Source organism: Helicobacter mehlei (assembly GCF_007280785.1).
Lineage (GTDB): Bacteria > Campylobacterota > Campylobacteria > Campylobacterales > Helicobacteraceae > Helicobacter > Helicobacter mehlei.
Window position 1 is genome coordinate 1 of record NZ_VKGC01000010.1, and the last position, 50438, is coordinate 50438.

Below are 50438 nucleotides of genomic sequence, written 5' to 3' on the forward strand. Positions count from 1 at the left end.
CCCCCCCCCCCCCCCCCCCCCCCCCCCCCCCCCCCCGCCCCTCTCGCCCCCCCCCCCCCCCCCCCGCCCTCGCGCCCCCCCCCCCCCCCCCCGGCGCGCCCCCCCCCCCCCCCCCCCCCCCCCCCCCCCGCCCCCGGGGGGGGGGGGGGGGGGGGGGCGGCTCCACCTTTGGCTTTTTGTTATCTCTTTGTTTTCTTGGGGTTAATAACGGATAAAAAGAGTTTTGAACAAAAGTTTTTGTTGCCCGGTTAATATCGATCAAGATTCGCCTATACTGTGCTGTGGGGATTTTAGCCCTGCATGTGCAAGTGAGTGGCAACCTTAGCCCCTACATCGATCGGTTTCAAGATGCGCTAGTCGAACAGATTCAAGTGATTTTCCAGAAAAGAGGTTATCAGGTCGTGTATTTCACAAATGGGCAAGTGCTCACGCCCGCACAAAAACACCAAATGTAGTCTATTTTAGATATAGGGGGTTGGGTCGGGTTTAGAGGATGTCAAAATGGATACGGACAATCCTATTATCCATAACTTTGGCATTGAGGTGGGGACAGAACAAGCCATCACCCACACCTACACCTACCAAGCTACAGACTCAGGAGGTTTTGCGGGCGCAAATACCATTGGCCACACCGAGCTAGAGAAGAACAATGGCAATGCAATCCGCAAGATTCTCAACAGAATGTATGTGATCGTGATGAAAAGAATGCTGAAAGAACTCACCAGCGAGAACATCGATCGCTACCGCGAGGTGATCGAAAAGATCAAGACCAAAGGTAAATAAGCCATCAAGGAGGGTTTAAAAGCGGTAATGGAACGCCATGCCATAGCGGGCGTTCCCTTTTTCATTAATGCTAATCTCGGGGTAAAGCTCCCAATTACGGCGGTATTTGGAAGTGAAGAGATAGGCAAAGCCCCAGCCAATCAAACTCCCCACAACCACTTGTAAAATCGTGTGTTTGCGCGCCACCACACGGCTTGCATCGGTGAGCATGGCTAAAGCGATCACGGGCAGAGCCGGTTTCCATCCATAGCGGTAAAAAACAAACCCGGCTGCACTCCATGCCCCCCCAGCATGCCCGCTGGGCATCCCCCGCCAGCTATCACAGCAAGGGCGTTTCGCAAAGGGCACCTTAGCCCCTCTGTCATGCGCGCTTTGGAATGCCCCCTTGATGCCATAAATCACGCCTTGGGTTACAAAACTCCCAACTGCCAATTCCCCTAGTCCTCTATAATCACGCATACCCAAGCTGACCACGCCCACAAAAATAGGCATCAAGCGCAAAACATCACCAATGTCCTCTAAAATCTTGGCTTCTTGGCTCTCGGCCTGCCCCAAGCGCACACAGAGCAACAGCGCACAGCCTGTATGAACAACTTTTTTCAACATGCCTAGATTATAACATTTTGTAAGGTATAATGTTTGAAAAAGTTTAGACTGTGCTGTATTTCGCGCTAAGTTTTTTAAGTAGCTTGGGGGTGGTGATTTTCTCTAAGCGATCGCTCTTGTTTGTGGATAATGCCAACAAACCCCAAGGCTTCCACACCAAAAGAACTCCACGGGCCGGAGGATTGGGGATTTTTTTGGTTTTTTTGGTGGGTGGGGGTGCGCACTGGGGGCTACTTTTAGGAGGCGTGGTGGTCTTTTTAAGCGGATTTTTAGAAGATCTCAACCGCCCCCTAAGCCCACAAAAACGCTTATTCTTGCAAAGTTTAGGGGCATTGTTCGCCATTAGCCTAACCCCGCTCATTTTAAAAGATTTTGCCCCCTTTTTTAGCCTGCCTGTGATCTTGGCTTTGCCTTTTAGTGTGTTCATGCTCGTGGGTGTAGCCAATGCGATCAATATCATTGATGGGTTTAACGGGCTTGCTGGGGGCTTGAGTTTGGCAATCTTGGGCATTCTTTATTGGATCGAGCCCAATACCTGGGTGCTAGCTTTGCTCTTAGGTGTTTTGGGCTTTTTAGTCTTAAACTTCCCCAAAGGCTATATTTTCCTAGGCGATGGGGGGGCGTATCTCTTGGGACTAGTGTGCGGGGCGCATTTGATGGATTTAGCCTTAAGGGGCGTGGTGAGCGTGTGGTTTGGGCTGGCTTTAATGGTGTATCCGGTAACTGAAGTGTTATTTTCCATCGCGCGGCGCAAGTTGCAAAAACAAAAAGCGACCCTGCCTGATGCCCTGCACCTACACACTTTGTTGTTTAAGGCACTGACTAGCAAATACCCCAATCCCAATGCCTTCACCGGATTTTCGATTGTGGTTTTAAATCTGCCCTTTATGCTGGCTAGCTATTTTTGGCGTAACCATCCCCATTGGCTTTTAGTGGTGATCGCGCTTTTTGTAGGGGTGTATCTTAGCTTTTATCAATATCTCAATCGCAAGGAGTGCCCATGCGCTTAGGTCTGAATATCGATCATATTGCCACGCTCAGGGAGGCGCGTAAAATCCACGAGCCCAACCCTCTAGAGGCGATCTTTATTGCCAAAAATGCGGGGGTGGATTTGATCACTTTGCATTTAAGAGAAGATCGCCGCCATATCCACGAAGACGATGTAGCCAGCATTATCCAGCATGCCCCCATGCCTATCAATGTAGAATGCGCGATCGACCCTGAAATCACTAAAATTTTATGCCACCTGCGCCCCTTCAAAGTAACTCTAGTGCCTGAAAAACGCGCCGAGATCACCACAGAGGGCGGGCTTAACTTAGAGCACCCCCAATTAAGCCAGACCATCAAGACTTACCAAGATTGCGGGATCGAGGTGGCACTCTTCATCGATCCGCAAGGAGAGAATTTGGCGCGGGCTTTGGATTTGGGCACTAGAGTCGTGGAGTTGCACACGGGCAAATTCAGCAATCTTTACAATAGCCTTTATTCCCACTTCAAGCACCATAAGAACTGCTTAAAAGATTTACCATCAGATAATCCCACCTTGAAAAGCATGCTGGATACCAGTTTGCAAGAGCTCAGAGAAGCCACCTCACAAGGAGTGCAGATGGGCTTAGAAATGTGCGCTGGGCATGGCTTGAATTATTTTAGCGTGGGGTTAGTGGCGTGCATTGAGGGCTTAGAAGAACTCAATATTGGGCATGCTATCATCGCACGGGCGGTGATTGTGGGGCTAGAGCGCGCCATTTATGACATGCAAGAGGCGATGCAACACAGATGAAGCCCAAAATCGCCATTAGTATTGGGGATATTCAGGGCATTGGCTTAGAAATCGCGCTCAAAGCCCATGTGCGCATCAGCCAAATTTGCACCCCGCTTTATTGCGTGCATTTGGAGGTTTTAAAGCAGGCTAACGCCCTGCTCAAACGCCGCTATACCCAAGCCCTAGAGCGCATGGAGTGCGTACCCATTAATGCTCCCAAACCCACAATCAAGCCCGCCCAAGTGTACCAAGAGAGTGGGTTTTATAGCTACCAAAGTTTCTTGCACGCCCTAGATTTGGTTGATAGTCAAGAGGCCATGGGAGTCTGCACCTTGCCCATCCACAAGCAAGCATGGCAATTAGCGGGTATTAACACCCCCGGACACACCGCCCTTTTAAAAAAGCGCTACCAAGAAGAGGCGATCATGATGCTGGGTTGCCCTAAGCTGTGGGTGGCACTCTTTAGCGATCACATCCCTTTAAGTGCGGTGAGTGGGTGTGTGCAATTAGAGCCTTTAAAAAAATTTTTAGGCACTTTGGGACGGGTGTTGGCAAAGGTGGAAAAAATCGTGGTGTTGGGGCTAGACCCGCATTGTGGCGATGGGGGTGCCATTGGTTGGCAAGATTCAATCGTGCAAGAGGCGATCAAGGACGTAAACGATCGGCTAGGGCGCGCGCTGTTTTTAGGACCCATGCCCGCTGATAGTGCCTTTGCCCCGCATATGCGTGCGCGCTACACGCATTTTGTTGCCCTTTATCACGATGTGGGGCTAGCCCCACTCAAAGCTCTTTATTTTGAAGAGAGCATCAATGTTTCGCTCAACCTCCCCATCAAGCGCGTCAGTGTCGATCATGGCTGTGGGTTTGATATTGCCTACCAAAACAAAGCCAGCCCACAGAGCTACTTGAATGCGATTAAGTGGTTGGTGTCCTTGTCAAGGGATTTTTTGGAGAGCTAGACATAGGATGTCTTTGGACTTAATTTTTTGCCATTTGCCCTGAGTGTTGTATAGACAAGGTGCATTATTGATGCTGACAAGGGGGAGATTTTGCAAGGAGTGTTGGAGGGCTTGGGCATCGTAGGTGTGTTTTTCAAAGATGTCCAAACACGCTTGTTGGAATTTTTGGCGTAAGTATTTGGGCTTCAAACAAAGGTGGGGGTGTTTTTGCAAAATCCCTATGTCTAGTTCTGGGCTAGAAAGAGGGTCATCAAAGGTGTAGTAATAACTCTCATCTAAAAACTCCAAGAGTCGCGTGGCATAGTGGGCGTAATAGAGTTTATAGAGATCAGTATAATCCTCTTGACTAACAACATTATCTTCCCCAAACTCTTTACCGGCATTAAATTTTACAAGGATATAGGCATCTGCATAGTCCCATCCAATACTAGGACCCAAGAGCGTGTTATAAAAATGGTGTTGTGTCAAGTCATAGGCCAATTCCGCCACTCTAAAATCCTTGAAAAAGGCTTGCACGGGCAACACGGGTTTAGGACTCACTTGTTCGTTTTTAAGAAAATATTGGATTAAATCCTTGAAATCGCTGGGCTTGAGGGGATTTTTGCTCAAAGTGGTGGCATAGATACTTAAGTCCAAGCCTGCTTGGTGTGCTTGAATAAGAGGGGTATAGATAAAATCTAGTACCTTGAGATAATCTTGTACCACTTGGCTAAGAGTAAGGACTCCTTGATGGTCTTCATTTTTTTCGTCTAAGATCAAACCATAGATCAACGCAAGGACATGCAAAATCTCAAATTTTTTAAGCCCTGTCACAAAACGCTCTTCTGCCTCATTTTTGGGTTTGAGTTTCTTAAAAAGGGAAATTTTGTGCATAAACTCTAAGCCTAGTTCTTCTAAGGTAGGGATACTATCTTGCACAACCTCGCTGCGGATCAGATCGTATCCGGGCATGGCATCTTGATTACCTTTTTGCATCAGATTTTTTATTTTTGTGGCAACTAGCATGAGGGGAGTCTCCCCCATCGCCCCTACACCACAAACCGCCAAAACTAGGCAGAACAACAAACGAAACATCAAAATTCCTTTGTGAGGTGTTTTTGCAAGGCTTTGCAAATTGCATTTTTAGAGTGTAACTTGACGATTTCATCATGGCGATCTAAATAGATACAAGGCGTGTCTTCCATGGCAAATAGGCGTAAGATTTTTAGTTGGTCTTGGAGGGCTTTAGTGTCTTTGTGTTGGTGCAGGACTTGTTGGCATGCGTGTATCAGAGAGGGGGTTAGATACTGGGGGTTTAGGCAGATCGTGGGGCGTTCTCGCAAAAGATCGGGGCTCACATCTTGCAAATCCACATAAACATCGATGTCTTTGACCAAATTCAAAATACGGGCAAGGTAGAGGGCTGAGAAGATTTTAAATTTGGCAAGGGGAGGCTGTGCTAGCAAACTTGCAAAGGACTCATAATGGTGCAAATGCGACACATCTTGTTGGAGAATAGAGGCGATTGCCACTTGTGCCCAAGCACTCTTTAATGTTAGCAACTGCTGGTAAGCGTTGTCAGCATCACGCACATCGCGCACCAAATTTGCAACCATGCCATTTGGGTTGAAACGCACATAGTAATCTAGGCTACTGCCATAGTTTCTTAAAACATGTCCGGGGCAATTTTGGCAAGTTCTCTCATAGGTAGCCATATTTATCCGTAATGCCTCGAGATAGGCTAAAGGGTCTAGCCCTTGTTTGTGGGCGTTAAAAAGGGGGGCATAGAAAAAATTTAGGCTGTCTAAAAAATTTTGGGCAATTTGGGTGGGTTGGGCATCAGAATTGTCCAACAAGGCCAAGAGGTGGAGGGCTTCAAATTCTTTAAGATTTTCTAATAAATGCGCTTGTGGCTCATTTTGGGGACTAAAATCTTGAAACAAAGGCACTTGTTCTAGGAGTGTGCGCGCTCCACTTAGATGTGTTTGGACATCCCCATCAAATTGGAGGGCAACTAGGTAGGTCGTGTAGGAGTATTCTGTGCGTTTGAAAATAGGGTCTTTTAAAATCTGTTGGCTTTTTGTATCCATTTGGGCTTTGAGTGTAGTCAGCCTTTGGACAAAATCAGAATCAACAGACACACTTTGCTGGGCATCCAAAAAACCACCCAACCAAATAAAACCTACCAAAACCCATTTTTTAAACATTCCATTAAGACCCATCAAATCGATCCTGTTGATGGCTTACGATCAACCCCACCTAAGCAAAACACCAACGCACTAAAAATACTCCTCTAGATTTTTAACAAGTTCGGCAAGCCTAGAGAACGATTCTGGTCTAATTTTCCACCAACACGCTTTGGGCATGGGCGATCAGGGGTTCGATAACCGGGTCTAAATTGCCTGAGAGCATGATCTCCTCCAAGCTATAAAGGGTTAGATTAATGCGGTGATCGCTCAGGCGGTTTTGGGGGTAGTTGTAGGTGCGAATCCGCTCACTGCGATCCCCACTACCCACCTGCATTTTGCGCTCAGCTGCACTCTCTTGTTGTTGTTGTTCGATCTGTTGTTCATACAGACGGGCTTTTAAAATCTTTAATGCCTTATCCTTGTTTTTGTGCTGGGATTTTTCATCCTGCATGGACACGCTGATCCCGGTGGGGACATGCGTGATGCGCACAGCAGAGTCGGTGGTATTCACACACTGCCCCCCATGCCCGCCCGCTCTAAAAACCTCAATGCGCAAATCATTAGGGTTAATGTTGATTTCCACATCATCGGCTTCAGGCATGATCGCCACAGTGATGGCCGAGGTGTGGATACGCCCTTGCGACTCGGTCTCTGGCACGCGTTGCACGCGGTGTGTGCCCGCTTCAAATTTGAGGCGCGAATACACCCCCTGCCCCTTGATCAGAGCGATCATTTCTTTATATCCCCCTACGCTATTCTCACTCGAGCTAACAATCTCTACTTTCCAGCGTTTTAAATCCGCATAACGGCAGTAAGCTCTAAAGAGATCGCCCACAAAGATACCCGCCTCATCGCCCCCTGTGCCCGCGCGCAATTCTAAGTAAATATTCTTGTTGTCATTAGGGTCTTTGGGGATGAGCAAAACTTTAATGCGCGCCTCAAGACCGGCTTTTTGCTCCTCTAAGTCTTTAAGTTCCTCTTTAGCCAGCTCGCCTAGCTCCCTATCCTCAAGCAAGGTTTTATTTTCTTGGATATTCTCCAATATGCCTAGATATTCCTTAGCACAACTAGCTAGCTCCTCTAAACTGGCTTGTTCTTTACTCAGCTCGGTGAGCTGGCGCACATCATTTAAAACTTCCGGTTGGGTTAAGCTAGTCGCAAGCGCATCGTAGCGCGCCACGACTTCCTTTAATTTTTGGGGGAGCACGGATTAACTGGCTAAAGCGATCTTTTTCACGCTCGCATTGAGTCTAGAAACCTTTCTAGATGCGGTGTTTTTCTTCAAAATGCCTTTGCTCACGAATTTATGCAATTCCTTATTGGCCACTTTCAGGGACTCTTGGGCTTTGGGGACATCATTTTGTGCCACCGCCTCACGCACCGCTTTGATGATATTTTTAATGCGGGTTCTGTAAAAGCGGTTGCGCTCGGTGCGCTTGATGGTTTGGCGAATCCTTTTCTCAGCGGATTTATGGTTGGCCACTACTTAATCCTTTTATCAAAAATAATGTGGCAAAATTCTAGCCAAAAGCGCATTAAAGACAAATTAAATAGGGTGCTGGCATGATTTTTGGGACTGACGGGGTGCGGGGGAAGGCGGGAGTGGAGATCACGCCCATGTTTGTGATGCAATTAGGCATTGCGGCTGGGTTGTATTTTAGCAAGAATGCCCTTAGTCATAAAATCCTAGTGGGCAAAGACACGCGCAAGAGCGGGTACATGATTGAAAATGCCCTAGTGAGTGCGCTCACTAGCGTAGGTTATGATGTGATCCAAATTGGACCCATGCCCACGCCTGCCATCGCATTTTTGAGCGAGAATATGCGCTGTGATGCGGGTGTGATGATCAGTGCGAGTCATAACCCCTTTGAGGATAACGGCATTAAGTTTTTCGATCGCTTTGGCTACAAGCTCCAAAGAGAGAGTGAGCTAGAGATTGAAAAGATTTTTGCTAATGAAAACTTGGTTCGCAATAGTTGCCAAGTGGGGGTGGGCATTGGGAGTTCTAAGCGCATTGATGATGTGATCGGGCGTTACATCGTGCATTTGAAAAACTCCTTCCCCAAGCATTTGAGCTTGCAGGGTATGCGCGTGGTGATTGACACCGCCAATGGAGCCGGCTACAAGGTCGCCCCCATTGTCTTTAGCGAGCTGGGAGCCGATGTGATTGTGATTAATAACAAACCCAATGGGAGTAATATCAACGCCCAATGTGGCGCGCTCTTCCCCTTAGAACTGAGTCAAGAGGTCAAACGCTACCGCGCAGATTTGGGCGTCGCTTTAGATGGGGATGCCGATCGGCTGGTGGTGGTGGATAATTTGGGGCAGGTGGTGCATGGCGATAAGCTCATCGGCGTGTTAGCCAGCTACCAGCACCAAAACCAGCAACTAGCCCAAGCCAAGGTCGTGGTAACCAGCATGAGCAATTTAGCCCTGCAAGAATATTTGGACACGCAAGGGATTAGCATGGTGATCTGTGATGTGGGGGATAAATTTGTCAGCGCAGCAATGATCGAGCACAAAGCCAATTTTGGAGCTGAGCAGAGTGGGCATATCATCTTGGGGGATTATTCTAAAAGCGGGGATGGAATCATGAGTGCTTTGCAGGTGAGTGCGCTCTTGGTGCAGGCCAATAAACCCAGTTGCGAGGTGCTCAACCCCTTCAAGCTCTGCCCCCAAGTGCTTGAAAACCTACCCATCAAGCACAAAAAGCCCCTAGAGAAAATCCCGGGCTTTAAAGAAATGATCAAAAACCTAGAACAACACCATATCCGCCATCTGATCCGCTACTCAGGCACCGAAAATCTCTTGCGTATTTTGCTAGAGGGTAAAGATAGCACATTGTTAAAAAGCAAGACTCAAGAACTCAAAACCTTTTTTCATGAAAAACTAGGTTAAGCCTTGAGACGCGCACTGGTTTATTTTGTCTTAGCTGGGGTAGTGGCTCTCATTGGCGATCAAGCCCTAAAACAAGTGATTTTAGAAGGGTTTAGATACCATGGTCCTGTGATCTCCATTGTCTTGGCCTACAATAAGGGCGTGGCTTTTTCGATGTTGGATTTTTTAGGCCCTTGGCTCAAATATTTACAGGTGCTTTTGATTGTGGGGATGCTCTTCTTATTGGTGCGGCAAAAAGATTTTTTTATCCCCAATGCCCTCCCATTTGGGCTGGTGCTAGGAGCGGGTAGCTCTAACATTTTAGATCGCTTCGTGCATGGGGGGGTGGTGGATTATGTCTATTGGCATTATCAATTTGATTTTGCGATCTTTAATTTAGCCGATGTGTTGATCGATGTGGGTGTGGGTCTTTTGGTGATCCAGATGTTAAGACAAGGGGCTTTTAAGGCAAAAAACAAACAAGATCGGGTAAAATAGTGGCTTATGGTCGCGTAGCTCAGTGGTAGAGCACTACCTTGACATGGTAGGGGTCGCTGGTTCAAGTCCAGTCGGGACCACCATTTCACTACGGACACATGTTTAACCCCTAGATTGCAACAAAATGCCTCAAGAATTGCCCCATATGATTAAAGAATGCGCTTGTAAATGAGATCATAGAGCAAGAAAAATCCGTGATTGGGGTATTTTATCTTTAAGACAATCTCACATATAAAAAAGGTAGAATGGGGGGTTTAAGCCCTTTTGTGATTGGAGGTTGTGTGGTGATCTGGAGAGTAGTGGTGTTGGTGGGGTTGTTCTTAAGTGGGGGTATGCTTGCTAAGGAGCAGGATTTTTTGGTTGCCCAGCAAGCTTATGTGTGCCACCAGTATGACAAAGCTTTGCAACACTACCAAAAAGCCCTCAAAGCAGGCGATAAACGCGTTTATATGGCTTTGGGGAATTTTTATTCTGATACAGACAATTATGACTATAATGATGATGAAAAAGCCATTGGGTATTATAACACGGCGGGCGGTTTGGGGAGTGTGGATGCCTATTTGAGCATCGCAAACATTTATGTTATGGGGAATGATGCTTTTAATAACAATATTGTCACCAATGTCCGTAAAGACAACCTTGAGGCTCTCGTATATTACCAAAAGGCAGCACAGATGGGATCAGCTGAGGGGTATGTGGGTTTGGGTGATGTTTATTTAGATGGGGGTTATGGGGTGCTTGAGGACGATCAAAAATCCTTAGAATATTACCAAAAGGCAGCACAGATGGGATCAGCTGAGGGGTATTATAAATTGGGAAGAACCTATGAATATGGGAGCTATGCGGTCAAACAAAACATCCCAAAAGCCCTAGAGTATTATAACAAAGCGGGGGAATTAGGGTATGCTCAAGCCTATGATAGGTTGGGCTTTATCTACAAAATGGGGGATGCTGGGAGTGCTGGTGATCCTAGAGATGTGGGGGTTGATGAGGACAAATCGGCAGAATACTACCGCAAGGCAGAAGCACTCAACAAACAACAAGAGGATAAATCCCCTGCTAAGTGCCCTTAAACACAAATCTACACGATTTTATGCTAGACTTTTTGGATTTTGCTTTTTATCGTGGGTTTGTTGGTTTTGACTCCATTCAAAGGCTTTTGCCATGTTAGCTAGTGAGGGCTCTTTAAATAAAGCTTCCTCTGTCAATAAAACTTTTGGCACCATTGTGATTAGTTATGTGCTCTTGGCTCTCTTAGGGGCGTTGTTACTGAGCCTATCGCCTATGCGGCTCAAACCCATTCCCTTTATTGACTTGTTTTTTACCTCTGTTTCAGCAGTCTGTTTGACCGGGCTTATCACATTCAATCCGGCAACCGATCTGAGTATCTATGGGCAGGCGGTGATAATGGGCTTGATCCAAGCTGGGGGGTTTGGTTACATGGGGTTAGCGGGCTTTTTGTTCTTGATTTTGGGTAAGCGCATGGATTTTAAAGGGCGTATGTTGCTCAAAGAGTCCCTAGATTACCCCAACATGCAAGGCATTATCAGATACCTTAAAAAAATCCTCCTTTTCACGCTCTGCATTGAGGGGCTAGGTGCACTCATCTTAACTTTGTATTTTCTCTCCAATATGCCTTTCAAACAAGCCCTGTGGGCGGGGATCTTCCATGCCATCTCGGCTTTCAACAATGCCGGTTTTAGTGTCTTTGAGTCCAATTTGGTAAATTACCGCAATGATGTCGTGGTTAATCTGACAATTTGTTTGCTTATTATCCTAGGTGGGCTGGGGTTTTTGGTCTTGAGTGAATGTTATGATTACCGCAACAAATCGCGTTGGAGCGTGCATACGCGCATTGTTCTCATCGCTACGGCTATTTGCATTGTGTTAGGTATGGCGGTGCTCTTGCTCTTTGAGTGGGATAACCCCAAGAGTTTTGGCGAATCGAACTGGTTTGAGAAGATTTTAGGCGTGTTTTTTATCTCGGTCAATCTACGCACCGCCGGCTTTAACACCATTGACATGTCTGGCTTGCACGATCAAAGCTTGTTTTTCTCTTCCTTGCTCATGGTGGTAGGCGCAGCTCCGGGGGGCACGGCTGGGGGCATTAAGATCACTACCATGACTCTCTTGCTAGTATATGCTTATTGCACGCTTAAAGATAGAGAAATGGTGCTATTCCAAAGGACCATCCCCCAAGCCCTTGTCAAAAAATCCTTTCTAGTTTTTATCATCACCATGTTTTATATCATCATCTCGGTGATGATTTTGAGTGCCACTGATGACACCCAAAACAAGCATTTTTTACACTTGCTCTTTGAGATTTGCTCTGCCTTTGGAACGGTGGGAGCCAGCACAGGTGATGGAGGTAGTCTCTCATTTGCAGCCACTTTTACCAATTTTGGTAAGCTCTATTTGATTGTTTTGATGTTTATGGGGCGTGCGGGGGTTTTGATGTTTAGCATGGCACTTATTGGCAAGAGTAAAACACGTCATATCAAATATCCCGAAGAAGGAGTGCTTTTATGAAAACTTATGCGGTTTTAGGTCTGGGTAAATTTGGTTCGCATGTGGTGCATGGCTTGGTAGAAAATGGCGAACAAGTGATTGCGATGGATATTAATGAAGAGAGTATCAAGGTTTTTAAGGGCGTGTGCGACAATTTATTTATCATTGATAGCACCGACATTAACGCTTTAAAGGATGCGGGGATTGGGGAGGTGGATACCGCCATTGTGAGTATTGGGCAGAATGTGGAAGCCTCGATTTTAAGCGTGATGGCTCTCAAAGAAATTGGAGTCCCTGAGGTCATTGCCAAAGCCTCGACACTCATCCATGGCAGGATTTTATCCAAGATCGGCACGGATCGCGTGATCTATCCTGAACGCGATGCGGCTAAAAGACTGGTAAAAAGTTTATCTTTTAACCCCAATTTAGAAGTGCTAGATGTTACCAATAGCATGAAGATTATCCGTTTGAATGTTGGCAATGCGCATGCCGATCGGCAAGTGCAAGATTTTTTGCATTCTTTCCAAGCGGATTTAAAAATTGTGGCGCTCAAGCGTGAAAACAAGTGGATTTATAACATTGAGCCATCGCTCATCTTAAAACTTGAGGATACTTTGTTGCTGTTTGGGCATGCTAGGGAAGTGGAAATATTCTTGGCTAGCAAGGACGCTTTGAAGTTTAAAAAGTGATGGGGTGCTTGACTTATTGCCCTTTAAACTTGCCTGTGCTAGACTTGATCCTAAAAATCAGTGGTTAAAATGATAGAGAGTGTAGAGATTAAAAAGGGGTTGGTTTTTGCCCATGCCTGCTTGGAATTTAGCCCCCATTTGAATGTGATCAGCGGGGCGAGCGGGAGCGGTAAGAGCGTGTTAATTGATTGTGTGCTGGCTAGCTTAGGCTTGCAAGAAGTGCGCGCCCAAAGCATCACCACCCTTTACAAAGACAATAACCACACCCGCCACCTCCAAGCCTTTAAAGACAAAAAAACCAAGCGCACCTTGGATCACAAACCCACCACTAAAAAAGCCCTCCAAGATCGTTTTGCCCCCCTTGTGTTACACATCTCTAGCCACAAACACGCTCAAGAGCTCACCCCTAGCTTTTTGCTAGAACTCTTAGATGGCTATATAGACCCCCAACTCACCCACACTTTCCAAGAGACCCACCAAGCCTACACCCAAGCCCGCCAAGAGCTTGCCAAACAGCAACAAGAGGCAACGCATTTAGACATGCTCAAAGAAATGGCGCGTTTTGAGTTAGCCCAATTACAGAGCGTGGATTTACAAGAGGGGAGCTATACCCATCTTTTGGAACTCAAAAAAGCCTACAGCTCCAAAGAAAAAATGGCAAGCCAAATCAAGGCGGGCTTAGAAGCCCTAGAACATAGTTTTGAGATCACCAAAGCCCTCCAGTACACCCCAACCCCCAAAGAACCCCTAGAAGCCCTGCTAGAGGAAGCCAAACAAGCCCTAAGCGATCGCCTCTGCCAGCTAGAGGAACTTGAAGAGATGGATATTCAGGATTTGCTAGATAAAACCAACAAATTAGGCGCAATTTTGAAAAAATACGGGAGTGAGGCACAAGCTAGGGCGAGAAAAGAAACCTTGAGTGCAGATTATGAGCGTTATTGTGCCCATGCCCATAATTTGGAAAAGCTCCAGCAACAAGCCCAAGACCTAGAACAAGAGTGCTTGAAACTAGCTCTAGAGATCAAACAAGAACGCCTAAAATATCTGCCCTCTATGCAAGAAAATTTGGAAAGCTACACCCAACAACTCCTGCTTAAAAAACCCGCCTTGAGCTTGCAAGCCACCCCACTGGGCACAAAAGGTTTAGAGAGCTTGGAAATTACACTGGGCAACGCGCCTTTAGCCCATGTGAGTGCGGGCGAGTTTAACCGCTTGCGTTTGGCACTCTTGGCTTTAAAGGCAAGCTTGAAAAAACAAGTCTTGGATTGCCCAGCACAAACCATTATCGTTGATGAGCTGGATACCAATCTGAGCGGGCGGGAGAGTGCAAGCGTAGCGTTGATCTTAAAGGAACTCAGCGCGATTTATCAGATCATCGCCATCTCCCATGCCCCCCACTTGCCCGCTATTGCCGATCGGCATTTTTTAGTCCATCAAGAAGGCTCCTTAACTTCTGTCAAACCCCTCAATAAAGATGAGCAGACCCTAGAAATCGCACGCATGGTGGATGCCAATTTGGGCAAAGAAGCCCTAGCCTATGCAAAACGCATGTTAGAACCCAAATGATGCCCTATGCCCTGCTCTACCAGCTAGCCCACCTCTTAAAGCAACAAAGCAAGATTACAATCCGCCACCACCAAAACCTTTTGAGTCTGGACACTCCCCATTATTTGTTTAAAGCCTTGATGCAACAAGCCCAAAGTTATGTCTATGTGGATCAAACCCGGCTGAGCGTGTCCAAAACCCCTTTTAATTTGGCTTTGGAAAAATACGCCTCCAATGCCCAAATTTTAGATGCCTTTTTAGAAAATGAGGATCGCATTTTAAAAATCGCCCTAGAATGCCCCCATGCGTATAAAAAAATCCGTGCTTGTTTGCAATTAGAATTTACCGGCAAACACAGCAACGCCATTTTATTAGACGCGCAAAACAAGGTCATCGAAGCCTTGCGCTTTATCAAAGAAACACAGAGTTACCGCCCCGTGCTCAAAAACCAAGTGTTGCTCCCCTTGCAAAAACCCCATTTCAAACGCCCGCCCCTAGAGCCCCTAAGCACGCCTGATTTTTTGCAAGCCTTGCAAGATTTGCATGGTGCCTATAGTGCTAAACTCCTTAGTGCCAAAAAAAGCAACCTTGAAAGCCTGTGGCTTAAAAAAAAGCAAAACTTGCAAACGGTGTTGCAAGACTTGCCCAGTGCCCCGTATTTGGCTAGCCTAGCCCAACAAAAACACGCACACGCCTCTTTGATCCTCTCCAATTTGCACCGCCTAGATCCTAAGGTAATTTATAGCCCTGTGCTTAAATTAGAGAATGAGGATATTGAACTCCCCAAAAATGCCCGCTCGCTCAGTGATGCCACCAATAAGCTTTTCAAAGAATCCAAAAAATGCAAACAAAAATCCGCCCATGTTGCTCTGCAAAGAGATAATCTAACCTCCAAAATTGCCTTTTTAGATGCCAAATTGGTGCTTTTAGAACATGCCAGCTTAGAAGAACTGGCAATTTTAGCCCCCCCAAAAAATACAGCCAAGAAAAAAGCCCCCCCAGCGCGCTTTGAAAGTTTTGAGATTGAGGGGGTTAAGGTGCTCATCGGGCGCAATGAAAAGGAAAACCGTGAATTGTTGAAAATGGCGCGCTCTCAAGACATTTGGGCGCATATCCAAGACAAGCCCAGCGCACACATGCTAATCTTCACCCACCCTAATAAACCCTCTAGCTCCTTGCTTTTAAAGGCTTGCACACTCTTAGCCAAACTCTCTTACCCGCACACCAGTAGCCAGCAAAGTTTAAAAGTGCGGATTGATTACACGCCAAAAAAGCATGTCAAGTTTACCAGCAAGCCCAACAATAAGGCTTATGTTACCTACACGCATTTTTCTAGCTTGAGCGTGGGGATTTGAATTTTAGACACAAGAACTACGCAACCTTTAAATCTCCTTTTAATCGTGGAGTGGGTGCTAAGGGGAGATAAGCGGGATTGACTTAAGAACTTGTGTTACAATAACAAAAACAAATGAAGGGATAACAATGGCGGTATGGCTATTTGGTGGGCAGGGCTCACAACATGTAGGCATGGGACAGGATTTGTGCGCGCATTCTAGCTTGGCTAAACAAATGTGTGAGGAGGCTAGCGATGTGTTAAAGCGGGATATGCCCAAGTTACTATGGAGCGAAAATGCAGACCTCAACAAGAGTGCCTATACCCAAAGTGCAATTTTTTTAGTTTCCATGATGGCTTTTAGGCTCTTTGCCAGCCAAGCGGGCTCGCTTGTGCCTAAAATGGGTTTGGGGCATTCTTTGGGGGAAATTAGCGCTAATGGGGCGAGTGGGGCATTGAGCCTAGAACAGGGCTTAAGGCTGGTCTTTGAGCGGGGGAGATTGATGGAAGAGGTTTGCACTAGGCATGCCAAAGAGTTAGGCATGTTGGCGGTGTTAGGGGCACAAACAGAGGGTATTTTAGCCTATTGTGATCAAGCAAGGGCACAGGGACAATTACTCCATGTGGCTAACTTCAATGGTTCTCAAGTCGTGTTAGCTGGGGAAAAGGAGTTCTTGCAACGCCTAGAGCCCAAAAGCTTAGGGGCTAAAAAATTGGTGCTCTTGCCTATGAGCGTGGTGAGCCATTGCGAGGTTTTAGCCCCGATGCTAGCAGATTTTCAAGTCCTATTAAAATCAAGCTTGCAAGACTCTTATGCCTTTGGCATTATCTCAAACGCCACAACCCAAATTTACCAGAACAAAGCTGATGCCCTAGAATGCTTGGGGGTGCAACTGGTTAAACCCGTACTTTACGATCGCTGTTTGCAAGTGTGCGAGGCACAAGCGGATTACTATATCGAATTTGGCACCAGCGTGCTTAAAAATCTTAACAAACGCTTGAGCAACAAACCCACCTTGAGCATCACAGATACCGCCAGTTTGGAGGAAGCCTTAAAATTTGTCCAAGATCACTAGCACCCCACAAGGAAGATCGCATGAGGAAATTGTCTTTGCAATTTGCTTTGGGGGTTTTAGCCCCGCTGTCTCTCTCTTTAGAAGCCTTTGATTATAAGTTAAGTGGGTTTGCCAATCAGGCAGCCACAATCGGGTTTAACCAAGATCAAGTGAATAGGAGTAAAGGGATTTATCCCATGCAACAATATGCCACCATTGCGGGCTACCTCGCCCTTGATTTTAATCTCTTGCCCAAAACCTTAACCGGACATAGCCTCAAGGGGAGTATTGGGGGCATGGTTGCGGGTGTTTTGTATGATGGCACAAAGCACTTTCAGGGGGGCTCTGTGGTCTATCAAAATTTTGGTTACTACGATGGTTTTCTAGGGGGTGGGGCAGATGTGTTGCAAAGCGATAGCGTCACCACTAAAAATAGAAAAATGACTAATTATGTCCATGATTATATCTTTAGTGATGCTTATTTGGAATACGATTATAAAAATTTCTTTGGGATCAAGGCGGGGCGTTACCGCTCCTTTGCGCCCTATAAATCTGGACAGACGGAGGGTTTTGAGGTCTATGGGCAGTTTAAACATGTCCGTTTGTGGTGGTTTAGCTCTTGGGGGCGTGCTTTTTCAACCGGTGCGCGCATAAGGGATTGGTATGCAGCTCGAGTATCTTATAGTGGGGGTTACTACAAAAATAGCAATGGGGGTTGGAGTCCTAGAGGGCATAAGGTTGCCTACGGAACACATGCCATCCAGCTCACTTACAAAAAACACCATCTATTAGCCGAAGGGTTCTTTTATTTTTCTCCCAAGATGTTTAATGTACCGGGTTTGCGCATAGGGTGGGATAGCAACCCCAATTTTCAGGGCTTGGGCTTTCGTTCCAACACCGAGATCACCGCCTTTTTCCCCATGTACTACCCATGGATGGTGATTGGGGCAAATGGAGCCAATATCTACCGTTATGATAACCCAACTACACCTAATGGGCAAAGCCTCATCATCCGGCAACGCTTTGATTTTAACCAATTTTTCATTTTGGGGACTTTCTATAAAAACTTCCGCAATGTGAATGCCTATGTCGGCAACACGGGCAACCCCGCTGGGGTGGAACTTTATAGCAATAGCCTGTGGGCAGGTTACGCGGGCACGGCTTTAAAGGCAGATGCGGTAACTGGGTCGTTAGTTTATGGGGGCACGCATTTTAAAAAGAAATTTACATGGCGGATGACTTGGCAGTGGAGCAGTGCCCCAGTTTCTTATGAGGGACGGGTTGTATTTTCGGTGATCTACCAAGTTACGCCGTGGCTTAAAATGCTTGTTGATTTGGCCTATTATGGCTTGCACACTAACAAGGGTTACCAAGCGGGCTTGAATGGACCTTGCAACCCACAGAAGACCTATTGTGGGGGCAATTATCAAGATCGCAGCGCGCTCTACACGCAACTGATCGCCTCTTTCTAGGGATCGCCACTATCTTTTTGGTTACACTTAGTAGCATATCGGTCTATTATTTTTTATAAAGATAGAAAAAAGGGATGGTGCGCTCTCGTGTCAAGGGTGTTTTTTGTTAAAATGTGTGACATTATCAAAAAGGAGTGTTACCATGAGTAAGGCGAGCGAGCAGGACCTGAGAGGCAGGTATTGTTTTTTCTCAAAAGTTCTTTTAATAGGTCCCTTGGTCTTTTCTGCAGCTTTTGCTTTTGATTACAAGTTGAGTGGCAAGGCCGAACAAACCTCGTGGATTGGATTTAACCAACACCAAATCGATCGCTCTAGGGGCATTTACCCCACCCAACAATACGCCACCATCTCGGGTTATTTGGATTTGAGTTTTAATTTGCTACCCAAAAAGGTGAGCGATCATAGTCTAAAAGGGGCTATTGCAGGCATGGTTGGGGGGGTTTTGTATGATAGCACACGCCATTCCAAAGAGGGGAGCGTGCTTTATAAGATTTATGGCTATTATGATGGCTACTTGGGCGGGGCTTCCAATATACTATCCACCGATACCATTGCGGTTCAGAATGCCAAAAAACATGCAATGAGACACACCTATATTTTCAGCGATGCGTATTTGGACTACCAGTATAAAAATGTCTTCGGAGTCAAAGCTGGGCGTTACAATTCTACCATGCCCTATCGAAGCGGGAAAACACAGGGTTTTGAGGTCTTTGGGCAGTATAAACATGCCCGCTTAGTGTGGTTTAGCTCTTGGGGGCGCGCGATTGTGGGGGGGGGCTTTTTGATCGATTGGTATGCGCCCAGAACAAGCTATAATGGGGATTACACCAAAAATAGCCAAGGGGGCTGGGATCCACATGGCAAGAAACTTTCCTATGGCACCCATGCGGTGCGCCTCATCTACAACCGCCACAAGCTCTTAACCGAGTTTTTTTACTACTTTTCGCCCAAAGCGTTCAATGCCCCGGGTTTTCAGGTGGGCTGGGACACTAACCCCAATTTTAGCGGTAAGGGTTTCCGTTCCCACACACACTTGATCGCCTTTTTCCCCATGTATTATCCATGGATGCTGGTTGGTAAAGATGGCAAGCCCATTTACAGATATGACAGCCCCGCCACGCCTAATGGGCAAAGCCTCATCATCCGACAACGCTTTGATTACAACAATTTTTATCTCATCGGGGCGTTTTATAAGAATTTTAAAAACACCAATGCCTATGTGGGCAATATGGGTAACCCCTCGGGTGTGTTGATGGGCAATGATAGTATTTATGCTGGTGTAGCAGGCACGGCTTTAAAAGCAAATGCGGTTACAGGAATGATTTCTTATGGGGCTACGCATTTCAAAGAAAAATTTTCATGGAAGATGGTTTGGCAATGGACAAGTGCCCCGGTTGCTTGGGAAGGGCGTTATATGCTCACGTTGGGCTACACATTTAACAAGGTGTTAAAAGGGAGCGTGGATTTACTCTACTATGGCATACATACCAATAAAGGTTACCAAGCGGGCTTAAATGCGCTTTGTACCAAGGGTTGTCAGGGCGGTTACCAAGATCGTAGCGCGCTCTATACGAGCTTGATCGCGTCATTTTAGTGCCAAGATAGTTACAATAGAAAATAGAGTGGTGTTGTTCTTTTGGAAAAACGAAAGAAAATATGGAAAAACAAGGCAGATCATACTATTATTGTGCCTTGTAAGGGTAAATGCTCGTTAAAGCTAACCAAAATCTTGAGGAGATTGGGATGAAGAGTTTAAGTAAGCAGGTTTTAGCGTTGGCGGCTCTGACGGGCGGATTAGAATCTTTTGAATATAAATTAGCCGGTTGGGCAGAGTCTTTTTCTAAGATTGGATTTAATAACAGCAAGATTGATGAATCTAAAAACATCTACCCTACGGAGACTTTTGTAACGGTCGTGGGGCAGGGGCGGATTGATTTTAGCCTATTGCCTAAAAAACTAGAAGGGCATAGCCTTAAGGGGAGCATTGGAGGAACCGTGGGTGGTGTAGCTTATGATGGGACCAAGCACCTCCCCGGTGGGACGCAAATCTTTAACTACATTGGTTATTACAATGGTTTTATGGGGAATCGTTTCTTAGATCCGGATATCTCTAAAAACACCAGAACCTACGTTTTTAATGAAGGGTGGTTAGGATACACCTATAAACACATTTTTGGGATCAAGGCGGGGCGTTACGAGTCGGAGGCAGACTATATGAGTGGCTATACGCAGGGGTTTGATACTTTCGTGCGCTTTAAAGACAAGCACCATGCCACTTATAAGCTTTCTTGGTTTAGCTCTTGGGGGCGTGCCTTTGCCTATGGCGAATGGTTGTATGACTATTATTCGCCCCGTTCGGCCTACACCACGCCTAATGGCGTGCAATGCACGGAGTGCCCTAGCGGGAAGAGAGGTAAGTTAGTCAATTATGGAATCCATGCACTCTCTTTTGCCTACACAAAAGATTTTCAGAAATTGGGCAGTGCCTTTAGCATCAGCCATTTTTATTACTTTGCGCCCAAAACTTATAACACGATCGGGGTTGATTTGAAATACGATACGAATCCTAAGTTTGATGGGGTGGGTTTTCGATCCCAAACGCGTGCAGTTGCGCTCTTCCCCATTTACTACGATCGCCTCGTTTATACCACAAACTCCCAAACAGGCACGATCAATTACGGGGATTTTGCCTACCGCTATGGGACCAAAATGAGTAAAACCGGACAATCTTTATTGATCCGCCAACGCTTTGACATGAATGAGTTCAATTTTGGTGGGGCTTTTTATAAGGTGTGGCAAAATGCTAATTCCTTCATTGGGACTACGGGCAACCCTCTAGGGATTGACTTTTGGACCAATAGTGTCTATGATGTGGGGCAGTCTTTGAGCAATGTTGTGGGCACGGATGCGGTGAGTGGCTGGATTTTTGGTGGGGGTGTGCATAAAAAATGGCTTTGGGGCATTTTGATGCGTTGGACAAGCGCACTCAAAGCCAATGAGGGGAGTAGTGCTGTCAATGTGGGATACAAATTTACCCAAGCTTTAAAAGCAGAGGTTAAATTAGAGTATTATGGGTTGATCATGCACAAAGGTTATTTAGAAGGCGTGTGGGGTAATCCTGTTGCCTATGCTAAAGCAAATGGTATTAGTAACAGCGTGCTTTATTCGAGGCGTTATAGCGATAGAAGCCACCTGATGGTAACCATCACGGCTCAGTTTTAAATTGTTGTCTTAAGAGAGGGGGTATGGAAAAATTAACGAGGATGTGATGAAAAAGATCGTTTTGTTGTCCAAAAGTTTAGTGGCTCTTTTAGCTATGTCGCCTGCCCAAGCCCTTGATTGGAGAAATCTCGAATCCTTTGCAAAATTCAAAGCAGGGGCGGAGTCGTTCTCTAAGATCGGGTTTAATAACAAGCCCATTAACACCAATAAGGGTCTTTACCCCACAGAAACTTTTGTCACTGTGGTGGCTTACTTGCAATTAGATTTTCCCGAGCTCTTGCCCAAGAGTGCCACCGCCAATGGGCATCACATGTCTGGAAGTTTGGGGGGTTTTGGCGGGGGACTCATTTATGATGGGACCAAGCACCTGATCAACGAGGCCACGGGCAAACCTTATGGGGCGATGGATTGGAACTACTTTGGCTACTATGGGGGTTTGGTGGGGCAAAAACCTTGGGCGCAGTGCTGGTATGGACTAGGTGGGGGCAAAGAGTCAGATTATGCGGGTTTGAGTGCAGCCCAGCTACAAGCTATGTCAGATGCCACGACCGTTCCTAACCCTAATGGTGGAACAATGAGTGCAGCCGATTGTGTGCAAGGCTATGCCAACAACACACGCAATTATGTCATTTACAACGCCTACATCGACTACTCTTATAAAGACATTTTCCGCTTTAGAGGGGGGCGTTACGAATCGCCAGCAGATTACATGAGTGGCTACACCCAAGGCTTGGACATGACCTTGAAATTGGGCAATTTTAAGTTTTGGTGGTTTAGCTCCTTTGGACGGGGCTTTGCCTATAACGAATGGTTGTATAACTTCTATTCGCCCAAGACCTATACGTTAGCCAATGGGAGCAAGATTAACCCCGGGGTGCATGCCTTTTACATCACATGGGAGTATAAGGGCTTAAGCATTGTCCCCTTTGTTTATTTCTCTCCCAACAACGAATACGACCCCAACTTCACAATCACCTACGACTCTAAGCCGGGCTTTAAAGGGATAGGCTGGCGATCCCAGACCGATATTACGGTGCTCAACCCCTTTTATGCTAAACGCTTTTGGAACACCTACCAGTTTGGCATGATTTCGCGCAAGAACGCCCATAGCTTGATGATCAAACAGCGTTTTGACTACAACAACTACAACTTTGGGGGGGGCATTTATAAGAGCTTTGGGAATGCCAACTGGATGATTGGCTACCATGGTAACCGCTTGGGCTTTGACTTTTGGACCAATAGCGTCTATGCCAATACCCTCAACTCTCTATCCTACATGATGGATGCGGATGCCTTTACCGCCTTTTTATTTGGCGGGGGTGTGTATAAAAAATGGCTTTGGGGTGTGATTGGGCGTTTGACCTATGGGCCACGCGCGGATGAACAAAGTCTGGCCTTCAACTTGGGCTATCAGTTTTCTAAGCATTTTTATGCAGATATCAAGGTGGAGTATTATAACCAGATCGTGCACAAGGGTTATAAGGTGGGTTGGAATGGTCCCTATTTGCCCGATCAGCCAGCAACTTATCAAGACAGAAGCCATATTTTTACGGAGATCAAGGTCAAACTTTAGAGGTCCTATGAAAGACTCTGCAACACTCCTTGTGGGTGCCTTATTCTGCATGTGTTGTGTGGATTTGCTGGGGGCTTTTAAGTATAAGTTGAGTGGGAGTGCGGAGTCAGTCTCCAAGATTGGTTTTAACCACTCGCCTATTAATTCGGCTAAGGGTATCTTCCCCACCGAGAGTTTTGTAACCATGACCTTGAAGCTCCAAGCCGATGCCACCTTGTTAAATAAAAATGGGCACAAGATCACAACGGGCATTGGGGGGAGTGTGGGGCAATTGGCCTATGATAGCACCAAGAACCTCATCGATCAGAGCACCGGGCAGGTCTATGGCTCTAAACTTTACTACTACATTGGGAGATGGTGGGATTTTTTGGGCAATGCCCCTTGGAAAAAATCTAATATTTTATCCACCAAAAACGCCAAACCCTATGTGCTCTATAACCTTTTTTTACAATATGACTACAAGGGCATTTTCACCTTTATAGGTGGGCGTTATTTAGCCAAGACAACCTTTGTAAGTGGTTATACAGAGGGTTTTGAGGTCTCCTATAAATTCCTCTCCTATTTTCGATTCCGCTGGTTTAGCTCCTTTGGCAGGGCTCTAGCTACGGGAGAATTTATCCGCCCTTGGTATGCCCCCATCACCACGACCAACAAAAAGGGCGAAGATGTGGATTTGGGCATCCATGCGGTGGGCATTAATTACGATACCCGCTATTTTTCCCTAGTGCCCTTTGTCTATTTTTCACCTAACACCTACACCACGCCCGGCTTTAAGCTCCACTACAATTCTAATGCCACCTTTGATGGGATAGGTTTTAAATCCCTAACTGAAATGACGGTGATTTTTCCCATTTATAGCGCACATTTAGCCGATACTTGGTATCGTGGGATGCAACTAGGGAAGGGCGGGGTGAGCATTTATATCTGCCAGCGTTTTGATTGGAATCAATTCAACTTTGGGGGCGGGTATTACCAAAACATCAGGAACGCCAACGCCAAAATGGGTTGGTATGGGAATCCCATTGGGATTGATTATCGCGATGCGAGTATCTATGGGGGGCTCATGGATAACATGCTCTCTCCCGATGCCATTACCGGCTTTATCTTTGGGGGTGGAGTGTATCGCAAGTTTTTTTGGGGCATGCTAGGCAAACTCACCTTTTCACCCCGTGCTAATGAACAAAGTGTCGCGCTCAACTTAGGATTTAAGTGGAGTCGCTATGTTTCTAGCGATGTTAAGATCGAATACCACGAGGTCTATACCCACAAGGGCTATAACATCGCCCAGTGGTATGTCCGTGATTACAGCGTGGGCGCAACCGCGCAAGATAGAAGTTATCTAATGACCTCTATCAAGGCACAATTTTAAATGGGGTTGTAACATGGATACACAATACCCAAGCCCTTATTTTCTAGGGTTTTTTGATATTCTAAAGTCAGGAGGTAAATCATGTTAAAATGGAATCACAACACACAGGGAGGTTTGAATTGAATACCCGCGCGCCTTCTAAACCTAAATGGTTAAAATCTATGCTTGTTTTAGCACAGCTAGGCTCTTTGCACGCCCTAGATTATAAACTTTCGGGCGAGTTGGATCTATTTAGCAAAGTGGGGTTTAACAACGCCCCATTAAATTCCAAATTGGGGATTTACCCGACCGAGAGTTTTGCCTCTGTGGTGGGGAATGTCTATTTTAATGTGGGCTTATTGCCCAAACATGTTGCCGATCACACGCTAAGATTTGGGATAGGCGGGGAAGTGGGGGGCGTGATCTATGATGGCACAAAATTAAGGGTTGATCATGGGCATGATGACCAGCGTTATGGCTCAGTAATTTACAACTTTATTGGGGGCTGGCATGGTTACTTTTTTAACCAATATTTCAGCCCAACTTATGATGGGGTAGGCAAATCGGGTGCCCTGCACGCTAGACCCTATGTCTTGGATAATGCCTATTTGGATTATAACTACAAAGATGTTTTTGGTTTTAAGCTAGGGCGTTACACCGCCAACATTGATTTGATGAGCGGGTCTAACCAAGGTTGGGAGCTGTATTACAGACCCACTAAAAATTTTAAACTCTGGTGGTGGAGCTCCTATGGGCGGGGCTTGGCGTTTAACTCTTGGATTTATGAGTTTTATGCGGTTGTCCCCTATCTCAAGCCCGGGGGCAATCCTGCTAACAATAGCTCATGGATTAACTACGGCTGGCATGGCGCGAGTGCCACCTATGATTATAAAAATCTGAGCACAGAGTTTTACTATTATTTTTCCCCCAAGACTTACAACGCACCGGGCATTAAACTCTCCTATGACACCAATAAGAATTTCAGGCAGGTGGGTTTTCGCTCCCAAAGCTTGATCATGCTCACCGTGCCAATCTATTATTCCGGGTGGTATGACCCTAAAACGGGCTTGTATAGCATTTGGGACGCCGCCTCACATGGATCGGCGGTGGGCAAATATGGCGTAACCCTCAATCTCCGCCAAATCTTCCGTTGGAACAAATTTACCTATATCATCGGGCTGTATAACACCTTTGGCAACTCCGATGCGTATTTGGGATCGCACACCATGCCCATGGGGAACAACAGCTCCTATGTAAATGACATTTACGGCATGGTCGCCTATGACTTTTGGGATAATAGCGTCTATGATGGGATCGCCGATGCCGCTACCAATGCCAACACCACAACGATCTATGGCTCAGTAGGGAGCGTGTATAAAAAATTTGCGTGGTCCATCTTTGGACGGGTGAGCAATGCCAACAAGGACTCTAAAGGACACCGCGGGCGTAGCAATGAATATTCAGCAGCTCTCAGTCTAGATTATGCTTTTACCCGTTCGCTCTTTTTCCATGTCAAGGTGGAGTATTATGGGATTGAAATCCACAATGGCTATAAAATTGGCTACTTTGGACTCCCCCAATTTGGCAAAGCCACTTACCAAGCCCGCTACCAAGATCGTAGCCATTTGATGGCGAATTTGACGCTCAAGTTTTAGGTGCTGTACTACTCGCATGATGAGCAATAATATTATGAAAAAATATAAAGTAATATTCTTGAGGCGAGTTAAGAAAGCGGAATGGTTAGGGTTTTTTTTAAGAAAAAAAATACCTAATCTATATTAGAATGCGGGCACACAATCATGGTTTTGTCGTGGGCTTGAGGCTGTTACTGGTTTAGGGTCTTAGACATGTTCTGTGTAGATGCAACACTCAAGGTTACTTAACATATAAAGGCAATGCTGATGAAGGAAATGATCAAAAAACAGACGAGGAAGGCGCAGGTCAAGGGGCGCAAGTTAGGGAAGGCAATCGCTCCTGCTTTGATTTTGTCCTCCTCTTTTGGACTAGGTGCGTTGGATGCCCTTTCTTATGAAGTCCATGGGGATCTTATCAATTTCTCCAAGGTGGGCTTTAACACGCAACCCATCAACCCGGTTGCAGGATACTACCCAACAGGTACTTTCGTGGAGCTCACGGGCAAGTTGGAGAGCACCCTGCACTTGGGCAAGGGCTGGAGTGTGAGCGTGGGGGGTGCACTGGGTGGTATGCCCTATGATGGCACGCGTTACGACAAGTATTCTAAGAACTATAACCCTCGCAACGTATGGGGAAATGTGGGTTGTGATGGCACACCAGTTAGTAGCAATGGGTTTTGTGTCCCGGCAACCAGTGGTGGTATGTTAGGGGGGGATTATCGCCCCGGCATGGTCGCTGACCCGCGCGGTATCGGCTACATGTTTATGGGTGAGTGGAACGGGCTAGCCCCCAACTACTACCCAGCTAGTGCCTACACCCCCGGACAATCCCGCCGTTATGAGATTTATAAGGCCAATGTCCAATACAAGAGCGACAAAATTTGGATCATCGCTGGGCGTTATGACACCACACAAGTTAAAGACATTGACTGGTTCTACCAATTGACTCAGGGTTTCTATGGGATGTTTAACCTGACCAATAAGCTGACTTTCCAAGTGTTCAGCTCCTGGGGCCGTGGTATCGCTGACGGGCAGTGGATGTTCCCCATCTACCGCGAAAAGCCTTGGGGGCAACACAAAATCGGGCTGATCTACCAAGTTAATAAACATTTCTCGATCCACCCGCATGTGTGGTTCTCCCCACAAGTCTTCACCGCTCCGGAGATCAAGTTGTATTACGATACTAATCCAGAGTTTAGTGGCCGGGGCTTTCGATCACAAACCACGCTGTATGCGATGTATGTCTATCAGTGGAATAACGCCCAGTATGGTCGCTATGCGCCTGCGCGTTATAACACTTGGGACCCTTTCTTAAATAACGGGAAGTGGCAAGGTCTGCAAGGTCCGGGTGGGTCCATCATTTTGTTCAAACAACGCTTTGACTTTGATAACCATAACACCTCCTTTGGTATCTATGCTGCTATTGGTAACCCAAACCCTAATATCGGTACCTATGGTAACCCCGTTGCCATCGATGGTGTGGAACAATGGACAGGTGGTATCTACTCACTAGGGTTTGCCTCCATCAACAACATCACCGCTGCCGATGCCGTTACTTTGTATTGGAAAGGTGGTGGTGTTTATGGCAAATTTGACTGGGAGCTAGCTGAGCGTTACACCACAGCTCCGCGTGCTGATGGTCAGGCTCTAGCGTTGTATATGAACTACCAAATTGGCAAACACATCAAAGCCGGGATCAAACTTGAATGGTTCATGCAAGTTATCCGTGCGGGCTATAACCCCGGTGTGGGCTTCCTAAGCTATATGGGTCAGCCCTTGAGTTTGAACACCGGTCTTTTCTCTGCTGCTGGCTTTGCTCAAGGACCCCAAAATACCGGTGCGATCACCCACACGGTGGTACAAGATCGCAGCCACTTGATGACTCACATCAGCTACAGCTTCTAAAAACCATTTTCTCTAACAAAAGGGGAATCTTTCCCCTTTAAGCTTTTTTCTGCTACAATAAACCGTCTCCTCTTTTTATTTATTCCAAAGGGTGTTTATGCAAGTTAGAAGTCGCCGACACGCTCCCAAGGGATTTGTTTTTGTGGCACTTGCTTTGACATATTTAGAGCAAGCGATTGCCTTTGACATGAGCATCACTGGAAAGATGAGTAGCTACACCTTATATGGCTTCAACAACAAGCGCTATAACCCCTCCAAATTCATTTACCCCACAGGTAGCTACACCTCTCTTTTAGCCGAACTCAATATCAGCATGGACCTTTACAAGGGCTGGCATGCCGAAGTGGGGGGCATGGTATCTGCTCTGCCCTATGACTCCACAGCCCAGCAAGGCAATAACATCCAGCCCGGCCAGCCCGGGGGCCCGGGGCAATTCTACCAGCATGACGGCGGGATTTATTGGGAATACATCGGCTGGTATGCCGGGCATAGCGGTTTGAATGTGCAAAAACCCCGCTATGCGATGGTGAATAATGCCTATTTGAGCTACGACTACAAGGGCATTTTTGGAATCAAGGGTGGGCGTTACGAACTCTCTGATTATGACTGGTTCACTTCCTTTAGCCAAGGGGTCGAGGGCTATGTCAAATACAAAGATTATAAACTGCGTGTGCTCTACTCCGATGCTAGGGCTTCAGCCTCCAGCGACTGGTTTTGGCCCTTTGGGCGTTACTACACCAGCGGTAAGCCCTTGATGATCGCCGATCTCAAATACCAACACAAGGGGTTAAAAATCAACCCCTATTTTTACTCCATCTTTGGGCGCATGAATGCCCCCGGGATCAACATCACCTATGACACCAACCCTAATTTTAGAGATAAGGGCTTTAGGTGGGTGGGGACTTTTGTCGGCTTTTTCCCCTTTTTTCCCCCATCAGGGCGGGGCTATGACATCATCTTGTTTGGGCAAGAAAAAATGGGCAAATATGGGCAAACTCTCTTCTTCCGCTCCCGTTTTTACTACAATAAGTGGCAATTTGGGGGGAGCATTTATAAAAATATCGGCAATGCCAACGGGGATATTGGCATTTATGGCGACCCCTTGGGGTATAACATCTGGACTAATAGTATTTATGATGCTGAGATCAATAATATTGTTGGCAAAGATGCGCTCAATGGCTTTTTATACTTTGGCTCGCATTATAGAAGTTTTACATGGAAGGTCTTGGGCCGTCTGACCACTTCCCCACGGGCTAACGAGCAAAGTATCGCCCTCTTTTTGAGCTATTTTTTGAGCCGTTATAACCTCAAATTCGATCTCAAATTAGAGTACTACAACAACATCACCAAAAAAGGCTATTGTTTGGGGTATGGCTTTGGCCCCACTCCTAATACTTGCGGATCATGGGACCCCGCCACCAACAACTACGCCCCCATCTTGACCCGCAATATCGACTCGGATCGCAGTCATTTGATGTTCACCCTCACCTATGGTTTCCAACTCTTATAAAGAGTGGTTTTACAAAAAGCGTTTGTAAAAAAAGACTTCAATCTCCTCAGTGTTGCCTTGCACTAAGGCAACAGTTTGGCAAGCCCCCAGCGCATCTAAAGCCCCCGAGCTATAGCGGTTGTTACGATAGGGGGTGAAAATCCCTTGATCTAAATGCCCCAAGATTAAATGTGCCCGATCGCCCTTGAGTTTGAGAGGCTCTGATAGGCGGGCTTTCACGCTTGAGAGTGTCGCTAGCGATCCGGCTTGCTTTTCAAGCACGGGCAAACCCAACGCCAAAAAGGTCAGCAAGCAACTTAGAGGGTTACCCGGCAAGCCAAAAACCAGCGTGGATCGCCCCTGTTTTTGCAAACTGGCTAGCATGATGGGCTTACCGGGTTTGACATTGACCCCATGGTAGTGGATTTTTGCGCCCATTTGTGCCAAAGCCTCTTTAAAATAATCCTTATCCCCCACACTCACGCCCGCACTGCTCAACACCACATCATAATCTAAAAACCCCTCTATGGCGTGCTTTTGCGCCTCCAAATCATCACCTAGCTTACCTAAATGTTGCGCCTCATAGCCATGATCTTTTAACAACGCCACTAGGGCTAGGGCATTACTATCATAAATTTGGTGGGGCAGGGCTTTAGTGCCTAAAGGCACAATCTCATCTCCACTGCTCACCACCCCCACTTTTAAACGCTTGAAAACCGGGATCACGGCCACGCCCTGAGAGGCTAAAAGGGCTAATAGCCCCATATGCAAGCGCGTGCCCTTTTTAACAAGAATTGCCCCTTTTTGCAGATCCTCACCTTGGAAGCGGACATTATCCCCTTTTTTAAAGGCTTGTTGGTTGGGTTTGTGCTTAGGGGCTTGAGCGTGCTTGTCATCAAATTCTAACATCTCCTCAAAGGGCACGACCAGATCCAAACCTTTGGGCAAGAGCGCACCGGTCATGATTTTCACACATGCCCCCTTGGGCAATTCTAGGCTACTCACATCCATGCCCGCATACACCACACATGCCACGCCCACACATGCCCCCAAATCCTCTAAAGCAAAGGCAAAACCATCCATTGCTGAATGCGTGGCTTTAGGCAAGTCCTCTAATGCCACAATATCCTCGCTCACAATGCGTCCCAAGCCCTCTTCTAATTTGATTCTCTCTGTTTGGTGTGTAGGACAAGGTAAATTCAACCCAATTTGCAACGCCTCCACAAATGTAATCAACTTCTGATTCATCACTATCCTTAAGCATTAAGCCACCATGCTAGCACAAAGAAATATACGAGGGATTAATGCAAGTTGAGGACCTTAGGCCCGCCAAGCATCCAAGAGTCTTTTAGCATTTTGCACAATATCCCCACTCCATAAGCTAGAAATCACGGCGATCATGTCGGCGTTTTTAAGCTGTGTGGTATTTTGGGGGCTAATCCCTCCAATAGCACAGATGGGGATGTTTAAATGCGCTTTGGCGCGCTGGAGTGTTTCTAAAGAAATGCACGGGGCTTGGGGTTTGCTTAAAGAGGGGAAACACGCCCCAAAAGCCACATAACTTGCCCCAGCTTGTTGGGCTTGCAAGGCTTGATCCAAATTGCCATAACAAGAGACTCCCAAATACCCCTTAAATAGGCGACGAGCTTGTGATAAGGGTACATCTTCAGAACCCAAATGTAACCCCCAAGCGTGGCATTTGAGGGCTAAATCTAGGCGATCATTAATCACAAAACCCACGGCATGTTTTTGGCAGATTTTAGCCAATTCTTGAGCTAGACTAAGTAATTCTAAATCACTATGGCTTTTATCTCTAAATTGGAAGATTTTAACCCCGCCTTGGATGGCAAGGCTAAGCATGTACGGGAGTTTGTCATAGGGAGTTAAAATCTCATCACTAAGGGCATAAAGCCCCTTGAGTTCTATTCCCACTCAATGGTCCCGGGGGGTTTTGAGGTGATGTCATAGACCACGCGGTTAATGCCTTTAACTTGGTTGGTGATCGCATTAGCCACGCGCTCTAAAAATTCAAAGGGCAGGGGCGCAAAATGCGCGCTCATCCCATCGCTAGCCTGCACGGCTCTTAGGGCGATGGTGTTATCATAGGTGCGTTTATCCCCCATCACGCCCACCGAGCGCACATTGAGCAAAACACAGAATGCCTGCCACACTTGATCGTAAAGCCCCTCGGCATGCAAGGCATCAATGAAAATGCGATCGGCTTGGCGCAAGAGTTCTAGACTAGGGGGGGTGATCTCACCTAAAATGCGGATCGCCAGTCCGGGTCCGGGGAAAGGGTGGCGTTTGAGCATGGACTCGGGCAAGCCCAGCTGTGTCCCCAAAGCGCGCACCTCATCTTTAAACAGCTCCCTTAAAGGCTCTAGCAACTCAAAATCCATTTTTTCGGGCAAACCGCCCACATTATGGTGGGACTTAATCACAGCCGAAGGGCCTTTTACGCTCACCGACTCGATCACATCGGGGTATAAAGTCCCTTGCGCTAAAAACTTGATCTTGCCTGCTTGTTCTAATTCTTTTGCCTTGTTTTCAAAAACTTCAATAAAAGTGTTGCCAATGATTTGGCGTTTCTTCTCTGGATCGATCACGCCAGCTAGGCGTTGCAAAAAAAGCGTGCTGGCATCAACGACATGCAAGGGGATATTGAGCCCTTGAAACATTTTAATCACCTGCTCTTTTTCCCCCAAGCGCAATAAGCCGTGATCCACAAAAACCACTTCTGTTTGCTTGGGCAGTGCTTGGCAACACAGGCTAGCCACCACGCTTGAATCCACCCCCCCGCTCACCGCACATAAAATACGCTCTTTGCCTACTTGAGCGCGGATTTTGGCGATCTCTTGGCTGGCAAAGTAGCGCATATCCCACATGGGCGTACTCTGGCAGATCAACAGGGCAAAGTTTTTTAAAATTTGTGCACCTTGTACGCTGTGAATCACTTCGGGGTGGAATTGCAAGCCAAAAATGGGCTTTTGGGTGTGGGCGATCGCGCAAAAGGGTGCATGGGCACTTTGGGCTAAGACTTGGAAATTAGGGGGCAAGACCTCTACACGATCCCCATGACTCATCCACACCACACTTGTGGGATCAACGCCCTCAAAAAGCGCATGTTTTTCTAGGAGATTGACATGCACCTTGCCAAATTCTTGGTGTTGCGCGCCCACTACCTCCCCCCCAAAACTATCCACAATGAGTTGCAAGCCATAACAAATCCCCAAAATGGGCAAGTTAGACTCAAACAACGCCGGATCGCAACGATAGGCCTTCGGATCATAGACGCTTGCTGGACCCCCGCTCAAGATAAAACCCTTGGGTTTTTTAGCGAGCAGGTCTTGTAAGTTGTGGTGGTAGGGGTAGATTTCAACATAAATACCATTTTCACGCAGACGCCTAGCAATCAGTTGGGTATATTGACTCCCAAAGTCCAAAATAATTAATTCAATGTCCATGTTTGTGCTTAATTAGTGTGAAGATAGGTTGATAATCAATGCGGAAACCCTCAATGCTTGGGCGGGCTTGTGGGCTCAAAAGCCATTTGCCAAAGAGTGCACCTTTGTCGGAATGGCAAGGGTTGATCCAAAAATAACGCATTCTTAGGGGCTGGTGCAAAATGGGGGGTAAATTTGCCCGTGTTTTTTGTTGCAAATACAGCCGTTGGCTCATCAAAATCAAATCATCGGGTCGGTAGGTTTTGGGGGTGTTTAACATCACCTTGAGGTGCGTTGATATGGCGGGCTCTTGGAGGGCTTTTAAAAGCGCAAGTGGGGTTTTAGTTTGGAGTCTAGCCCATGTGCTAGGATTGCCCAGTAAAACCAAGCGTTCTTGTAAAATGGGCGTGCCCTCCAGTTTTAAAGAAAGCCAAACAGACCTAGAGACCAATAGAGCGTCTGCTATGCAAAGATTCTTGGGTATCCCCACCCATTGTATTTCTTGCTTAGTATCTTGCCTAAAAGCTTGTTGCAAAATATCCAAAAAACCTTGTTGGTTGCCCAAATCACTAGCAATCCTAAGCGGGCTACCCCACAAGGGCAGGGCTAAAAAAACTAGGCGTAAAAAGCGCATTAAAAGGCGCGCAAAATCGTGGCGTTGAGTCGATCGCTAAAGGCTTTGGCGTTCTTGAGCGCACCCTTTTCTAGGAGTTTGGCACTATCAAAGAGCAAATGGGCAACATCTGCAAGCACGGCTTTATCCTCAATGCCCTTGAGCTTTTGCATGATGGCGTGGTTGATATTGAGTTCCAAAGTCTTAGGCTGACTAGGGATTTCTTGACCCATTTGGCGCATTAAATTAGCCATCATGGCATTTTGTTCGTCCCCGACCAACACCACGACTGAGTTCAAGTCTTTAGAGAGAGCCACATCTTTAATCTCATCTTTGAGGGCTTCTTTAAAGGCTTGCACTAGGGGGTCAAATTCTTGTTTTTCCTCCTCGCTCACTGGGGCCAACTCTAATTCTTTGAGGGTTTCGCTAGAGGCGGCATCTTTTAAGGGGATTTTGGCATATTCTGACACGCTAGGAATCACAAAGGCATCGATCTCATCGCCCATCAAGAGCACTTCAAACCCCTTTTGGGCGTATTTTTCCAGCAAGGGCGAAGCTTTTAGGAGGTCTAAATTCTCCCCGATCATGTAGTAAATGCTTTTTTGATCGGCAGGCATGTTTTCTTTGTAGCTTTTTAGGGAGAGAAAATCTGCACCCTTAGAGCTAGCAAAACGCAATAAGTCTAAAATCTTATCTTTGTTTTCAAAATCATGGTGCAAGCCCTCTTTGAGTACGCGCCCAAAAGGCACATAAAACTTTTTATAAGTCTCTTCTTCTTGGCTTAGGCGTTCAATCTCGGCCAGAATTTTCTTAGTAGAAGCACTCTTGATATTGGCTAGGATTTTATTTTGTTGCAAAATCTCGCGACTCACATTCAAGGGCAAATCCTCGCTATCAATGATCCCACGCACAAAACGCAGATACTGGGGCAATAACTCCTTGTCATCGTCGGTGATGAAAACCCGCTTGACATAGAGTTTAATGCCCGATTGGTAATCCACGCGGTATAAATCAAAGGGGGCGGTGCTGGGGATATAAAAGAGGGTGCTGTATTCTAAATGCCCCTCGACTTTATTGTGAATCCAGCTCAAAGGCTCGTTGTTGTCATGTGCGAAGCTTTTATAAAACTCTTTGTAGTCCTCCTCTTTGAGCTCATTTTTATTCATGCGCCAAAGCGCGCTCGCGCTATTAATTTGCGTGCATTTGTCCTCTTGCACTTCCTTTTTATTCTCCCCCTCGCCCTCAAACTTGCTTTCGGTGTAGCTTAGGAAAATAGGGAAGGGGATATGTTCGGAATACTTTTTAACAATGTGCTCGATCTCCCAACGGCTAGCAAATTTGCCCTCTTCCTCTTTTAAAAAGAGTTTAATTTCGGTGCCCACCCCCTCTTTGACACAAGGGCTAATTTCATACTCACCCTGCCCATCGCTGATCCACGCATAAGCCTGTGTATCTAGGGCTTTTTTACTTTGCACCACAACTTTATACGCCACCATAAAACTAGAGTAAAAGCCCACGCCAAATTGCCCAATCAACGCGCTGTCTTTCTTTTGATCTCCGCTCAAATGCGATAAAAAGCTTTTGGTACCCGATTTGGCAATGGTGCCTAGATGGGAGATGAGCTCAGATTCGTCCATGCCAATGCCATTATCGCTAATGGTGATCGTTTTGGCTTTTTCGTCAAAACTCAAGTGGATTTGAGGCACGAAGTCTAGTTGTTTGTATTTTTCATCGCTAATCACTAAATAGTTGAGTTTATCTAGGGCATCAGAAGCATTGGAGATCAGCTCACGCAAGAAAATTTCTTTATTGGAGTAAAGAGAGTGGATCATTAAATCCAAAAGTTGCTTGATCTCGGTTTGGAACGCATGTTTTTGGGACATAAAAACTCCATCAGATTAATTTTAAAGGTTAGGATTATAGCACAAAAATAGCCCGTTTCGTGGCCTCTTGCTTTTTTGATAAACATGTTAAAATGCGAAAAAATTTTAAGGATTTTGCATGGGTGGCGTGGCAAACAGAGTGGCTTTCATGGATCATCTGCCCTCTTCTTTGGTGCATGTGGGGATTTTATTTAGTGGGAATGGATCGAATATGCAAAATCTTATTGAGCAGTTGCACAAAAAGTCCTTTGTGCGTACTTCAAATAGCCAACCCCTGATTTTGGATGTGACTCTGTGTGCGAGCAATAACCCCAAAGCATACGGCATTGTACGTTGTGAGAAACTGGGCGTGCCCTGCGTGGTAATTTCTAGTGAAGAGGAGTTGATGCAAGCCCTAGTGCGTTGCCATGTGATCTTGCTAGCTGGTTATATGAAAATTTTAAGCCCTCTGTTTGTCAAACACTACCCCACCCTCAATATCCACCCCTCTTTTCTGCCCCACCACAAGGGCAAAGATGCGATTTTAAAGAGTTTTGAAAGTCAGGAGGGTATGGGGGTGAGCGTGCATTGGGTAACAGAAGAATTAGACGGGGGTCCCATCATTTTACAAGAGCCTCTAGCAAGGGAGTCTAACGACACGCTGGAGAGTTTCACCCAAAGAGTGCATGCCCTAGAGCACCAACTCTACCCTAAAGCCCTTTTAAAAGCACTAGGTCTATGCCATGCATGATCTCTTTATTTTAGCCATCATCACGCCCTTAATTGTTTTAGTCCCCTATGTGAGCCGTTTGGTCAAAATGCCCGTGGCGGTTTTAGAAATTGTATTTGGGGCTTTGGGGGTCTATTTTGGCTTATTCACGCCCAATCCTAGTTTTGGCATGATGGCTGAAGTGGGGTTTTTATTTTTGATGTTTTTGTGTGGTATGGAAGTGGATCTGTATATGTTTAGGCAGATGAATCGGGCCTTATTAAAAAAAATTCTGTGTTATTTTGGCATTCTCTACGCCCTCTCTTCAACCATCACTCTAAGTGCCAAACTCTCCGCCCTCTACATCATCGCCCTACCCATTGTCAGTTTGGGGATGATCATGACCTTAGTTCGCGATTATGGCAAAGAATTACCATGGCTGGATTTGGTGCTCAAGGTGGGCGTGTTAGGCGAACTGACCAGCATTATTTTATTGGTGGTCGTGGATGGGATTTACTTACATGGTCTAGGCTTGGAGCTTTACAAGACTTTGGGCATTTTATTGCTCTTTTTGGGCGCGATTGTGGCGTTAATGCAAATTTTTAACATCTTGTTTTGGTGGTTCCCGGGCTTAAAATCCTTTATCATGCCCACAACCGACCAAGCTAACCAAGATATCCGCTTTGCCATTATGCTCTTTTTTAGCTTGATAGGACTCGTGGCATGGCTCAAACTCGAAATGGTCTTGGGCGCGTTTTTGGCTGGGACCATCGTGGCGACCTTCTTCCCCCACAAGCATGAATTATTCGATAAACTTAACGATATTGGCTTTGGCTTTTTTGTGCCTTTATTTTTTATCCATGTGGGCTCCACTTTGGACCTTAAACTGGTTTTAGACAACCCCAAGCTCATCTACCATGCGTGCTTAGTGGTGTGCGCGATGTTAGGTTTGCACTTGGTGGCAAGCTTCACGCTCTTTAGGACCCACTTTGCTAATCTGCGCAACACTTTAACCTTTGCACTCAGTGCCTCTATGCCCTTGACCTTTTTGGTAACCACCGCTAGCGTGGGCTTAAGAGTGGGGGCGATCAACCAAAATACTTATTATTCCTTCTTGCTGGCTGCCATTTTTGAGGGCGTGCTTTTCACCACTCTCATTAAAGCACTCATGCACACCCAAAAGAAAGCCTAGACAAACCTAGGCAAGCCCAAGCGCGGGCAAACCAAGCAAAACCAAAAAGTGAGTGGAGATTAAAAAGTGTAGAGATAGCCTAGATAGACAGAGTAGTCTCGTTTGAGGCTGTAATATTGCCCCCCCGCCGTTTTCAAGAATTTATTGACTAACATGGGGATCTTCACGCCCAACTCAATGCCGTTATGTTTGTGGATATTGGCCCTAAAGCCAAAATTCAACCACACATTAAAGTTCCCATGGCTAGGCTTACCGACATTGCCCGTATTACTAGCCATCAATGCATCTTGCCATGCATGCAGAGTTGATCTATTCACCTGCCACGCATTCCCCCCGATGGCAAAGCCCCCATAGACCCCCACGCTGGCATTTTCGCGATCGAAGAAGTTACCCATTAAATCTGTGCCCACACCATAAGCAACCATGCTCAGATCGACACTGCCATTATAAATGGACCCACCTACTGTGGTTGGTACACTCAGTTGCCGCCCCAAATGCGCATACCCATAGTCCAAAAAGCCATAATAGCGCAAGCCCAGCCATGCAGTCTTGGCATTGGGGGGCTTGAAAAAGAAACTCTGCCCAGCCAAGAAACCAAAACCATTCATCGCACCATTGGCATATTTGCCATGCCAGCTAATGTTTGTACCCTGCCAGTTTTCATTTCCTGTAGGATTGCCCTGCTTGTCCAAATGCCACATTCCGGGCGAATAATTGTTGTTAGTGTAAAGACCGGTATTCATCCTACCCTGCCCGATCTGGTAGTTAAGCCCAATAAAACCACCGCCCTTTTCCGCCATCAAGCCACTGCTCGCCACGCCCAAAACTAGAGGCACCCCCAGTAAAAACTTTCTCATTCTTATCCTTTATACACCATAAAAAAAGTTGAACTTAAGTTCCAATCATACCATGTTTCCTCTCATAAAACAAGAATTTTATATTTTTTTTATGCTTAAAGTGATTGATTTGCAAATTCTGTATAATAGCGTTCCAAAAATTCATGGGTTGCAAAGAGAAAGCTTGTTAGACAAAATTCAAATCTATGGTGCGCGGGAAAATAATCTCAAAAATATTAATTTGGAAATCCCCAAAAACCAGTTCATCGTTTTCACCGGCTTGAGCGGATCGGGCAAATCCACTTTGGCTTTTGATACCCTCTATGCCGAGGGGCAAAGGCGTTATTTGGAGTCGCTCTCCAGTTATGCGCGCCAATTTTTAGACAAGGTGGGCAAGCCCGCTGTGGATAAGATCGAGGGCTTGATTCCGGCTGTGGCGATTGATCAAAAGAGTACGAGTAAGAACCCCCGTTCCACCGTGGGCACAATCACTGAGATTTACGACTATTTACGCTTGCTATTTGCGCGCGTGGGGCAACAACATTGCCATTTGTGTGGCGCGCCCATTGCCTCCATGAGCGTGGGCGACATTTTAGAGCAGGTCTTGCAAGACTTCAAAGACACAAACATTATTGTTTTAGCCCCCATAATCCGCGATAAAAAAGGCAGCTTTGCTGACAAGATCGCGAATTTACGCCAAAAAGGCTTTGTGCGCGCCTACATTGATGGCGTGCTGGTGCGTTTAGATGAGCCCATCGAGCTTGCCAAGAGCAAGAAACACACTATTAAAGCCGTGCTCGATCGCTTGCAAGCGAGCCTAGAAAACCAAGCCCGCCTAGCCAGTGCCCTAGAAAAAGCCTTAGCCGAGAGTTTTGGAGAAGTGGAGGTGATGGACACTGAGGGCAAAAAAAGCATGCATTATAGCGAGCATTTGGCTTGTTTTCAATGCAAGGTAAGCTTTGAGGTGCTAGAACCCTTGAGCTTTTCGTTTAACTCCCCTAAGGGCGCATGCGAGGCGTGTGCGGGTTTGGGAAGCAAACTGAGCCTAGATACCCAAAAAATCCTAGACCCCAATTTACCCACCGAGCACATCAAAAAAGCCTTTTTTTGGAATCACAACTATTATAACGCCCTCTTCGAGGGCTTTTGTGTGGCTAATCAAATCGATCCTAGCGTGCCTTTTAAAGATTTGAGCACGACTCAGCAAGAGGCTTTGCTCTATGGCAATGGGACAGAAATTTGTTTTACTTGGCGGCAAAGCCAACTCAAACGTCCTTGGAAAGGGGTGATCCAAATTGCCTACGATATTTTCAAAGACACACGCGATCTCAACCAATACATGAGCGAAAAGCCATGCAGTGTCTGCCATGGGCATCGCCTCAAGGGGTCCTCTCTGGGCGTGCGGGTGGCGGGGCATAATATCGCCGATTTGCTGGATATGCCCATCCATAGCGTGTATGTTTTTTTTAAGAATTCCACTCATTTTGCCTACTTGAGCCCCCAAAACCAACGCATCGCCACCCCGATTTTAAAAGAAATCTTAGAGCGGGTGTTTTTCTTGGTGGATGTGGGGTTGGGTTATTTGAGTTTGGGCAGAGATGCGCGCACCTTAAGCGGGGGAGAGAGTCAGCGAATCCGGATTGCTAGCCAGATTGGGAGCGGACTAACCGGTGTTTTATATGTGCTAGATGAACCCAGTATTGGTTTGCACGAAAAGGACACGCTCAAACTCATTAAAACTTTAAAGAATTTGCAAAAAAAGGGCAACACCTTAATTGTGGTCGAGCATGACAAAGAAACCATTAAACAAGCCGATTTTGTGGTGGATATTGGGCCTAGGGCGGGCAAATACGGCGGGGAAGTGGTCTTTAGCGGGAGCGTGGAGTGCTTGCTGAAAAGCGCGCATACGACCGCACTTTATTTGAGCGGGGCTAAACAAATCACACGCCCCACAAAAGCACCTAGCACAAAAACGCTCTTTTTGGAGCTTAATGGTGTGTCCATCCACAACATTAAAAACTTGCGTGTGAAAATCCCTTTGGGGCAATTTGTGTGCGTGAGCGGGGTGAGTGGGAGTGGGAAAAGTTCGCTCATCTTGCAGACTCTTTTACCCATTGTTAAGGAATGCTTGAATCACGCCCAAAAAAAGGCAGTGGGGAGCGTGGAGGTGGTGGGGCTAGAGCACTTAGACAAGGTGATCTATTTGGATCAAGCCCCCATTGGCAAAACCCCCCGCTCTAACCCCGCCACTTATACGGGGGTGATGGATGAGATTCGCGATCTCTTTGCGATGAGCAAGGAGGCGCAAATACTAGGCTATAGTGCGAGTCGTTTTAGTTTCAATGTCAAGGGCGGGCGGTGTGAAAAATGCCACGGTGAGGGGGATATTAAGATTGAAATGCACTTCTTGCCCGATGTGTTGGTGCAATGCGATGCGTGCAAGGGGAGCAAATATAACCCCCAAACCCTAGAGATCAAGATTAGGGGGAAATCCATTGCCGATGTGTTGCGCATGAGTGTGGAGGAAGCCCTAGAGTTTTTTGCCAAAATCCCCAAGATTGCCACCAAATTACAGACTCTTAAAGCAGTTGGGTTGGGTTACATCACTTTGGGGCAAAATGCCACGACCCTAAGCGGGGGGGAGGCCCAACGCATCAAATTAGCTAAGGAGTTGAGTCGCAAAGACACGGGCAAGACTCTGTACATTTTAGATGAACCTACCACCGGACTACATTTTGAAGATGTACAATTATTGATTAATGTTTTGCATTCCTTAGTGGAGTTGGGTAACTCCATGATTGTGATTGAACATAATTTAGATGTGATCAAAAACGCAGATTATATCATTGATATGGGACCTGAAGGGGGCGATTTAGGTGGGCAAATCACGATACAGGGCACACCCTTAGAGCTAGCCAAAAACCACGCCAAAAGCAAGAGTTACACCGCTAAATTCTTAGCCCAAGAGCTAGGGATTGCCCCCAAGCTTTAAGCCCTAAAGAATCCTAAAAATTGCTATAATGCACCCATCTTAATAAAGGAATCCCATGATCACTCCTAAAACCTTGAGTGGCTTTAAAGACAGACTCCCTAAAGAGGCGATGGCAAAGGGGGTGGTGCTGGACAAGTTAGCCCATGTGTTTAAAAGTTTTGGTTTTGTGCCCATTGAGACTCCACATTTAGAATACGCCCATATCCTCACCCAAGAACAAGGGGAGATTCAAAAAGAGATTTACCGCTTTAAAGATCATGGCAAGCGTGAAGTGGGCTTGCGCTTTGATCAAACCTTGCCCCTAGCACGTTTTATCGCCCAACACCATTCTGTCTTGGGTTTGCCCTTTAAGCGTTATGCGATTGGGAATGTTTTTCGGGGCGAGCGCGCCCAAAAAGGGCGTTATCGCGAATTTACACAATGTGATTTTGATTTTATTGGGAGTCATAGCATCCTTTGTGATAGCGAGATTATCCAGGTGATCATTGCGGGTTTGAGAGCCCTAGATTTGGAGGAGTTTAGTGTTTGGATCAACCACCGCAAAATTTTAAATGGTCTGTGCCAACATTTTGGCTTGCACGCCCAAGAGGACACCCACACACTTTTAAGGGTGATTGACAAATTGGGCAAAATCGGGCATGAGGGGGTGCTCTTAGAGCTTAATACCTATTTTCCCGAGATTGATTTTAAAGAGTTTTTGAGCATCATCAACACCAAACAAGAAGAGGATAGCCTAGAGTTTTTCAAACGCGTGGCTTACTTGAAAGATTACAATGCCACCCTCAAGGAGGGCTTAGAGGAGCTAGAGAGACTTTTTGCCCTCTTGTTAGCCCTAGACATCAATCCGGATCACTTCAAGGTGGATTTTTCCATTGCTAGGGGATTGGGTTACTACACGGGCATGGTCTGTGAAACTACACTCAACCAACTCACCAGCTTGGGGAGTGTGTGCTCGGGGGGGCGTTATGACAATCTCTCCAGGAGTTTTAGCACGCAAAATTTACCCGGCGTGGGGGCTTCTATTGGTTTGGATCGCTTGTTGGTGGCTTTGGAGGAATTGGAGTTGGTGGAGAGCAAATCCACTAGTGCGCGGGTGTTGGTGGTGTGCATGCACCCCTCGCATTTTGTCTATGCTAGCCAAGTGGCGCAGAATTTTAGGCAAAGTGAGGTCAATACCGAGCTTTACCCTGAGATTGGCAAGTTAAAAAAACCTTTTAGCTATGCCAACCAGAAGGGGCATGAGTTTGTGGTGGTTTTGGGCGAAGAAGAGGTGCAAAAGGAGAGTTTGACACTCAAAAACATGACAACGGGATTGCAGGTGAATCATTTGAGTTTTCTAAAAGCTTTAGCGATGGTCAAAGAATGAAAACATATAGCATTGCTTTAGTGGGCGCAAGCGGGGCAGTGGGTGAGGAGATCATCAAGGTATTAGAAGAGCGCACTTTTCCCGTGGGCGCATTCTTTGCTTTGGCTAGTGCCAAGAGTGCGGGCAAGAAAATCCGCGCCTTTGGGGAGAATCACACCATTTTAGAGACCACCCAAGCCTTTTTTAGCCAAGAAAAGATCGACATTGCCTTTTTTAGTGCAGGTAAGGGCGTGAGTGAGGTTTTTGCCCCTTGTGCTGCTCAAAATGGCGCGGTGGTGATTGATAATACCAGTTTTTTTCGCTTGCAAGCAGATGTCCCCTTAGTGGTCCCAGAGGTCAATGCGAGAGACTTGCAAAACTGCCCACAATCAATCATTGCTAACCCGAATTGTTCCACCATCCAAATGGTGCAAATCTTAAACCCCCTACACCACGCCTTTAAAGTTGTGCGCGTGGATGTGAGCACTTATCAGGCTGTGAGCGGGGCGGGCAAAAAGGGCATTCACCAGCTACAAGAACAAATCAAGGATTCTAATGCGCCTAATAGTGCCTTCCCCCATCCCATCGCCTTTAATGTGATCCCCCAAATTGATGTCTTTTTACCCTCGGGTTACACTAAAGAAGAGATGAAAATGGTGCAAGAGACCCATAAGATCATGCACGCCAACTTCCCTATCAGTGCTACTTGTGTGCGTGTCCCCGTGCTTAGAAGCCATAGTGAGAGTCTGAGTATTAGCTTTGAAAAACCCGTGAGTGCCCTAGAAGCTAGAGAAGTTTTAAAACAAGCTCCCAATGTCGTGGTGCTCGATGAACCCACCACCTCTAGCTACCCCACCCCCTTGATTGCTAGCCATAGCGATCAAACTTTTGTGGGGCGGATTCGCGATGATTTGCACAGCCCACACATGCTACACTTGTGGTGTGTAGCTGACCAGTTGCGCGTGGGTGCGGCCACCAATGCGGTTAAGATCGCCCTTGCTCTTAAGGGTCTTGCGGGATTTGCTTGAGGGTTTCGAGCACTTCAAAAAAATTAGGTCGGGCAATGTTGTGCTCTTTGAGGTAGTTTTCATCGAGCTTTTTCCAGATAAAAGTTTTGCCAAAAAATCCACGCCGATCTAGGCTGGGCAAAAATTTTAAGTCCCCGTTTTTCTTTTGGTGGATTTGCACATAATAAGTCCGCCCATCGTAAAAATTATATGCCCGCCCGCCTTTATAGGTGTCATCATAAATGTGTTTCAGATTATATAAAAACACCACGCCCTTATCGCTACGGCTGCGTAAAGCAGGGTTTTTATTGTAAATATCTTTTCTAGCCGGTGAGCCATCCACATTGGCAATCCCGTAAGCATAATACTTGTCCTCATACTTAAAAAATTCTACATAAGAGGCTTTCATATACAAAAAAGCTTGGGTTTGGTAAATCCCCTCCAAAGTGCCCGCACACAGGGGGGCGATACAGAAAACAAAAGAGCAAATTTTCATGTTTAGAGCTTTAATTTAACAAGATTAGCGGGCACTTTAGCCACGACTTTATGCACTAAGTCCAAAGATTGGGGGTGGGGGCTGGTGGTGTGCGCATCTGTGGGGAATAAGATGGCTAACCAGCCAGCGTGCAAATACATTTCTAGGCTATGTTCGCCATTATGGTAAGTTTGCTTGTCTAGCGTGCTATCATAGTCTTCTTGAATTACCAAATCGCTTGAGTCGCTTAAGTTTAAAATCTCACACCCATGCACCACAAGGCAAAAATCAATGTGGGTGCGGTGAGTCTCCAACACACCTCCTAAGGGTTTGTAAGCGATGTGCATGGCGTGCATGCCATGCCCGATGTCTTGCCGTAGCGATCCGCTTTGCTGTTGGATTAAGCTTTGGTGGTGGGGGTGGTTGGTGTCCAACATGCTAGCCAAATACCCATAGAGAGTCTCTAGTTCTAGGGTTTTGCTGAAAAGTGTCTCTAAAGAGTTTAATTTACCAATAATTGCCATGTAACCTCCATGTTATCACTAAAGGGCACATTCTAGCAATAAAAGGTGAATAAAGTAGCCGTGCCCCCTTAAGGTGTTTGTTTGGCTTTTTGGATCAAGTATTTTTCTTGCTCCAACTTGTGCAAGGTGAGCTCATGGCTAATCTTGCTCACACCTTGCGTATAAATTTGCAGTAAGATTTGATAGACATGGCTATCAAACCCATTGCCATGCACGGGTGTTACCACGCTGGTGGGCATAAACCCCCCGCCAGTGGTGCGTTGTTGTTGGATGGTAACATCGGTTTTGATCTGATAGCCGGGCAACTCTAGCGCGCTCATTTGGAGCACCTTTTGACTCTTGGGTTCTAAGAGTCTGAGCTCCAAAAAGCCCATGGATAAGTTTTTGTTACGCTTGCTAATGCCACTATCTTTTTTCTTGAAAATACTCATGTCTAGTTCCTCTAAAACATCAATGGCACCGGTGATGCGTACAACCACATAGCCTTCATTAGCTTGCTTGGGCGTGGGTTTGGAATCCACCAATTCTACGGAAAATCCGCGTTTTTCTAAAATACTCTGGATTTGATCCAGCATAGAGGTCTTGAACTCTTTTTGCATGCTCTCAGGCACATTAGAGCTAAAGCTAATCTCCATAGGGGCTAATAAGATCAAGAGATGGTTTTTGGGTTGTTGTTTTTCGCTCTCTTCGTAGTAAGAAAAAGTAACTTCACTGCTAGGAGCTGGGGCATGCTTGCACCCATAGAATACAAGAGCAAGTACAAAAGCTAGGAGGGGATAAGGCATGCACGATCCTTTTTATTTTTTGAATAAACGGGTGGCGATCCGAATGAGGCGCATGAGCAATTTGAGTTTATTGTGGCTGTCCCTAAAAGAACTGCCCCGCCTTCTTCTCATCAGCACGAATAGGTGGTTTCAAACTCAAAGGGATGGGGCTTGCTCTCCCAAGGGAAGACTTCAGATTTGAATTTGAAACTTTGGTAAGCTTGGAGAAACTCTTCGGTAAAAACCTCGCCCTTTTTCAAGTAATCCTTGTGGGCGAGCATCTCCTCTAAAGCACTGCGTAGCGTGTGGGGGAGTTGTCTGATCCCCCGATCGCGGATTTCATCTAGGGTTAGGGTGAAAAGGTTAATATCCATCGGTGCACCCGGATCGCTCTTTTTGTGAATCCCATCCAAGCCAGCCATCAAAATCGCTGCAAAAGCCAAGTAGGGGTTAGAGGAATTATCCGGGAAGCGCAATTCAAAACGGGTCGCCTTCCCACTCACCCCGTAAGGAATGCGCACGCTCGCGCTACGATTTTGGGCTGAGTAGGTCAAAATTGAGGGGGCTTCATACCCGGGGATCAAGCGTTTATAAGAGTTGCTAGAGGCATTGGTAAAGGCCGCCAAACTCCTAGCATGTTCTAATACCCCGCCTAAAAAGTGCAAAGCCATTTGGCTAAGATTTTTATAGACATCCCCGCAAAAGAGGTTTTCTCCTTTTTGCCAAATGCTCACATGGGTGTGCATGCCACTCCCATTATCTCCATATAAGGGTTTGGGCATGAAAGTTGCGCTCTTGCCATTGAGATGCGCGACCATTTTCACCACATATTTAAGCTTTTGGATATTATCCGCTGCCTCGACCAAATCCCCAAAGCGCACACCAATCTCCCCTTGCGCTTGGGCTAGCTCGTGATGGACGACATAGGTTTCTAGCCCCACTTGGTTGAGCACCTTGACAATTTCAGCACGCAAATCCATCATGGTATCTGTGGGGGGTGTGGGCAAATACCCGCCCTTACGCCCCGTGCGGTGTCCAAAATTCACCCCCCCCTCAAAACTACGCGCTCGATTCCATTCCCCCTCTTCGCTATCAATCTCGTAATATTGGCAATTCACATCGCCCTTCATTTTGATCGAATCAAAGATAAAAAATTCATTTTCTGCCCCAAAATAGGCAATATCCCCGATCCCCAGTTCGCGTAAGTGCTTTAAAGCGCGCTTGGCAATCACCCTAGGGCATTTTTCATATTCTTGTTCCTTGTAAATGTCCCACACATCGCAAAACACCACAGCGGTAATATCTGCACTAAAGGGGTCGATGAAATAGCGAATCAAATCGGGTTGCAAGATCATGTCTGACTTGTCAATACTCTGCCATGCCTTAAAGCAACTCGCATCAAAGGGGATGCCTTGTTGTAACAAATCCTTATCCACGCTGGAAAATGAATAGCCCATGTGATTCCATGTGCCCTTCACATCAGTGAATCTAAAATCCACAAATTCTACTTCTTTTTCTTTGCAAAAATCCAAGAATTTTTGCACATCGGCATCGCTATTATGCAGTTCCACTTTTACACCTTTTTTATTTTGATTCTAGCATGTCTAAAATTAAGACACAGCTACAAAGGGAGTTTCTGCCAGTGGCGGACTGATTTGACCCTTATAAGCCCGGTAGCAAATCCGCACACTAGCTATCAAAACCAAAAAGGCAACCAGCATGAAAAATACACACAAAATTGCATCGATGGTGTGGTTGGTGATCGCCTGTTTGAGTTGGCTGATTTGCTTAGGATCGGTGGTGGTGGCGAGTTTTTCTCTTAGAATTTGGGCGGTGGCGACATGGGAAACATGGTTTAACACGCTATCAGAGCCTTTAGGCAAAACCTTTAAAGTCCCGCTATAAAAGGTGATCCCCAAAATTAAGCTAGCTGGAATCGCCGTTACTAATGCGTATTTGAAGCGTTGCATTTTAAATAAAATGGTCGTGGCCAGCAAGAGTGCCATGCCTGCTAGCATTTGGTTACTCACACCAAATAGGGGCCAAAGGGTGTAAATCCCACCTTTAGGATCGATAGTGCCTTGGTAGAGAAAATATCCCCACAACCCCACGCAAACCAAAGTCGCAAAGATACCCGCCCCATAGGACTCTGTATTGCCTAAGGGCTTATAAAGATGCCCTAAAATATCTTGGATCATAAAGCGCGCAGTTCTAGTGCCCGCATCCACAGCTGTGAGGATAAAAAGGGCTTCAAAAAGGATCGCAAAGTGATACCAAAATGCCATCACACTAGGATCGCCTAAAAGCTGATAGACAACCATACTCAGCCCAATAGCAAAAGTGGGTGCACCCCCCGTGCGGCTTAAAATGCTGTGTTCGCCAATGTTTTTGGTGATCTGTTCGATCTCTTGGGGGCTAATGGAAAAACCCCATGAACTAATCACCTTAGCCGCCTCTGTGATGTCGCTTCCAATGGTACTAGCTGGGGCGTTGATTGCAAAGTAAAGTCCGGGGTGTAAAATGGCAGCCATGAGCAATGCCATGATCGCCACAATGGATTCCATCAGCATGGAGCCATAGCCCACCAAGCGCGCATGGCTTTCTTTAGCGATCATTTTAGGCGTAGTGCCCGAGGCGATCAAAGCATGGAATCCACTAATGGTTCCGCAGGCAATGGTGATGAACAAAAAGGGGAAGAGCGCGCCGGCAAAAACCGGACCGCTCCCATCAATAAAGTGGGTGATCTTGGGGATTTGCAAGGGCGGAGCGACAATGATAATTGCCCCTGCCAAGATCAAAATCACCCCAATTTTTAAAAAGGTGCTCAAGTAATCTCTAGGAGCCAATAAAAACCACACGGGCAAGATGGCGGCAATAAAACCATAGGCGATAACCAGCCAAGCTAGCGTACCCTCGCTCAAAGTAAAATAAGAGGCAAGGATGGGATCATTGGCCACCACCTTGCCATAATAAATTGCCAACATCAGGAGCACAAAACCCAACAGCGAACTCTCTAAAACACGGATGCGGAAAAAGCGCATGTAAAGCCCCATCACAATCGCGATGGGGATGGTCATAGCGATCGTAAAGAGTCCCCATGGCGAATGCGCTAGAGCCTTGACCACCACCATAGCCAAAATGGCAATGATGATGATCATGATCCCTAGTATCCCCAAGAGTGCAAACCAACCCACCACAGGACCCATTTCATCTTTCACCATTTCACCCAAAGACTTCCCACCCCGCCGCATGGAACAAAAGAGCACCACAAAATCATGCACACAGCCCCCTAAAACACTCCCAATTAAAATCCACAGCACGGAGGGCAAATAACCCATTTGGGTTGCCAGAATCGGACCTACTAGCGGACCTGCCCCAGCAATAGCGGCAAAGTGATGACCAAAAGTGATTGCCTTGTGGGTGGGGACAAAATCACGCCCATCATTGCGCACACAGGCCGGTGTGGCACGTCCATCGTTGAGGCAGAGCACTCGATAAGCGATAAAATGGCTATAAAAGCGATAACCCAAAGAGTAAATGCAAATGGCTGCACATACCAGCCAAAGCGTGTTGATACTCTCGCCTTTGTGTAAAGCCAGTACACCCAAACACACCGCACCTACAATGGCAACCAACGCCCAAACCAAATGACTCCAAGTTCGTTTCATTCTTGCCTTTCTCCAAATCGATCTATTCTGTAAGTGGATCGTATCAAACAATTCTGCCATTTTATTTAAAATTTTAGCTATCATTACGGCGATTCCAAAATAAAGGGCTGGTTATGTTTATTGCTTTTATCCCTGCGGGTTGCCATTGATATTTTGTTACGCTATCTGCTTGCCAAGAAAAACTCTCAAGGTGCTTTGAAAAGTTTGGATTCTTACATTCTTAACACACACTATGTGCCAGATAGCCGGTCTAAATACTTGGGCGCGAGTGTGGGTCTGTTGGGTATTTGCTTTATTTTGGGCATTGTAGGGCTGTATTTGATGCCTGAGAGTGTTACCCATTGGAGCAAAGAAAAATTCGGGCTGGGGAGCTGGTTTCACAATGTCTGCTTGGGTCCGCAATTTGATGACGATCTATTTATTTTTAATTGGGTCTTGCACCCGTATTTTGGTGCGATTTACTACATGCAATCTAGGGTGGCGGGCTATCGCTGGAGTGCGGGGGTGCTCTTCACTTTCTTGGTTTCAACCTTTTTTTGGGAATACGGGTTAGAAGCCTTTGTAGAAATCCCTAGCTGGCAAGATTTGATCTGCACGCCGACTATGGGTCCTTTGGTGGGTGAGTTTTTCTACCACGCCACCCAGCACATCCAAAGACACCAAAAAAAGTTACTGGGCTTTAGGCTTTTAGGGCACACCGCACTTTTTTGCATGGATTTTATTGGTTTTGTGCTCCAAAATCTGGGCGTAACCAAAATGTTGGGCATAGAAAATAAGAATAGCTTAAAAAAAGCTAAGAAATATTTACCATAATGTGGGCTTTAAATGCTAGGATAGTGCCCCATTTTACGAAGTAAAGGGCTTGATATGGATAGTCGGGTTAAAATTTCAAACCGCGCCAAACTCCCCACAAAGTTTGGGGTGTTTTGGATTCAATCCTTCCAAGAGCATAAGGAAGGGGGCTTGCCAGTGGATCATTTGGTCGTTTTCACTCAAGAACTCTTAGAAGTGCCCCTTGTTAGAGTGCATTCAGAGTGTTTAACAGGAGATGTCTTTGGCTCTCAAAAATGCGATTGTGGGGGTGAATTGGAGATGGCCATGCGTCAAATTGGTGCGCACGAGCAGGGGGGCATGTTGATTTATTTGCGCCAAGAGGGGCGGGGCATTGGGCTGTTTAACAAGATCAACGCCTATGCTTTGCAAGATCAAGGCTATGACACGATTGAGGCTAACCGGGCGATCGGGTTTAAAGACGATGAGCGCGATTATGCCATTGTGGGGGATATTTTGAAGCATTACGGGATTGCTAAAATCCAACTTTTGACCAATAACCCCCAAAAAATCGCCGCCATTGGGGCTTATGTGGAGGTGGAGCGCAGTAGCATTATTGTTGAAAGCAACTGCCACAACAAAGAATACTTAGAAACTAAAAAAAACAAAATGGGGCATTTGCTTTGATCTGTTTGGCGAATGGGGGGGGGGGGGGGGGGGGGGGGGGAAAAAACAAAATACGGTTTAAAAATTTTTAAAAAAGTGGTTTTAGAAAAAAAATTGGCTTTTGGCGGGGGGCGGGGGGTTGGTA

The 50438-nt window shown here is 46.4% G+C and carries 44 protein-coding genes and 1 tRNA gene; 29 read left to right on the forward strand and 16 right to left on the reverse strand.

The window, feature by feature from the left end; translation table 11 throughout:
* The first annotated feature begins 281 nt into the window (after nucleotides 1-281).
* Nucleotides 282-455 (forward strand): HpaA family protein, encoded by a 174-nt coding sequence (locus FNE76_RS08695; protein ID WP_268877226.1) that lies wholly within the window; start codon nucleotides 282-284, stop codon nucleotides 453-455.
* A gap of 46 nt (nucleotides 456-501) precedes the next feature.
* Nucleotides 502-783 carry an HpaA family protein gene (locus tag FNE76_RS08700; protein WP_268877227.1) on the forward strand — a complete coding sequence of 94 codons (282 nt, stop codon included), beginning with the start codon at nucleotides 502-504 and terminating at the stop codon, nucleotides 781-783.
* A gap of 15 nt (nucleotides 784-798) precedes the next feature.
* Here FNE76_RS08700 and FNE76_RS04835 read toward each other — a convergent pair whose 3' ends face one another.
* The gene (locus FNE76_RS04835; protein ID WP_013890114.1) at nucleotides 799-1389 is read right to left on the reverse strand and encodes a phosphatase PAP2 family protein; all 591 of its coding nucleotides are present in this window, start codon (nucleotides 1387-1389) and stop codon (nucleotides 799-801) included.
* Between the two features lie 50 nt (nucleotides 1390-1439).
* Here FNE76_RS04835 and FNE76_RS04840 point away from each other — a divergent pair, with 50 nt between their 5' ends.
* Genes FNE76_RS04840 through pdxA form a run of 3 tightly spaced genes read left to right on the forward strand, consistent with a single transcriptional unit; the run spans nucleotide 1440 to nucleotide 4110 of the window.
* Nucleotides 1440-2399, forward strand: a complete 960-nt coding sequence (locus tag FNE76_RS04840) for a glycosyltransferase family 4 protein (protein ID WP_185962999.1) — start codon at nucleotides 1440-1442, stop codon at nucleotides 2397-2399.
* Nucleotides 2390-3169, forward strand: a complete 780-nt coding sequence (locus tag FNE76_RS04845) for a pyridoxine 5'-phosphate synthase (RefSeq protein ID WP_120947436.1) — start codon at nucleotides 2390-2392, stop codon at nucleotides 3167-3169. The genes FNE76_RS04840 and FNE76_RS04845 overlap by 10 nt, the downstream gene beginning before the upstream one ends.
* Complete coding sequence (pdxA, locus tag FNE76_RS04850; RefSeq protein WP_120947437.1) at nucleotides 3166-4110, forward strand: 4-hydroxythreonine-4-phosphate dehydrogenase; 945 nt, start codon at nucleotides 3166-3168, stop codon at nucleotides 4108-4110. Before FNE76_RS04845 ends, pdxA begins: the two co-directional genes overlap by 4 nt.
* On the opposite strand, the gene FNE76_RS04855 is transcribed toward pdxA, so the two are convergent.
* From FNE76_RS04855 to rpsT, 4 genes are all read right to left on the reverse strand, one after another.
* Nucleotides 4087-5184: a hypothetical protein gene (locus FNE76_RS04855; protein ID WP_235852165.1), complete on the reverse strand. Its 1098-nt coding sequence runs from the start codon at nucleotides 5182-5184 to the stop codon at nucleotides 4087-4089. The genes pdxA and FNE76_RS04855 overlap by 24 nt on opposite strands.
* Nucleotides 5184-6311 carry a hypothetical protein gene (locus FNE76_RS04860; protein ID WP_143928405.1) on the reverse strand — a complete coding sequence of 376 codons (1128 nt, stop codon included), beginning with the start codon at nucleotides 6309-6311 and terminating at the stop codon, nucleotides 5184-5186. The genes FNE76_RS04855 and FNE76_RS04860 overlap by 1 nt, the downstream gene beginning before the upstream one ends.
* Nucleotides 6312-6426: 115 nt before the next feature.
* Nucleotides 6427-7485 carry a peptide chain release factor 1 gene (prfA, locus tag FNE76_RS04865; RefSeq protein ID WP_120947439.1) on the reverse strand — a complete coding sequence of 353 codons (1059 nt, stop codon included), beginning with the start codon at nucleotides 7483-7485 and terminating at the stop codon, nucleotides 6427-6429.
* Nucleotides 7486-7488: 3 nt separating this feature from the next.
* Entirely contained in the window at nucleotides 7489-7761 is a 273-nt protein-coding gene (gene rpsT, locus FNE76_RS04870; RefSeq protein WP_120947440.1) for a 30S ribosomal protein S20, read from the reverse strand.
* A gap of 80 nt (nucleotides 7762-7841) precedes the next feature.
* Between rpsT and glmM the strand changes: the two genes are divergently transcribed.
* The 17 genes from glmM (at nucleotide 7842) to FNE76_RS04955 (ending at nucleotide 29447) form a co-directional block, all read left to right on the forward strand.
* On the forward strand, nucleotides 7842-9176 hold the full coding sequence (gene glmM, locus FNE76_RS04875) for a phosphoglucosamine mutase (protein ID WP_120947441.1): 1335 nt from the start codon (nucleotides 7842-7844) through the stop codon (nucleotides 9174-9176).
* 3 nt (nucleotides 9177-9179) lie between these two features.
* A complete protein-coding gene (lspA, locus tag FNE76_RS04880; protein WP_120947442.1) occupies nucleotides 9180-9653 on the forward strand; it encodes a signal peptidase II in 474 nt (157 codons plus the stop codon).
* An 8-nt stretch (nucleotides 9654-9661) separates the two neighbouring features.
* Nucleotides 9662-9736, forward strand: a tRNA-Val gene (locus tag FNE76_RS04885).
* 198 nt (nucleotides 9737-9934) lie between these two features.
* Nucleotides 9935-10726 (forward strand): tetratricopeptide repeat protein, encoded by a 792-nt coding sequence (locus FNE76_RS04890; RefSeq protein ID WP_185963000.1) that lies wholly within the window; start codon nucleotides 9935-9937, stop codon nucleotides 10724-10726.
* 91 nt (nucleotides 10727-10817) lie between these two features.
* Complete coding sequence (locus tag FNE76_RS04895; protein ID WP_120947444.1) at nucleotides 10818-12182, forward strand: TrkH family potassium uptake protein; 1365 nt, start codon at nucleotides 10818-10820, stop codon at nucleotides 12180-12182.
* Nucleotides 12179-12850 carry a potassium channel family protein gene (locus FNE76_RS04900; protein WP_006016099.1) on the forward strand — a complete coding sequence of 224 codons (672 nt, stop codon included), beginning with the start codon at nucleotides 12179-12181 and terminating at the stop codon, nucleotides 12848-12850. The genes FNE76_RS04895 and FNE76_RS04900 overlap by 4 nt, the downstream gene beginning before the upstream one ends.
* Nucleotides 12851-12919: 69 nt before the next feature.
* Complete coding sequence (locus tag FNE76_RS04905; protein WP_120947445.1) at nucleotides 12920-14416, forward strand: DNA repair protein RecN; 1497 nt, start codon at nucleotides 12920-12922, stop codon at nucleotides 14414-14416.
* Nucleotides 14416-15750 (forward strand): NFACT family protein, encoded by a 1335-nt coding sequence (locus FNE76_RS04910; protein WP_235852166.1) that lies wholly within the window; start codon nucleotides 14416-14418, stop codon nucleotides 15748-15750. Before FNE76_RS04905 ends, FNE76_RS04910 begins: the two co-directional genes overlap by 1 nt.
* Nucleotides 15751-15877: 127 nt before the next feature.
* On the forward strand, nucleotides 15878-16804 hold the full coding sequence (locus FNE76_RS04915; RefSeq protein ID WP_120947447.1) for an ACP S-malonyltransferase: 927 nt from the start codon (nucleotides 15878-15880) through the stop codon (nucleotides 16802-16804).
* A gap of 20 nt (nucleotides 16805-16824) precedes the next feature.
* The gene (locus FNE76_RS04920) at nucleotides 16825-18255 is read left to right on the forward strand and encodes an outer membrane family protein (RefSeq protein ID WP_120947448.1); all 1431 of its coding nucleotides are present in this window, start codon (nucleotides 16825-16827) and stop codon (nucleotides 18253-18255) included.
* A 142-nt stretch (nucleotides 18256-18397) separates the two neighbouring features.
* Nucleotides 18398-19849 carry an outer membrane family protein gene (locus FNE76_RS04925; protein WP_235852167.1) on the forward strand — a complete coding sequence of 484 codons (1452 nt, stop codon included), beginning with the start codon at nucleotides 18398-18400 and terminating at the stop codon, nucleotides 19847-19849.
* A 149-nt stretch (nucleotides 19850-19998) separates the two neighbouring features.
* Nucleotides 19999-21477 carry an outer membrane family protein gene (locus FNE76_RS04930; RefSeq protein WP_120947549.1) on the forward strand — a complete coding sequence of 493 codons (1479 nt, stop codon included), beginning with the start codon at nucleotides 19999-20001 and terminating at the stop codon, nucleotides 21475-21477.
* Nucleotides 21478-21523: 46 nt separating this feature from the next.
* On the forward strand, nucleotides 21524-23050 hold the full coding sequence (locus FNE76_RS04935) for an outer membrane family protein (RefSeq protein ID WP_120947449.1): 1527 nt from the start codon (nucleotides 21524-21526) through the stop codon (nucleotides 23048-23050).
* Nucleotides 23051-23057: 7 nt separating this feature from the next.
* Complete coding sequence (locus FNE76_RS04940; protein ID WP_120947450.1) at nucleotides 23058-24419, forward strand: outer membrane family protein; 1362 nt, start codon at nucleotides 23058-23060, stop codon at nucleotides 24417-24419.
* Nucleotides 24420-24580: 161 nt separating this feature from the next.
* On the forward strand, nucleotides 24581-26053 hold the full coding sequence (locus FNE76_RS04945; protein ID WP_120947551.1) for an outer membrane family protein: 1473 nt from the start codon (nucleotides 24581-24583) through the stop codon (nucleotides 26051-26053).
* A 246-nt stretch (nucleotides 26054-26299) separates the two neighbouring features.
* Nucleotides 26300-27937, forward strand: coding sequence for an outer membrane family protein (locus tag FNE76_RS04950; protein WP_120947451.1), 1638 nt, complete (start codon nucleotides 26300-26302; stop codon nucleotides 27935-27937).
* A 97-nt stretch (nucleotides 27938-28034) separates the two neighbouring features.
* Nucleotides 28035-29447 carry an outer membrane family protein gene (locus FNE76_RS04955; RefSeq protein WP_120947452.1) on the forward strand — a complete coding sequence of 471 codons (1413 nt, stop codon included), beginning with the start codon at nucleotides 28035-28037 and terminating at the stop codon, nucleotides 29445-29447.
* 9 nt (nucleotides 29448-29456) lie between these two features.
* On the opposite strand, the gene FNE76_RS04960 is transcribed toward FNE76_RS04955, so the two are convergent.
* The 5 genes from FNE76_RS04960 to htpG all read right to left on the reverse strand — a co-directional run bounded on the left by FNE76_RS04960 (nucleotide 29457) and on the right by htpG (nucleotide 35365).
* Nucleotides 29457-30674 carry a molybdopterin molybdotransferase MoeA gene (locus FNE76_RS04960; RefSeq protein ID WP_120947453.1) on the reverse strand — a complete coding sequence of 406 codons (1218 nt, stop codon included), beginning with the start codon at nucleotides 30672-30674 and terminating at the stop codon, nucleotides 29457-29459.
* Nucleotides 30675-30746: 72 nt separating this feature from the next.
* The gene (thiE, locus tag FNE76_RS04965; RefSeq protein WP_120947454.1) at nucleotides 30747-31358 is read right to left on the reverse strand and encodes a thiamine phosphate synthase; all 612 of its coding nucleotides are present in this window, start codon (nucleotides 31356-31358) and stop codon (nucleotides 30747-30749) included.
* Nucleotides 31349-32890 carry a glutamine-hydrolyzing GMP synthase gene (gene guaA, locus FNE76_RS04970; RefSeq protein ID WP_120947455.1) on the reverse strand — a complete coding sequence of 514 codons (1542 nt, stop codon included), beginning with the start codon at nucleotides 32888-32890 and terminating at the stop codon, nucleotides 31349-31351. Before guaA ends, thiE begins: the two co-directional genes overlap by 10 nt.
* The gene (locus FNE76_RS04975; RefSeq protein ID WP_120947456.1) at nucleotides 32880-33503 is read right to left on the reverse strand and encodes a hypothetical protein; all 624 of its coding nucleotides are present in this window, start codon (nucleotides 33501-33503) and stop codon (nucleotides 32880-32882) included. The genes guaA and FNE76_RS04975 overlap by 11 nt, the downstream gene beginning before the upstream one ends.
* Nucleotides 33503-35365 (reverse strand): molecular chaperone HtpG, encoded by a 1863-nt coding sequence (gene htpG / locus FNE76_RS04980; protein WP_120947457.1) that lies wholly within the window; start codon nucleotides 35363-35365, stop codon nucleotides 33503-33505. Before htpG ends, FNE76_RS04975 begins: the two co-directional genes overlap by 1 nt.
* Before the next feature lie 118 nt (nucleotides 35366-35483).
* On the opposite strand from htpG, the gene purN reads away from it, so the two are divergent.
* Together purN and FNE76_RS04990 are read left to right on the forward strand one after the other, a co-directional pair.
* Nucleotides 35484-36095: a phosphoribosylglycinamide formyltransferase gene (gene purN, locus FNE76_RS04985; protein ID WP_120947458.1), complete on the forward strand. Its 612-nt coding sequence runs from the start codon at nucleotides 35484-35486 to the stop codon at nucleotides 36093-36095.
* Entirely contained in the window at nucleotides 36088-37245 is a 1158-nt protein-coding gene (locus tag FNE76_RS04990) for a cation:proton antiporter (protein ID WP_120947459.1), read from the forward strand. Before purN ends, FNE76_RS04990 begins: the two co-directional genes overlap by 8 nt.
* 59 nt (nucleotides 37246-37304) lie before the next feature.
* On the opposite strand, the gene FNE76_RS04995 is transcribed toward FNE76_RS04990, so the two are convergent.
* A complete protein-coding gene (locus tag FNE76_RS04995) occupies nucleotides 37305-38102 on the reverse strand; it encodes an outer membrane protein (protein ID WP_120947460.1) in 798 nt (265 codons plus the stop codon).
* Between the two features lie 148 nt (nucleotides 38103-38250).
* On the opposite strand from FNE76_RS04995, the gene uvrA reads away from it, so the two are divergent.
* The 3 genes from uvrA to asd are packed head-to-tail and all read left to right on the forward strand — an operon-like array spanning nucleotide 38251 to nucleotide 43446.
* A complete protein-coding gene (gene uvrA, locus FNE76_RS05000) occupies nucleotides 38251-41073 on the forward strand; it encodes an excinuclease ABC subunit UvrA (protein ID WP_185963001.1) in 2823 nt (940 codons plus the stop codon).
* A 55-nt stretch (nucleotides 41074-41128) separates the two neighbouring features.
* Nucleotides 41129-42439: a histidine--tRNA ligase gene (gene hisS / locus FNE76_RS05005; protein WP_120947461.1), complete on the forward strand. Its 1311-nt coding sequence runs from the start codon at nucleotides 41129-41131 to the stop codon at nucleotides 42437-42439.
* Nucleotides 42436-43446 carry an aspartate-semialdehyde dehydrogenase gene (gene asd / locus FNE76_RS05010; RefSeq protein ID WP_120947462.1) on the forward strand — a complete coding sequence of 337 codons (1011 nt, stop codon included), beginning with the start codon at nucleotides 42436-42438 and terminating at the stop codon, nucleotides 43444-43446. The genes hisS and asd overlap by 4 nt, the downstream gene beginning before the upstream one ends.
* On the opposite strand, the gene FNE76_RS05015 is transcribed toward asd, so the two are convergent.
* The 5 genes from FNE76_RS05015 to FNE76_RS05035 all read right to left on the reverse strand — a co-directional run bounded on the left by FNE76_RS05015 (nucleotide 43421) and on the right by FNE76_RS05035 (nucleotide 48856).
* On the reverse strand, nucleotides 43421-43921 hold the full coding sequence (locus FNE76_RS05015; RefSeq protein WP_120947463.1) for a DUF2147 domain-containing protein: 501 nt from the start codon (nucleotides 43919-43921) through the stop codon (nucleotides 43421-43423). The two genes, asd and FNE76_RS05015, sit on opposite strands and share 26 nt — an antisense overlap.
* A gap of 2 nt (nucleotides 43922-43923) precedes the next feature.
* Entirely contained in the window at nucleotides 43924-44424 is a 501-nt protein-coding gene (locus FNE76_RS05020; protein ID WP_120947464.1) for a YhcH/YjgK/YiaL family protein, read from the reverse strand.
* Between the two features lie 68 nt (nucleotides 44425-44492).
* Nucleotides 44493-45209 (reverse strand): HpaA family protein, encoded by a 717-nt coding sequence (locus FNE76_RS05025; protein ID WP_120947465.1) that lies wholly within the window; start codon nucleotides 45207-45209, stop codon nucleotides 44493-44495.
* A 110-nt stretch (nucleotides 45210-45319) separates the two neighbouring features.
* Complete coding sequence (gene glnA, locus FNE76_RS05030) at nucleotides 45320-46759, reverse strand: type I glutamate--ammonia ligase (protein ID WP_120947466.1); 1440 nt, start codon at nucleotides 46757-46759, stop codon at nucleotides 45320-45322.
* A gap of 39 nt (nucleotides 46760-46798) precedes the next feature.
* Nucleotides 46799-48856 carry a carbon starvation CstA family protein gene (locus tag FNE76_RS05035; protein ID WP_162983035.1) on the reverse strand — a complete coding sequence of 686 codons (2058 nt, stop codon included), beginning with the start codon at nucleotides 48854-48856 and terminating at the stop codon, nucleotides 46799-46801.
* A gap of 120 nt (nucleotides 48857-48976) precedes the next feature.
* On the opposite strand from FNE76_RS05035, the gene FNE76_RS05040 reads away from it, so the two are divergent.
* Nucleotides 48977-49669, forward strand: a complete 693-nt coding sequence (locus FNE76_RS05040; RefSeq protein ID WP_407925315.1) for a DUF3943 domain-containing protein — start codon at nucleotides 48977-48979, stop codon at nucleotides 49667-49669.
* A gap of 54 nt (nucleotides 49670-49723) precedes the next feature.
* Nucleotides 49724-50314, forward strand: a complete 591-nt coding sequence (ribA, locus tag FNE76_RS05045) for a GTP cyclohydrolase II (protein ID WP_120947468.1) — start codon at nucleotides 49724-49726, stop codon at nucleotides 50312-50314.
* Nucleotides 50315-50438 lie beyond the last annotated feature (124 nt).

Excerpts from the sequence above, each read along its gene's own strand:
- FNE76_RS08700 (WP_268877227.1), top strand. The coding sequence starts at position 502 with ATGGATACGGACAATCCTATTATCCATAACTTTGGCATTGAGGTGGGG.
- FNE76_RS04835 (WP_013890114.1), bottom strand. The coding sequence starts at position 1,389 with ATGTTGAAAAAAGTTGTTCATACAGGCTGTGCGCTGTTGCTCTGTGTG.
- FNE76_RS04845 (WP_120947436.1), top strand. The coding sequence starts at position 2,390 with ATGCGCTTAGGTCTGAATATCGATCATATTGCCACGCTCAGGGAGGCG.
- pdxA (WP_120947437.1), top strand. The coding sequence starts at position 3,166 with ATGAAGCCCAAAATCGCCATTAGTATTGGGGATATTCAGGGCATTGGC.
- FNE76_RS04855 (WP_235852165.1), bottom strand. The coding sequence starts at position 5,184 with ATGTTTCGTTTGTTGTTCTGCCTAGTTTTGGCGGTTTGTGGTGTAGGG.
- FNE76_RS04860 (WP_143928405.1), bottom strand. The coding sequence starts at position 6,311 with ATGGGTCTTAATGGAATGTTTAAAAAATGGGTTTTGGTAGGTTTTATT.
- glmM (WP_120947441.1), top strand. The coding sequence starts at position 7,842 with ATGATTTTTGGGACTGACGGGGTGCGGGGGAAGGCGGGAGTGGAGATC.
- FNE76_RS04895 (WP_120947444.1), top strand. The coding sequence starts at position 10,818 with ATGTTAGCTAGTGAGGGCTCTTTAAATAAAGCTTCCTCTGTCAATAAA.
- FNE76_RS04900 (WP_006016099.1), top strand. The coding sequence starts at position 12,179 with ATGAAAACTTATGCGGTTTTAGGTCTGGGTAAATTTGGTTCGCATGTG.
- FNE76_RS04905 (WP_120947445.1), top strand. The coding sequence starts at position 12,920 with ATGATAGAGAGTGTAGAGATTAAAAAGGGGTTGGTTTTTGCCCATGCC.
- FNE76_RS04910 (WP_235852166.1), top strand. The coding sequence starts at position 14,416 with ATGCCCTATGCCCTGCTCTACCAGCTAGCCCACCTCTTAAAGCAACAA.
- FNE76_RS04915 (WP_120947447.1), top strand. The coding sequence starts at position 15,878 with ATGGCGGTATGGCTATTTGGTGGGCAGGGCTCACAACATGTAGGCATG.
- FNE76_RS04920 (WP_120947448.1), top strand. The coding sequence starts at position 16,825 with ATGAGGAAATTGTCTTTGCAATTTGCTTTGGGGGTTTTAGCCCCGCTG.
- FNE76_RS04925 (WP_235852167.1), top strand. The coding sequence starts at position 18,398 with ATGAGTAAGGCGAGCGAGCAGGACCTGAGAGGCAGGTATTGTTTTTTC.
- FNE76_RS04930 (WP_120947549.1), top strand. The coding sequence starts at position 19,999 with ATGAAGAGTTTAAGTAAGCAGGTTTTAGCGTTGGCGGCTCTGACGGGC.
- FNE76_RS04935 (WP_120947449.1), top strand. The coding sequence starts at position 21,524 with ATGAAAAAGATCGTTTTGTTGTCCAAAAGTTTAGTGGCTCTTTTAGCT.
- FNE76_RS04940 (WP_120947450.1), top strand. The coding sequence starts at position 23,058 with ATGAAAGACTCTGCAACACTCCTTGTGGGTGCCTTATTCTGCATGTGT.
- FNE76_RS04945 (WP_120947551.1), top strand. The coding sequence starts at position 24,581 with ATGCTTGTTTTAGCACAGCTAGGCTCTTTGCACGCCCTAGATTATAAA.
- FNE76_RS04950 (WP_120947451.1), top strand. The coding sequence starts at position 26,300 with ATGAAGGAAATGATCAAAAAACAGACGAGGAAGGCGCAGGTCAAGGGG.
- FNE76_RS04955 (WP_120947452.1), top strand. The coding sequence starts at position 28,035 with ATGCAAGTTAGAAGTCGCCGACACGCTCCCAAGGGATTTGTTTTTGTG.
- FNE76_RS04960 (WP_120947453.1), bottom strand. The coding sequence starts at position 30,674 with ATGAATCAGAAGTTGATTACATTTGTGGAGGCGTTGCAAATTGGGTTG.
- guaA (WP_120947455.1), bottom strand. The coding sequence starts at position 32,890 with ATGGACATTGAATTAATTATTTTGGACTTTGGGAGTCAATATACCCAA.
- FNE76_RS04975 (WP_120947456.1), bottom strand. The coding sequence starts at position 33,503 with ATGCGCTTTTTACGCCTAGTTTTTTTAGCCCTGCCCTTGTGGGGTAGC.
- htpG (WP_120947457.1), bottom strand. The coding sequence starts at position 35,365 with ATGTCCCAAAAACATGCGTTCCAAACCGAGATCAAGCAACTTTTGGAT.
- purN (WP_120947458.1), top strand. The coding sequence starts at position 35,484 with ATGGGTGGCGTGGCAAACAGAGTGGCTTTCATGGATCATCTGCCCTCT.
- FNE76_RS04990 (WP_120947459.1), top strand. The coding sequence starts at position 36,088 with ATGCATGATCTCTTTATTTTAGCCATCATCACGCCCTTAATTGTTTTA.
- FNE76_RS04995 (WP_120947460.1), bottom strand. The coding sequence starts at position 38,102 with ATGAGAAAGTTTTTACTGGGGGTGCCTCTAGTTTTGGGCGTGGCGAGC.
- hisS (WP_120947461.1), top strand. The coding sequence starts at position 41,129 with ATGATCACTCCTAAAACCTTGAGTGGCTTTAAAGACAGACTCCCTAAA.
- asd (WP_120947462.1), top strand. The coding sequence starts at position 42,436 with ATGAAAACATATAGCATTGCTTTAGTGGGCGCAAGCGGGGCAGTGGGT.
- FNE76_RS05015 (WP_120947463.1), bottom strand. The coding sequence starts at position 43,921 with ATGAAAATTTGCTCTTTTGTTTTCTGTATCGCCCCCCTGTGTGCGGGC.
- FNE76_RS05020 (WP_120947464.1), bottom strand. The coding sequence starts at position 44,424 with ATGGCAATTATTGGTAAATTAAACTCTTTAGAGACACTTTTCAGCAAA.
- FNE76_RS05025 (WP_120947465.1), bottom strand. The coding sequence starts at position 45,209 with ATGCCTTATCCCCTCCTAGCTTTTGTACTTGCTCTTGTATTCTATGGG.
- FNE76_RS05035 (WP_162983035.1), bottom strand. The coding sequence starts at position 48,856 with ATGAAACGAACTTGGAGTCATTTGGTTTGGGCGTTGGTTGCCATTGTA.
- ribA (WP_120947468.1), top strand. The coding sequence starts at position 49,724 with ATGGATAGTCGGGTTAAAATTTCAAACCGCGCCAAACTCCCCACAAAG.